The 55,518-nt window shown below is 62.8% G+C and carries 59 protein-coding genes (2 of these 59 running past the window's edge); 24 read left to right on the forward strand and 35 right to left on the reverse strand.

All coding sequences use genetic code 11. The features are described from left to right. From WFP78_RS08145 to WFP78_RS08225, 17 genes are all read right to left on the reverse strand, one after another. Window positions 1-597, reverse strand: partial view of a conjugal transfer protein TraF gene (locus WFP78_RS08145; RefSeq protein ID WP_336960509.1) — the 5' portion only. The gene continues 225 nt to the left of window position 1, outside the view; 597 of the gene's 822 nt are visible here — the first part of the coding sequence; its start codon is at window positions 595-597; the stop codon falls past the left edge of the window. Between the two features lie 160 nt (window positions 598-757). After that, the gene (locus tag WFP78_RS08150; protein ID WP_336960511.1) at window positions 758-2,623 is read right to left on the reverse strand and encodes a conjugal transfer protein TraN; all 1,866 of its coding nucleotides are present in this window, start codon (window positions 2,621-2,623) and stop codon (window positions 758-760) included. Further along, complete coding sequence (gene trbC, locus WFP78_RS08155) at window positions 2,620-3,366, reverse strand: type-F conjugative transfer system pilin assembly protein TrbC (RefSeq protein WP_336960725.1); 747 nt, start codon at window positions 3,364-3,366, stop codon at window positions 2,620-2,622. The genes WFP78_RS08150 and trbC overlap by 4 nt, the downstream gene beginning before the upstream one ends. Before the next feature lie 11 nt (window positions 3,367-3,377). After that, the gene (gene traU, locus WFP78_RS08160; protein WP_015460511.1) at window positions 3,378-4,400 is read right to left on the reverse strand and encodes a conjugal transfer pilus assembly protein TraU; all 1,023 of its coding nucleotides are present in this window, start codon (window positions 4,398-4,400) and stop codon (window positions 3,378-3,380) included. Continuing rightward, entirely contained in the window at window positions 4,397-4,600 is a 204-nt protein-coding gene (locus WFP78_RS08165; RefSeq protein ID WP_336960513.1) for a hypothetical protein, read from the reverse strand. The genes traU and WFP78_RS08165 overlap by 4 nt, the downstream gene beginning before the upstream one ends. Window positions 4,601-4,665: 65 nt before the next feature. Then, window positions 4,666-5,319, reverse strand: a complete 654-nt coding sequence (gene traW / locus WFP78_RS08170) for a type-F conjugative transfer system protein TraW (RefSeq protein WP_336960515.1) — start codon at window positions 5,317-5,319, stop codon at window positions 4,666-4,668. Then, a complete protein-coding gene (locus WFP78_RS08175) occupies window positions 5,316-5,852 on the reverse strand; it encodes a S26 family signal peptidase (RefSeq protein ID WP_336960517.1) in 537 nt (178 codons plus the stop codon). The genes traW and WFP78_RS08175 overlap by 4 nt, the downstream gene beginning before the upstream one ends. Next, window positions 5,833-6,486, reverse strand: coding sequence for a type-F conjugative transfer system protein TrbI (locus WFP78_RS08180; RefSeq protein ID WP_336960519.1), 654 nt, complete (start codon window positions 6,484-6,486; stop codon window positions 5,833-5,835). The genes WFP78_RS08175 and WFP78_RS08180 overlap by 20 nt, the downstream gene beginning before the upstream one ends. After that, window positions 6,479-6,838 carry a hypothetical protein gene (locus tag WFP78_RS08185; RefSeq protein ID WP_015460516.1) on the reverse strand — a complete coding sequence of 120 codons (360 nt, stop codon included), beginning with the start codon at window positions 6,836-6,838 and terminating at the stop codon, window positions 6,479-6,481. The genes WFP78_RS08180 and WFP78_RS08185 overlap by 8 nt, the downstream gene beginning before the upstream one ends. 3 nt (window positions 6,839-6,841) lie before the next feature. Next, the gene (gene traC / locus WFP78_RS08190; RefSeq protein WP_336960521.1) at window positions 6,842-9,433 is read right to left on the reverse strand and encodes a type IV secretion system protein TraC; all 2,592 of its coding nucleotides are present in this window, start codon (window positions 9,431-9,433) and stop codon (window positions 6,842-6,844) included. A 1-nt stretch (window position 9,434) separates the two neighbouring features. Further along, window positions 9,435-10,415: a TraV family lipoprotein gene (locus WFP78_RS08195; RefSeq protein ID WP_336960523.1), complete on the reverse strand. Its 981-nt coding sequence runs from the start codon at window positions 10,413-10,415 to the stop codon at window positions 9,435-9,437. Next, a complete protein-coding gene (locus tag WFP78_RS08200) occupies window positions 10,412-11,284 on the reverse strand; it encodes a DsbC family protein (protein ID WP_336960525.1) in 873 nt (290 codons plus the stop codon). Before WFP78_RS08200 ends, WFP78_RS08195 begins: the two co-directional genes overlap by 4 nt. Further along, window positions 11,271-12,596: a TraB/VirB10 family protein gene (locus WFP78_RS08205; protein WP_336960527.1), complete on the reverse strand. Its 1,326-nt coding sequence runs from the start codon at window positions 12,594-12,596 to the stop codon at window positions 11,271-11,273. Before WFP78_RS08205 ends, WFP78_RS08200 begins: the two co-directional genes overlap by 14 nt. Window positions 12,597-12,600: 4 nt before the next feature. Then, complete coding sequence (locus tag WFP78_RS08210; RefSeq protein WP_336960529.1) at window positions 12,601-13,410, reverse strand: type-F conjugative transfer system secretin TraK; 810 nt, start codon at window positions 13,408-13,410, stop codon at window positions 12,601-12,603. Further along, window positions 13,407-13,973: a type IV conjugative transfer system protein TraE gene (locus tag WFP78_RS08215; protein WP_336960531.1), complete on the reverse strand. Its 567-nt coding sequence runs from the start codon at window positions 13,971-13,973 to the stop codon at window positions 13,407-13,409. The genes WFP78_RS08210 and WFP78_RS08215 overlap by 4 nt, the downstream gene beginning before the upstream one ends. Window position 13,974: 1 nt before the next feature. Then, window positions 13,975-14,265, reverse strand: a complete 291-nt coding sequence (gene traL, locus WFP78_RS08220) for a type IV conjugative transfer system protein TraL (protein ID WP_336960533.1) — start codon at window positions 14,263-14,265, stop codon at window positions 13,975-13,977. A 58-nt stretch (window positions 14,266-14,323) separates the two neighbouring features. After that, window positions 14,324-14,644, reverse strand: a complete 321-nt coding sequence (locus tag WFP78_RS08225; RefSeq protein ID WP_015460524.1) for a TrbC/VirB2 family protein — start codon at window positions 14,642-14,644, stop codon at window positions 14,324-14,326. Window positions 14,645-15,013: 369 nt separating this feature from the next. Between WFP78_RS08225 and WFP78_RS08230 the strand changes: the two genes are divergently transcribed. Further along, the gene (locus tag WFP78_RS08230) at window positions 15,014-15,457 is read left to right on the forward strand and encodes a hypothetical protein (protein ID WP_236626954.1); all 444 of its coding nucleotides are present in this window, start codon (window positions 15,014-15,016) and stop codon (window positions 15,455-15,457) included. A gap of 153 nt (window positions 15,458-15,610) precedes the next feature. After that, window positions 15,611-16,105, forward strand: a complete 495-nt coding sequence (locus WFP78_RS08235) for a hypothetical protein (protein ID WP_015460525.1) — start codon at window positions 15,611-15,613, stop codon at window positions 16,103-16,105. Between the two features lie 46 nt (window positions 16,106-16,151). Here WFP78_RS08235 and WFP78_RS08240 read toward each other — a convergent pair whose 3' ends face one another. Then, window positions 16,152-17,108 (reverse strand): lytic transglycosylase domain-containing protein, encoded by a 957-nt coding sequence (locus WFP78_RS08240; RefSeq protein ID WP_336960537.1) that lies wholly within the window; start codon window positions 17,106-17,108, stop codon window positions 16,152-16,154. Between the two features lie 122 nt (window positions 17,109-17,230). On the opposite strand from WFP78_RS08240, the gene WFP78_RS08245 reads away from it, so the two are divergent. Beyond that, the gene (locus WFP78_RS08245) at window positions 17,231-18,526 is read left to right on the forward strand and encodes a hypothetical protein (protein WP_336960539.1); all 1,296 of its coding nucleotides are present in this window, start codon (window positions 17,231-17,233) and stop codon (window positions 18,524-18,526) included. Here the strand turns inward: WFP78_RS08245 and WFP78_RS08250 are convergent. Then, on the reverse strand, window positions 18,523-18,792 hold the full coding sequence (locus tag WFP78_RS08250; RefSeq protein WP_336960541.1) for a hypothetical protein: 270 nt from the start codon (window positions 18,790-18,792) through the stop codon (window positions 18,523-18,525). The genes WFP78_RS08245 and WFP78_RS08250 overlap by 4 nt on opposite strands. A gap of 384 nt (window positions 18,793-19,176) precedes the next feature. Between WFP78_RS08250 and WFP78_RS08255 the strand changes: the two genes are divergently transcribed. After that, on the forward strand, window positions 19,177-19,449 hold the full coding sequence (locus WFP78_RS08255; protein ID WP_015460534.1) for a hypothetical protein: 273 nt from the start codon (window positions 19,177-19,179) through the stop codon (window positions 19,447-19,449). A gap of 165 nt (window positions 19,450-19,614) precedes the next feature. Here the strand turns inward: WFP78_RS08255 and WFP78_RS08260 are convergent, their stop codons facing one another. After that, entirely contained in the window at window positions 19,615-22,182 is a 2,568-nt protein-coding gene (locus tag WFP78_RS08260; protein WP_336960543.1) for a cation-translocating P-type ATPase, read from the reverse strand. A 194-nt stretch (window positions 22,183-22,376) separates the two neighbouring features. On the opposite strand from WFP78_RS08260, the gene WFP78_RS08265 reads away from it, so the two are divergent. Then, window positions 22,377-22,685, forward strand: a complete 309-nt coding sequence (locus WFP78_RS08265; RefSeq protein ID WP_336960546.1) for a hypothetical protein — start codon at window positions 22,377-22,379, stop codon at window positions 22,683-22,685. A 165-nt stretch (window positions 22,686-22,850) separates the two neighbouring features. Here the strand turns inward: WFP78_RS08265 and WFP78_RS08270 are convergent, their stop codons facing one another. Next, window positions 22,851-23,006 carry a YdcH family protein gene (locus WFP78_RS08270; protein ID WP_336960549.1) on the reverse strand — a complete coding sequence of 52 codons (156 nt, stop codon included), beginning with the start codon at window positions 23,004-23,006 and terminating at the stop codon, window positions 22,851-22,853. 228 nt (window positions 23,007-23,234) lie between these two features. On the opposite strand from WFP78_RS08270, the gene WFP78_RS08275 reads away from it, so the two are divergent. Next, the gene (locus WFP78_RS08275) at window positions 23,235-23,708 is read left to right on the forward strand and encodes an AI-2E family transporter (protein ID WP_336960551.1); all 474 of its coding nucleotides are present in this window, start codon (window positions 23,235-23,237) and stop codon (window positions 23,706-23,708) included. Here the strand turns inward: WFP78_RS08275 and WFP78_RS08280 are convergent. Both WFP78_RS08280 and WFP78_RS08285 read right to left on the reverse strand, forming a co-directional pair. Then, window positions 23,606-24,043: a DUF983 domain-containing protein gene (locus tag WFP78_RS08280; RefSeq protein WP_336960728.1), complete on the reverse strand. Its 438-nt coding sequence runs from the start codon at window positions 24,041-24,043 to the stop codon at window positions 23,606-23,608. The two genes, WFP78_RS08275 and WFP78_RS08280, sit on opposite strands and share 103 nt — an antisense overlap. 46 nt (window positions 24,044-24,089) lie before the next feature. Continuing rightward, entirely contained in the window at window positions 24,090-25,685 is a 1,596-nt protein-coding gene (locus WFP78_RS08285; RefSeq protein ID WP_336960553.1) for a phosphoenolpyruvate carboxykinase, read from the reverse strand. A 583-nt stretch (window positions 25,686-26,268) separates the two neighbouring features. Here WFP78_RS08285 and WFP78_RS08290 point away from each other — a divergent pair. The 9 genes from WFP78_RS08290 (at window position 26,269) to WFP78_RS08330 (ending at window position 33,843) form a co-directional block, all read left to right on the forward strand. Next, the gene (locus WFP78_RS08290; RefSeq protein WP_336960555.1) at window positions 26,269-26,589 is read left to right on the forward strand and encodes a helix-turn-helix domain-containing protein; all 321 of its coding nucleotides are present in this window, start codon (window positions 26,269-26,271) and stop codon (window positions 26,587-26,589) included. Then, window positions 26,586-28,265: a SulP family inorganic anion transporter gene (locus WFP78_RS08295; protein ID WP_336960557.1), complete on the forward strand. Its 1,680-nt coding sequence runs from the start codon at window positions 26,586-26,588 to the stop codon at window positions 28,263-28,265. The genes WFP78_RS08290 and WFP78_RS08295 overlap by 4 nt, the downstream gene beginning before the upstream one ends. Window positions 28,266-28,317: 52 nt before the next feature. Continuing rightward, complete coding sequence (bktB, locus tag WFP78_RS08300) at window positions 28,318-29,514, forward strand: beta-ketothiolase BktB (RefSeq protein WP_336960559.1); 1,197 nt, start codon at window positions 28,318-28,320, stop codon at window positions 29,512-29,514. A 10-nt stretch (window positions 29,515-29,524) separates the two neighbouring features. Then, on the forward strand, window positions 29,525-30,217 hold the full coding sequence (locus WFP78_RS08305; protein ID WP_336960561.1) for a YoaK family protein: 693 nt from the start codon (window positions 29,525-29,527) through the stop codon (window positions 30,215-30,217). A gap of 28 nt (window positions 30,218-30,245) precedes the next feature. Then, entirely contained in the window at window positions 30,246-30,551 is a 306-nt protein-coding gene (locus tag WFP78_RS08310) for an alkylphosphonate utilization protein (RefSeq protein WP_336960563.1), read from the forward strand. A gap of 114 nt (window positions 30,552-30,665) precedes the next feature. After that, entirely contained in the window at window positions 30,666-31,214 is a 549-nt protein-coding gene (locus WFP78_RS08315; RefSeq protein ID WP_336960565.1) for a cytochrome b, read from the forward strand. Between the two features lie 749 nt (window positions 31,215-31,963). Then, complete coding sequence (locus WFP78_RS08320) at window positions 31,964-32,125, forward strand: hypothetical protein (protein ID WP_336960567.1); 162 nt, start codon at window positions 31,964-31,966, stop codon at window positions 32,123-32,125. A 112-nt stretch (window positions 32,126-32,237) separates the two neighbouring features. Next, window positions 32,238-32,591 carry a helix-turn-helix transcriptional regulator gene (locus WFP78_RS08325; protein ID WP_336960569.1) on the forward strand — a complete coding sequence of 118 codons (354 nt, stop codon included), beginning with the start codon at window positions 32,238-32,240 and terminating at the stop codon, window positions 32,589-32,591. Then, complete coding sequence (locus WFP78_RS08330; protein WP_336960571.1) at window positions 32,581-33,843, forward strand: type II toxin-antitoxin system HipA family toxin; 1,263 nt, start codon at window positions 32,581-32,583, stop codon at window positions 33,841-33,843. The genes WFP78_RS08325 and WFP78_RS08330 overlap by 11 nt, the downstream gene beginning before the upstream one ends. 93 nt (window positions 33,844-33,936) lie before the next feature. Here the strand turns inward: WFP78_RS08330 and WFP78_RS08335 are convergent, their stop codons facing one another. After that, window positions 33,937-35,193, reverse strand: coding sequence for a mechanosensitive ion channel family protein (locus WFP78_RS08335; protein ID WP_336960730.1), 1,257 nt, complete (start codon window positions 35,191-35,193; stop codon window positions 33,937-33,939). A gap of 741 nt (window positions 35,194-35,934) precedes the next feature. Here WFP78_RS08335 and WFP78_RS08340 point away from each other — a divergent pair. Together WFP78_RS08340 and WFP78_RS08345 are read left to right on the forward strand one after the other, a co-directional pair. Beyond that, window positions 35,935-37,209 (forward strand): NfeD family protein, encoded by a 1,275-nt coding sequence (locus tag WFP78_RS08340; RefSeq protein WP_336960573.1) that lies wholly within the window; start codon window positions 35,935-35,937, stop codon window positions 37,207-37,209. An 11-nt stretch (window positions 37,210-37,220) separates the two neighbouring features. Continuing rightward, a complete protein-coding gene (locus WFP78_RS08345) occupies window positions 37,221-37,997 on the forward strand; it encodes a slipin family protein (RefSeq protein ID WP_336960574.1) in 777 nt (258 codons plus the stop codon). 282 nt (window positions 37,998-38,279) lie between these two features. On the opposite strand, the gene WFP78_RS08350 is transcribed toward WFP78_RS08345, so the two are convergent. The 4 genes from WFP78_RS08350 to trxC form a co-directional block, all read right to left on the reverse strand. Next, window positions 38,280-39,074 (reverse strand): sulfite exporter TauE/SafE family protein, encoded by a 795-nt coding sequence (locus WFP78_RS08350; protein ID WP_336960576.1) that lies wholly within the window; start codon window positions 39,072-39,074, stop codon window positions 38,280-38,282. Between the two features lie 4 nt (window positions 39,075-39,078). Then, a complete protein-coding gene (locus WFP78_RS08355; protein WP_336960578.1) occupies window positions 39,079-39,999 on the reverse strand; it encodes an MBL fold metallo-hydrolase in 921 nt (306 codons plus the stop codon). Between the two features lie 83 nt (window positions 40,000-40,082). Then, on the reverse strand, window positions 40,083-40,727 hold the full coding sequence (locus tag WFP78_RS08360; RefSeq protein ID WP_336960580.1) for a peroxiredoxin: 645 nt from the start codon (window positions 40,725-40,727) through the stop codon (window positions 40,083-40,085). Between the two features lie 209 nt (window positions 40,728-40,936). Then, window positions 40,937-41,380, reverse strand: a complete 444-nt coding sequence (gene trxC, locus WFP78_RS08365) for a thioredoxin TrxC (RefSeq protein WP_336960582.1) — start codon at window positions 41,378-41,380, stop codon at window positions 40,937-40,939. Window positions 41,381-41,516: 136 nt separating this feature from the next. On the opposite strand from trxC, the gene WFP78_RS08370 reads away from it, so the two are divergent. Next, entirely contained in the window at window positions 41,517-42,155 is a 639-nt protein-coding gene (locus WFP78_RS08370; RefSeq protein WP_336960584.1) for a peroxiredoxin, read from the forward strand. Beyond that, entirely contained in the window at window positions 42,152-42,526 is a 375-nt protein-coding gene (locus WFP78_RS08375; protein WP_336960586.1) for an ArsR/SmtB family transcription factor, read from the forward strand. Before WFP78_RS08370 ends, WFP78_RS08375 begins: the two co-directional genes overlap by 4 nt. 43 nt (window positions 42,527-42,569) lie before the next feature. Here WFP78_RS08375 and WFP78_RS08380 read toward each other — a convergent pair whose 3' ends face one another. Together WFP78_RS08380 and cydD are read right to left on the reverse strand one after the other, a co-directional pair. Further along, window positions 42,570-44,180 carry an amino acid ABC transporter ATP-binding/permease protein gene (locus WFP78_RS08380; protein WP_336960588.1) on the reverse strand — a complete coding sequence of 537 codons (1,611 nt, stop codon included), beginning with the start codon at window positions 44,178-44,180 and terminating at the stop codon, window positions 42,570-42,572. After that, complete coding sequence (gene cydD, locus WFP78_RS08385; RefSeq protein ID WP_336960590.1) at window positions 44,177-45,757, reverse strand: thiol reductant ABC exporter subunit CydD; 1,581 nt, start codon at window positions 45,755-45,757, stop codon at window positions 44,177-44,179. Before cydD ends, WFP78_RS08380 begins: the two co-directional genes overlap by 4 nt. A 91-nt stretch (window positions 45,758-45,848) precedes the next feature. Between cydD and WFP78_RS08390 the strand changes: the two genes are divergently transcribed. From WFP78_RS08390 to WFP78_RS08410, 5 genes are read left to right on the forward strand one after another with little or no spacing between them, the layout of a single operon-like run. After that, complete coding sequence (locus tag WFP78_RS08390) at window positions 45,849-47,435, forward strand: cytochrome ubiquinol oxidase subunit I (protein WP_336960592.1); 1,587 nt, start codon at window positions 45,849-45,851, stop codon at window positions 47,433-47,435. A 12-nt stretch (window positions 47,436-47,447) separates the two neighbouring features. Continuing rightward, window positions 47,448-48,596 (forward strand): cytochrome d ubiquinol oxidase subunit II, encoded by a 1,149-nt coding sequence (gene cydB / locus WFP78_RS08395; RefSeq protein WP_336960594.1) that lies wholly within the window; start codon window positions 47,448-47,450, stop codon window positions 48,594-48,596. Between the two features lie 14 nt (window positions 48,597-48,610). Continuing rightward, window positions 48,611-48,721 carry a cytochrome bd-I oxidase subunit CydX gene (gene cydX, locus WFP78_RS08400; RefSeq protein ID WP_015460560.1) on the forward strand — a complete coding sequence of 37 codons (111 nt, stop codon included), beginning with the start codon at window positions 48,611-48,613 and terminating at the stop codon, window positions 48,719-48,721. Window positions 48,722-48,732: 11 nt separating this feature from the next. After that, a complete protein-coding gene (locus WFP78_RS08405; protein ID WP_336960596.1) occupies window positions 48,733-49,521 on the forward strand; it encodes a TlpA disulfide reductase family protein in 789 nt (262 codons plus the stop codon). Window positions 49,522-49,525: 4 nt separating this feature from the next. Further along, the gene (locus WFP78_RS08410; protein WP_336960598.1) at window positions 49,526-49,969 is read left to right on the forward strand and encodes a ferritin-like domain-containing protein; all 444 of its coding nucleotides are present in this window, start codon (window positions 49,526-49,528) and stop codon (window positions 49,967-49,969) included. Window positions 49,970-50,013: 44 nt separating this feature from the next. On the opposite strand, the gene WFP78_RS08415 is transcribed toward WFP78_RS08410, so the two are convergent. The 5 genes in view from WFP78_RS08415 to WFP78_RS08435 are tightly spaced (at most 4 nt apart) and all read right to left on the reverse strand, a layout consistent with a single transcriptional unit that may run on beyond the window. After that, on the reverse strand, window positions 50,014-50,778 hold the full coding sequence (locus WFP78_RS08415; RefSeq protein WP_336960600.1) for a hypothetical protein: 765 nt from the start codon (window positions 50,776-50,778) through the stop codon (window positions 50,014-50,016). Continuing rightward, window positions 50,775-51,389 (reverse strand): Tll0287-like domain-containing protein, encoded by a 615-nt coding sequence (locus WFP78_RS08420; protein WP_336960602.1) that lies wholly within the window; start codon window positions 51,387-51,389, stop codon window positions 50,775-50,777. Before WFP78_RS08420 ends, WFP78_RS08415 begins: the two co-directional genes overlap by 4 nt. Before the next feature lie 4 nt (window positions 51,390-51,393). Next, entirely contained in the window at window positions 51,394-51,717 is a 324-nt protein-coding gene (locus tag WFP78_RS08425; RefSeq protein WP_336960603.1) for an ArsR/SmtB family transcription factor, read from the reverse strand. Further along, window positions 51,714-54,932 carry an efflux RND transporter permease subunit gene (locus WFP78_RS08430; RefSeq protein WP_336960605.1) on the reverse strand — a complete coding sequence of 1,073 codons (3,219 nt, stop codon included), beginning with the start codon at window positions 54,930-54,932 and terminating at the stop codon, window positions 51,714-51,716. Before WFP78_RS08430 ends, WFP78_RS08425 begins: the two co-directional genes overlap by 4 nt. After that, on the reverse strand, window positions 54,929-55,518 hold the 3' portion of the coding sequence (locus tag WFP78_RS08435; RefSeq protein WP_336960606.1) for an efflux RND transporter periplasmic adaptor subunit. It continues 463 nt past the right edge of the window; 590 of the gene's 1,053 nt are visible here — the last part of the coding sequence; its start codon lies beyond the right edge, outside the window; its stop codon occupies window positions 54,929-54,931. Before WFP78_RS08435 ends, WFP78_RS08430 begins: the two co-directional genes overlap by 4 nt.

The following is a 55,518-nucleotide window of genomic DNA, read 5'->3' on the forward strand; positions in this document are numbered from 1 at the left end:
CATCACGGCCATGCGATGGCTGTCCGCCACCGAGCGCAGGATTGGTGAGAAAAGGTCGCAGGCGCCGCAGCTCTGCGCGTAGAAATAGAAAAGGCCGTAGCGCTGACTGAGGTTCGCCATCACCGCATCGCGGTCCGCACGCCGATTGTCGAGCCAGGCGCGCTTGCCCACCGTCGAGACCGGGCGTTGCAGCGTGTAGTCGAGATCCGGGTTCTGCCACAGGGCGCGCTGCCAGGTGTCGGAAAAGGTCGATGCGCGATCGAGCTGTTCACGCTGGAACCGGACATAAGCGACCACATTCTCGTCGGTCGGCTCCAGGATCGCACGCGCCTTCAGTTCATCGAGCTGGCGCGTGATCGCAGCCATCCGCTCGACCGAACTCTGCGGCGGAACCGCAGCCGCCTTTTCCTGCTCGGCTGGCTTGGGCTTGCTGCAATAGAACCACTGCCCCAGCCGGCGTTCGGCGCAGTAGAAGGCGTCGTGAGCCTCATGCCGCTCAACGCCATCCGAAGAGGGACCGTGCGATTGCGCCAGAGCGGGCGTCGCCATGCTGGCGAGCGAAAGCGCCAGGAGCGGCGCAACCAATATTCTAACCATCAATGGACGTCCTTTCGGGAACAGCCTCCGAAACGCAGGGATGGAGCGCGGAAGGGAATGGGAATGATGGGTCCGGTAGGAGGTCGCTCGCGAAGAGGAATGCGAACGGTGGTCGGGCGGTGACAGCAGCCGGTGCAGACCGGCGGAGTGTGCAGCCGTGTCATGTGCCGTGAAGGTCATAATAATCCTCAATCTTCTGCTGGATCTGGGTCATGGTCTCGACTTCATCGGGAAGCCGCGCGGCATCCACGAACTCGGCATAGACCTCGGTGAAATCCATCACCGAGAGATCGAGGCGCGCGAACTCTTCGATCGTGAATCCGTGACATTGCTCGCGCTTCGGGGCGCCCCAGGGTTTTCCGAGCTGGACCCTTCCCTGCTCCTGGAGGATGCGGCTGAGCTTGCTCTCGAAGCAGCAATAGGCCGTGCGCCGGGTCTTGCAGATGCCAAGAAAGCTCGAGGAGCAATAAGTCCCGACCTTGTGACAAAAGCCCATGCGGTCCTTGATATCGAGCCTCATCTCGCTCTGGGAGCACGCGAAGAGCGTCAGGAACGGGGTTGCCAGCGCCGCGATCGCGGTCGGACCACCGGCCAGTGCCGCCGCCCCGGCGCCGACGGTCAACAGGCCGGACACCTTGCCGGCGCAGCAGTTGATGAGGCCGAACACCGGTTTGTGGCAGGTCTCGCGCGTGCCCTGAAAAACGGTGAAGTTATTCTCGTCGAATTCCTTGCCCGCCCGATCGATCGCATGCAGCGCGACCAGCGCGTCCTTGAACTCCGTCGACGCCTCGCGGACAATCGGTTCGCAGTCGCCATTGATGCAGTAGACATCGTCGCCACAGATATATTGCGGCGCATCACTGACCGCACTGCCGGGCGTCAGACAACGATAAACCCGCTCCTCCACCGCACACGCGCCATTTGGCTCTTCATCGAGACATTCGGTTCGGACATAGGTGCAGGCGCCATTGGCCTCGAGCGTACCGCAGTCGTTGTGTCCAGTGGTTATCCGGTTGCACTCGTAAGTCCGCGCCCAGGCCCAGCATGGCTGGGTGACCGGTACACCATTCACGATCCGGGTAACGGGATCGCTCGATGTGCAGACTTCGCTTTGCTGCTCGCACATCGAATCTGCCGCCAGCGATGCGCATTGGCCTTCATTGCGCGTGACGGTGGTCACGGTGGGCTCGTCGACCTGGGACAGCCAATATCTTCCGGTCGCGAGCACATAACCCGGATGATAGGCGCCTGGTGTAATCCCCTGGGCTTCGGCCGTGCATTTGACCTCGACGGCGGTGTGGCCCAGGCTCTTGCAGGTATCCGCCGCCGTGTATCCATAGGCGCTCATATTGTCGCAATAGTCGATTGGGCGGCTCTCCCAGCAGACGCCCGACGCGATCTCGTCGTCGAACGCAGCACGGGCCGGATAAGGGCCGCCATCAGCCGGCATGAAGCTTAGTCGGCCCGCGTAATAGGTGTAGATCGACCGGGTCTCAGACCGCACGTCGAGACTGATCGAACAGGTTCGATTGTCGGTCGTGACCTTGCTCCCGGCATTGCAGCTCGTCTCGTAGTAGCCATCGCTGCCCGTCGCGGGCGGCAGCGGCGTGCAGGTGCCGGACGAGCCCGAGTAGCTTTCACCGGCCAGGAAGGTCGAGGGATCATTCTCGACGGCCGTCGCGCGCGCCGTCGTCTCGAGGATTTCGGTATTGCTGAAGGTCGGCCGCGTCCGGTCAGCATCGGTGGTGATCCGGTACTGCTCGTTGGAGGATCTCGTCGCGGCGGCTTCTGCCTCCATCCGCTCAGGATTGTTGAAATAGGCCCCTTGCGGCAGCGAGGTCCCGGCATAGCCGGGCACTGCTTCGGCCCGGGCATTGTCTGTCGGAACGAGCGTCGAATCCTGGCGCTTTTCATTGCCGAGCGATCGTCCTTCCTGGCGCGCTTCCTCGACACTCATCTGGGCGGCCGCCGGCGCGGCGACCGTAAGGGCTGCAAACAATGCAATCAGGGCCGCCCGAACGCTCACGGCAGGGCTTTGTGAAGATTTGCCAGACCCACCGCCGCCACGCGAGCGCCCGGCCCATTCCCGTCCGCGAACGACGTCAGCGCATATTCGACAGTCACATTGCCGATCATCCGATCATAGGGCGGAACTTGTGTCCGACAAGAAAAGCCGGCGCAGAGGTCGAAGTCGGAAGAGACCGCGATATATGTCGGCACGGCCTGGACATCGAAGGCGCGAAACAGCCTCGGATCGATACCAATGTTGGCGAAATCGTCCTGTCGCTCGACGAGCTTGCCGAGTCTTTCCGAAAACTCCTTCATCGAATTGTTCGGGAAACCGCGGAACACCACGACGCCCCCGGCCCTGGCCGTGTCCTGAATGAGCTGCCGCAGCGCCTTGGGCGGCATCGACAGGCTCGCGAACGCAATCAGCTGCGGCGCATCCCCACCTCCGGCGGCAGCGTTCGTCACCGCCCCCTGAACGATCTCATCAAAGTCGATCGCGCCCACTGGCCCCTTGGGTAGATCGGTGGACGCCACGCGCTGCATGTTCTCCATGCCCCCATCGCGCACTGCCGCAGCTTCCTCGCGGAAGGCATCGCCCCGATCCTTTATCTGATCCACGAAGGCCTGGGCATCGGCCTGCAGGTCGGTCGATCGTTGCTTGATCGCCTGCACATCAATCCCATCGACGGTCTGGGCGAGAAGCGCGGTCATGCTGGCGGCAGCGACAAGACCAACGGCGCCCAGGGTGAGAAGTCGCATCGTCCCCTCCTTCACAGCACGCAGCAGTTGCGTTTGCGCCAGACGAGATAGCCCATGTCCTCACCTCCGGCGGGATAGGCGCGGCCAGCATCGGGCGGCATGGTCGAGGCCCCGATCGCAGAGCAGGCGAAGCGCCCGCTCACGGTCGGGATCGGATTGGTCATCTGGAACCGGTATTGCTGCTTGCGCATCACCGGCATCAGATATTTCTTGCAGAGACCGGCCGAGCCCATCGTGCCCCAGGCAAGCGCCTGGCGATGCATCTTGTAGGCAAAGCGCGACAGCGCGAGCCGCGAGGACTGCACATGGCCGATCGAGGCAGGGATATTGCCGTTCAAGGGATACATCCCGCCCTGACAGCCGGCGCACCAGAAGAGCTGGTCAAGCGGCAGGTTCACTGTCCCGGCGATACAATCGCCGGCGCAGGCCGCCTTGGCGAGCGGGTTGGCGAAGATGATAGCCTCGGGATTGATCAGCGCGGCGAGCGAGTCATCCTGCCAGAGCGGATCGACTTCCGTCATATAAGCGATGTCGAAGCTCGCCTGCTCGAAGCAAACGAAGTCGGTCAGTATCTCCATCCAATAGAGCAGGGGATAGACGTACCAGTGAACGTGCCACTTGGCCGTGCTCTGCGAACGCCCCCCGACCATGGAGGGCCCTGCCAGATAGCCCTGGCCGATGTCGAAACCGGGCGCGATGCGGACCCCGCCGAGATTGGGAAAGCACCAGGGTTTCATCGTAACATCCGCAAGCCGCGCCGGCTCCCAGAAACCCACCGATATGCCGATACGTGGCAACGGATCTGCACAGGCGCAGATGGGAGAGGCCGGATTGTTCGTGTCTGGGCGGCCGCTCGGCCAGATCTTCAACCCGCCGACGGAGAGCGGAAAGAGGCAGGACCAGCAGACATCGGTGATCGGATTGACGAATTTGCCGTTGCATGTCGGCCCGGCTGCCTGCGCGCTTGGTGCAAAAGCCAGCGCACAGAGCGCCATGAGCAGCGCGCCGAAGATCGATCGGACGGCGCGCGTCATTCCCTTTCTCCCAAATGCTCGAGATAGGCCGTGTCCGCCCGCTGCTTGGCGCGCAGATAGACAACGGTAAGCGTCAGCGTCACGGCCAGCAGGAGCGCGATCATGCACGGCGCCGCCCTGCCCAGTTGATCCTGCAACGGGTCCAGGAGGATGACCGCGACGGCGAGCGAGACGCAGAGCGAGAGCCAGGCCAGACGCATGATCCTGAGCCTGGTCGACTCCGGAGCGGCCATGGGCGTCCGCAGCATATCCAGCCATAATGGCATCAGCCAGGCCTCCCTGGTTTCAGGACGACCTCCGACACTCGCATTGTCTTGCCGTTCTGACTGACGACCGCAGGTGTGTGCTCGATACCGAACGTCGCGCTGAGCCGACCTTCCTGATCAAAGTAGAAGCGCCGCTGCTTGGCTGTCATCTGCTCGATCGGCGAGCCGTTCACGAAGATGATCTTTGCCTTGAGGTCAGTGTAGCGCGACGTTGCCCAGGAGAGCTGCGCGGCATCGTCGCCATCGACGAAGACCAGATCCTGCTTGATCGCAACGAAATCAAGCGGATTGATCCGGTGCCCAGCCGCCGCAATGAGATTGCCCTTCTGATCGCGGATGTCCCGTTCGACCGCGATGCTCGGATCATAGTCCCAGCTCCGCGCGGTCCGCGCCGGCGTAATACCCTCTACGGGCTTCGGTCTTCGGACACGCTGCTCGACCCGCTTGGCGAATATCCCGTTCATCCGCGCCAGCTCGCCGCTCGCTTCGACGCGGCGCAGCCGTCCCTCGATTACCGAGAGGAGATCGGGCTCGATCACGGGGAAGGTCTGGCCGGCATGACCGTAATCCCTGGCTTCGCTGCGGATTGGCCCGGCTAACGACACCACGGTCACGCCTATGATCGCCGCGCTTGCCGTAAGGATTGCTTTCATAGGACCGGCTCCCCCGTTCCGATGATCTGGGAGGCACAGACAAAGCCAATTTCAGCGTAGCGGCTGTCGAACCCGTCGCGATGCGGCGTGGCGGCAAAATAGCAGTCCGCGGGAACAACCCCTGTCGCGCCAGGGGTCAGCGGCTCGCCCGCCTTCGTGACCGGTTTCATCCGGACAACCGGCACGCCATTGATCGTGACATCGAAGCCGTCATGACCGACGACGTCGCCTGCCGCACCATAGACCCTCTTCCCGAACATCCTTGGCTTAGGTCCGAAATGGCGCTGGAGGAGCGCGCTTTGCGGTGGATCGAAAAAGACGAACTCACCCTTTGCCGGCAACCGCCCCCGATCGATGAGGAACGCCCAGTTCGGCAAGGAATTCGTCGTGTTGATCAAAAAGAGATGGTTGTCGCGCCAATCCCCCAACGCCTTCCAGGCCATGCTTCCTGAAACAAGGACCCCGAACAGCAGCCAGAGCCTCCTATTAGGACGCCAGCGCCGAGCCGCCCCGTCATTGAGCACCGCTGCCATCGGGACCTCCAAAGGTTGAGACGGACGCGGACGGCGGCGCATATTGCGGGCCGGTTGCCGGCGGCACGGACGGCATCATCTGTGCCGACGCCATAGGATCGAGATATTCGGTTGGCGCCGCGGGCTGCGCGGGCATAGCCTGCTGTGGTTGTGCCGCGAGCATGGCTTGCTGCTCGAGTTGCTGCAGTTCGATGGCCGACGCCTGTTTGGGTCGAGCGACGCCCGAGGCATAAACGGCGTGCCTGAGCTTGTCGGTGATGTCCGGGACGTTCTTGGTCAGGACAGCCTCGCCGACGAGGACGATCTGACCGTTCGCGCCGCGCCGCTGCAGTTCAGTGTCGAGCGATGCCATGAACTTGCGCATTTCCGCTTCAACCTGCGCCGGCGGCGATGCCGATCGCGCCTGGGCCTGGACGTATTCGCCGACAATGGTGGAGAGGCGCGCGGATACGATGTGGTCCTGCGTCGGCGTAACCAAGAGCTTGGTGACCCACATGCCCCAGACCAGGGCGGCAAGAACCATGAGGCCCATCAACATTTGCAGGCGTGTGAAGCCCCCGAAAATCGCGCGTTTCGCGCGCCGCGTCGGCTGCGGCACGGGAGCGGGCAGGTCAAGCACGGTCTGTTCAGCCATGGTCGGGGTTTCCTTCGGGCAATATCGCGGGCACTATTTTTTCCCGCCGCAGGACGATCAGGCCGGTTGCCACCACGAGGTGCGCGACAATGAAAATGGTCTTGAATGACGCGATCCGGTCTGGAGAAGCAGCGACGTAGCGGCTCGCGAGGTTGTTGAGCTGGTGCATAAAGCCATCGAGCGAGAAGCCGCCCAGAGCGAGAAAGAAGAGCGCGAAAACCCCCCAGGTCAGCAGCAGCGTCGATCCGGTGAAACCCAGCAGATGCAGAATGAAGTAGAGCATCGCCCGAAAGTCCGGCCGGGAAACGGCCTTGCTCGCGGCGACCTGCGTTCGATGGTTCATGGTCCCCATGGCTCACTCCGCGGCCTCGGCGATGTCACCATCGTCGTGAGAAGCCCATTTTTCCGGATTCTCGGGATAGGCGACCCGCTCGATAGCCTCGTCCATGCTGAGGCCCCGGGCGACCAGTCCCTCGATCGCCGCGTAGACTGCCGGGCTCGAGGAAAAGACGGTGGCCGAAAAAGGATCGAGCACGAGGCGCCCGACCGCCAGTGTCTCCGGTCCCTTGATCAGGATATCGGAATATTCGCGGCCGTTGATCTTGAGGGACCGCAGCAAGGCGTCGGTATAATCGTCCATCTCGAAGCGATCGTGCTTTTTGAAATCGGCGATCGTCTCGGGTTTCTGCTGGAGGATGACGAACCAGTCAGAATTCTCGAGCGCCGCGATGGAACCGGCGGACTTGTAATAGTCGTTCAGCGACTGCGTCGCGGTGACCAGCGAGGCGCCGTATTTGCGGCAGGTGCGTGCATAGGCCTCGATGAAGTCGGCCATCGCGCCGCCGCGCAGCATCTGCCACGCTTCGTCGAGGAGCAGCGCTTTGGGGATCGCGCGATCGACCTTGCGCATCATCTGCTGCGACATGAACATGATCGCGGTCAGGACGACGCTCCGCAGTTCCTCGCGGGAGGACAGATCCGAGAGCTCGAATACCGTCAGCTGCGCGGACAGCTCGAACGAAACCTCCCCCTGGAAGAACCGTCCATATGTACCGCCTGACGAAAAGGGTCGCATGGCGATGCCCAGATCCATGGCGAGGCCGTTGCCGGTCGCGTCCAGCGCCGCGATCACGTCGTCGATCGCCCCGTGCCGGCCCTTCTCGGCCCAGACGCTGTTGACGGCGCCGTCGATGAGGCCTCGCTCGGTATCGTTCAGCCGATCGATGTGACGCGACATCTGATTCACGATGGCTTTGAGCATCGCCATGCAATCGAGCAGATAGTCCTCGTCCTGTTCGGCCAATTCCTCGTCGATCATGCTGAACGGATTGAGACAGAAGCCCGACGACATCGTGAACTCGACGAAAGCGCCGCCCTGGAGCTTTGCCGAATGCTCGAAGGAGCGTCCGTCATCGATCACGACGACTCGTGCACCTGCGCCGCACAGCGACGCGCACAACTCCTGGAGGGTCACAGACTTGCCCGACCCGGACTTGCCGAAGACCGCGACATTGTGGTTGCCCGCCGCATTCTCAAACGGCGACCAGAAGAAAGGCTGGCCCCGCCGTCCGATCAGCATGAGATGCGGCACCTGGCCGCCAAGAAACTCGCCCTGGATGGGCGCGAGGTTCGCGGCCGTGGTCGTCAGAAGCGTGCGCATCCGCTTCATCCGCTCGAGATCCCGCGAGAGGCCATTCGCCATTGTCATCGGCATGGCGCAGAGCAGCCCCATCACCTGCAGGTAGCGATCGTCGAGCAGGTCCCAGCCCGCCGCGCGGTAGACCGATTTCAGGACCCGTTCATTGGCGTCACCCCTGCCCTTGGGCGAAAAGGACGTGACCGAGAAGAAAACGCGTACCAACTTGCGCCCCTGACGCAGTTCGTCGTTCACATAGCGCCATTCCTGGCTTTGCTCGCGCAGCTGCGGCAGGAACCGGGCCGACTTGGAATCGGCGAGGCTCGTCGTCCGCATGAATTTGAAGCTTGCCTTGTTCGACGATGCCAGCGGGTCCGGGAATTCGACGCACAGGTTGGTCGCAACCGGACACGGCATGCGCAGCTTGTCGGTGAACATGTCGCCGATCAGCCGCGCCACGTCCCAGGGCGCCCACCGCACCGGGAGATTGCGGACCGAAAAGGAGCGGACGTCAAAGACGTCGGGCAGGATCTCACCGATTTCCGGTGCATTGTTCACCGTGTGTCCGGTCGGCCGAAATCGCTCGGTTCGCAGCAGCATGCGATCGGGCTCGATGTGGAGCTCGACATCGCGGCGCACGGCCTGGTCCGCTATGGGATCGAGCGGGTTATAATTGACCACGTCCTCGCCCGCCGCGGTGGTCGGCGAGGTGATATCATCGACCCAGCCAATCAGATCGGTCGGATCCATCTTGCGGGCAGACACATTGATCGATGCGAGTGCCGAGATCAGGCCATCCATGACGGCCACGATCTCTTCGACCGTCACGCTCGATGCTTCCGGCGTCGAATAGGAAATCGCCACGCGGTGGTTGCGCAGAGAAAAGGGCGCATCGTTTGACAGCGAACGCCAGACGCCATCGGTCAGGAAATCCACCCGATGCTTGGCCATGCGCTCATAGACGCCGCGGGCCGCATAGCGCGGAAGATACCAGCGCGAGAGGCGCTCCGATACGCGCGGGCTCATCCACTGGTGGAACTGAAGGCAGCCGGGCGCGGGGATCGCTTCAGACAGGAACTGGGTAAGAATCTCGCCCGTGCGCTCGTCCGCACCGATCAGCGGGGCCGCCTCGATGACGAAGCCTCGCGATGCGCTGTTGTAGAAAATGCCCGTCTTGGCATCGAAGCTGCGATAGGGCAGCCAGTCGGCCAGCATGGGAACGCCAAGTTCGGGCCGATCGGAATCAGGCCGCCGGCTGTCGCCGAGAATGCCGGACATCAGGCTCTCGAGAATACCGGCTTTGCCCGCCATCTCACTTGTCCTCCTGAACGGTAGCCGGGAAATTGGCGGCACGGACCGTCGGGGCTGACACCACGGGCGCGGCCGGCACGGCGCCACTCTGGGCAGCCGCGTCGCGCGCGCCTTGCGCGACGGAGCCTGCGATCCCTTGATAGGCAGGGTCTCCCTTCACCCGCCCGACCGCCTGGGCGCCCGCCGCCGCGATACCCGTCTGAGGCTTTTCAGAACCCGGCACGGTCGCGCCACTCCCATTCGCCGGCGCACCCGCGGGGGTCGGATGCGCCGGCGAGACGGCCGCAGACGGTGGATGCGCTGCACCATCCACCGTCACGGCGGCAGGTGCGCTAGCTGCCTTGGGAGCGAGGCGGGTCGCGACATCTGCCTTTATCGCTTCGACAGGATCGGGTTTTCGTGCACGGGCAGCAGCAACCACCGCCGGGTCCGGGACATCCGGATCGATGGCAGCGGCTGTGCCTCCAGGCGGGTCCACGCGATCAACCGCATCGGCGAGCGTCTCGGGGCTGCCGAGCCCATAATTCAGGCGCGTGCCGGGCGCCACCGCTTGCCCAAGCGCCTGTTGCCACTCACCGCTCGCAACGACGGCGCGGATAGCGCTGGACTCATGCAGCCGGCCCCGTTCATCAATATAGGGCTGGAACACGATCCTGAGCACCTTTTCGCGCGTCCGGGCGGGGTCAGCTGCGGCGATCCTGGCCGCTTGCGGCGCGGCGGCACGATTGACCCGACCCGTCGAACCACGCGGGATGTTTCCTGCGGGAAGTGCATCGCCATCGCCCGCTTCGGCGGAAATCAGGGCAAGCGCGCGATCATCGATGGTCGAACTCGGGGCGCAGATGCCATCGGGCGCGGCACAGGAAAAATCACCCCGGATGTTCCCGCCGAATGTCGCGCAGCCACCGAGCGCCACAGCACTGGACAGCATGAGGGTGCAAGCCAACGACAGGCGCCGGCGTCGAAACGCGGTCTTGGTCATGACTGCGCCTCCTTGAGCCACTTCTCAAGGAAAGCGCGCGGCCGATACCCTTCGAGCACCGCCCCGTCGCCGCGCACGATCACCGGCGTGCCACTGAGCCCGTGCTGCTGCGCGAAGGCTTCGTTCGCATCGAGACCCGACGTGTTGCAGGCAGGCCCCGCCTTGATCGGCTCGCCGGCATAGGCGGCATGAAGCGCGGCTTCGCGGTTCCTCGCGCAATAGACCCGGTCGGCGACATCCCGGCTGCCCAGCACCGAGATCGGCCGTTCAACGACCCGCACGTTCATGTCCTTGAGAACGCCCGTCAGGGCACGGCAATAGCCGCACCGGAAGTCGGAAAAGACCGTGACGGTCTGACCCGACGGATTGCCCCAGACGATCGCGCCTTCCCGCGGCAAGCCAGAAAGCGAAAGCTTGCGCGCTTGCGCGGAGGCGACAGGACGCTCAACCCGCGCCGGCGCGGCCGCCAGTTGCTGCGCGCCTTCCTCCTCACCGCCACGCGCCAGCGCATTCGCGCGCGCGGCGGACCCGACCAACATGTCGGGATTCATCTCGAGCAGCCGCGCCGCCGTGATATCCTGCCTGGTCTGCATGTCATAGACCCGGCCGATCACGAGGTAGCGGGCACCGGAATCGACATAGAATAGGTTCTCGCCCGCGGTGATTTCACACAGTCCGCCGACTTTCCCGCAATCAATCGCGGTTACTGGTGTCTTGGGGAGTCGCGTCTGCAACAGGACCCTGACACGATCCTCGGCATCGCTCGCATCGGCAGCCAGCGCGATCCCGGCCAGGCTTAAACCCGCGACGGTCCCGACCAGGAGGCGCGACCGCCAGGTCAGCGAGCGAAGACGGTCAGTTACGGACATACACACCCTCCAAGAAGACAATTTCGACGTCGATGCCGGTCGGCATTTCGATCACGGGCTGATATTGTTCGGCGCGCTCGATCAGATATTTCGAGACCATGTCGCCCGTCTGGGCCATGCCCTCGCCAAAACCGCCTTCGAGGATCTCGCCGGTCGAAAGCTTCTCGCGCTGGCCGTTGGTGGTGATGTTGGTTCCCTGGAACACGCTGTTCGCGTTCGCTGAGAAGCCGCGGCCAAAGCCGCCGGCAAGGCCCGCGATGAACGCCTGGGTGACGAGCGAGCCTTCACGGGAGACGACCCGGCCCCGCACTCCGGTCTTCCCGCCGAAGGCAAGGAAGCCCTTCACTTCGGATACCGCATAACGGCCGCCCGGCTGCGGACACGTCATCTTTTGCAGTTTCACATAGACCTTCTCGCTCGAGAGGTCGCCGCGCGCCGCGCCATTGACGAGGCACCCCTCGATCCTGGTCGTGAGCAACCTTCCGTTCTGGTAAACCGAACGGGCCGGGCCAGTGACGCGCAGGACGACAGGAAGCGGGTCCGTCTGGCTGTTGACGCCGGCACTGGCATCGACGCCGACGATGACCTTGGCCCGCGCGAAGCTGTTGGGCGGCAGATAGTTGACGCTGTCGGTATACGTGGTGTTGCCTTTGGCGACCCGCGTGGCATTACCCGTCTCACCGCTCGAGAAGCTGACCAGCTTCACTTCGCTCGACCCGCCCACGAGTCCGCGCCCCGGCCCACCCGCCGCACCGTCCGGCCGCTGATATGCTTGCGGGCCGTTCGGGCCGTAGAGCGCCGCCGGCCCAGGCGCCGGAGGAGCCGCGGTCCGGCGCTCGTTGATCTGCCGCCGCAACTGCTCATTCTCCGCCTGATACGCAGAGAGGACGCGTTGCCCATCAGCCTGCATCGCCTGGTTCTGGCCCTTCAGCGCCTCGACCTGCGCGGTCAGCATTTCGAGCCGGCGATTTTGCCCGTCGATCGATTTGAGCTGGTTCTCTGTCGACTGGAAGCGGTTTTCGGAAAGCGCCATCCACTCCTGTTGGGAGAGGTTACGGTTCACCAGATCCTTGGTCGAGACGGTGACCTCGCTGACGCCATCCTCGCCGGACTTCTCGCTATCCCCGTCACCGCTGAAAATCCAGAAGGAGGACAGGATGAGGCCAGCGCCGGCCACGCCGGCCAGCAGCAATCGCTGCTTCCTGCGAACCTCCTCGTTCCCGGCGAGGTCGCCGGAAAGCGGGGAGACGCCGTCGTCCGTGCCGCCATCAAGGGGCGGGCGCTTGCGATTCAGGAAGTCGGAAAGAGCCATGTCCTCACCTTTGTGTCTGGGTGTTCTGGGAGACGAGGTAGGCTGTCGTGACCTTGCCCGGAGCGAGCCGGCCCTCGGCGATCGACACGGCCAGCGCGCTGGCGGGAGCGACCATGGCTTCGGTCAGCTCGATTTCGGACGCGCCTTTGTTCTCGATGCGTAAAACCTTGCCGGTGAGATCCGAGCCGCGGTATTCGGCGATCATCTGCACCTTGAGCGTGCCGACATAGACCGGTCGCAGGGCGCGCTGGCGCATCTCATAGCCGTCAGCGACCGCATTCGAGTACATCGCCTGCACAAGCTCGACGGCAGCATCACGCGGCCCGAGCCTTTCCGCCGGACCATTTTCCGCGGTCCGTTCGTTCGCGATCGCCGGATTGGAGACAAAGACCTGCGCAGCCTGGTCGCCCCCGATCCGGCACACGAACTTGTAGACGTAACCGCGCTTGCTCGTGGCGAAGAACGAAAGGGCGCTCCGGACAAACCCATCAGGAACGGACAGGTAGATATCGCCGCGAACGGGCTCATTGACGACCGAGAAGTCATCCATCGGGTTACCGGTCGAGATCTTCGAGACCGACGCGAATTCATCTTCGACAAGGCTGATGCGTGTAAGATCCTTGGCCGATGCCTGGCAGTCGACCTGGGCACTATCCGACGCCATGATCGTCTGGTCCGCCCTCGCTGGATCTGCGACGAGAAGTACGGCGATGGCCACCAGCCCTGCCCCCATGCACCGGCTCAAATGGCAGTGGACGCGCGAGAGGAAGGCGGTGCCGGCGGCGGCACTGCCGATGACATAGACCGACATCATTTTTCCTTCCCCTGCTCGGCCACCACCATGCCGAAGCCGATCAGCTTCAGGGACAGCCCGGAATATTCCCAGTCGTACCGGAAGGTCCGACGTTCGTTCGAAATGACCTTGTTGCCGACGATGGTGTGCAGACTGCCCTTCACCTCCGAGCGGAGATTCTTCGTGTCGAGCTCCATCTTCTCGATGGTGTAGAACTGGGAGATCGAAGATCCCCGCTGTTCGTTAACGATCTTCAGCAAGTCGGCCTTGATCTTGCCCTGGGCGGACGGCGCCGTGATGGCGAGCACCGAATTCATCCAGTATTCGAGGTTCTGCGGGCTGCGATTGAGGGTGAGCACCACGGTATCCCGAGTGATCATCTCCAGATATTCGCGCGAGACGCCCGCCGAACTCACCGTGACGGGAGACCGCAGGATGGGCTGCAGCACAACTTCCCGGTCCCGCGATACGGTGACGATGAACAGCAATAGGGTCAGCGCGCCGAGCCCGACGGCGACGATCGCCAGGATGTTCCGCTGGCGCAGAACCTGTTGGCTGCGCGAATGACTATACGAAAGTTCCATATCACCCCGCCATCAGTCGAAGGTATGAGGGTGGTGTGGCTCTCAGGCCGGTGAAGCCGGCCGGGAGATACCAATAGGCCAGATGGAGAAGCCACGACGTAGCCCGGCCTGCCTTGGCTTTTCTGAGACCCCACCAGCCTGCACCCGAAAGCACCATGCCAATGAGGATATGCTGAGACAGGATCCCCCAGACGAAGGGGATGACCATCGCCAGGAACTCATCCAGGGTCCACAGCCCGATCAGCTCGGGATCATCCAGATGAGTCGGGATAACGTACTTGTCCGCCGCCATTGCACCACCCTCTCCTTGGATCGGCCGAAGCTGCTACCTCGTCCGACCGCAGGAACGCTCAGATCGTCGCTGTCACGGTCGACGTCACGATCGGAATGCCGGTTCCGGCACCGACACCGACACCAACTGGAATTGCGATCTGCCCCATGGAAAAGCGGCCCGAAGCCAGCGCGACGATGCCGCCGGCAAGGCTGAGCACGGTGATGATCTTGCCACCCGACCCTTCAAGAAAATCGGTGAACTTGGTAAGTGCTGTATCGAAGGTGGTGTCGGCGCCGGCAAATGCTGGCCCCGCGAACCAGAGACCAGCGAACAGGAGGAGGGCGATGGCGACGATCGCCCGCTCCGTGCGCCCGCTCTTTTTCAGAACTGACTGCATGTTGGGTTTCCTTCACATGGAGACGCGACGGATCCGCGCCCAAGTGAAAGGGTGGTCAGATGCCTCTGTGGTCGCAACGGGCGGCCCGAGGAGGCCCCCTCGATTCGGCCATCATTTTGCGATTCTCGGCTTTTTAAGCATGGCCACGGGGCACGATGCCCCGACATCCGGGGCGGGCTGCCCGTCAAAACGGGGCAAGATGCCCGTGATTGCGGGGCGGCTTGCCCCGCATTTGCGGGCAAGCGGCAATCGCGGTAGATTCGGCAACAGGACTATCGGAAATTAACCATTCTCGGTTCATAATCGCTGCCGTAAGCCAGACGCGTAGATCAGGCTTCTTATGGATCGCAACTTCAGGACGTGGGCACTATGGGCGCCGCAGACTCACGAGACATCACCATCGATATCTCCGAATCCCTGTTCCGGCTGACAACCGAAGGCATCCGCCTGCATTCAAACGAAACCCTGCATCATCAGACGCTTTCGAAGCTAATCGATCATAGAAGTTCTCGCACCGAAAAGATCGGGAGCCACGACACCCGCACTCTCAAGGAACATCTTACTTCCATTCCATCGGATGGGACCATTCGAATTCGTCTCGATATTTCCCGAACGAGCGCAAGAAGTCTTGATGAGGTGAAGGATTTACTGAGTCACCAGCTCGACGCCAAGCTGACTGTGGCGGATGCCTTATCACTCCTTTTGTTCGATTATGTGGTCGAACAGAAGGCCGCGCGGATCATGGACAAGCTCGATCTCAACGGCCCAGACCCATTCGGACACAATGGATTCGCCAACGGTCATTCCAGTTAATCGGCTTGGTCCACAGTGTGTTAGCCAACCGATTACCCGCCCACATGGTTCAAACCAAGCTTGCATTGCCGATTCGCCTATGATTGTCTCCCTTGATCCAGGCGGCAACGCGAGATCGAAATGTCATCTCTTGCCAAAGTGGGGGCGTAAGTTGTGGAGGCCGTCGAGCTCGACGAGCCGCAGCGGGATTACGTACCCCTGATCCTTCAAACCATGGCTGTGCAGGACACCGCACAGCGCAGGCTGGCGCATATGACCGGGATCAGCAAATCCCGTCTTGGCCTCCTCCTTCATAGCGATCCCGACAAGCGGTCGGTGATGACTCTGCCTGAGCTTGAAAAAATTCTCCACGCACTCGGCACCAACATCCTGCAAGCCTATATCTGCATCGAGACCTTCAAAGGTCTCGAATTGCCCGACAGGGAGCGATATGCGACCGTCATTTCGATGCTCTGCGAGATGTTCGCCGGCCTGCCCCGCAAGATCATCGAGGCGCTCGACGAGATCAATGGCATCGACGGATCGGAGGTAAAGCGCGACTGGGGCGCGCCCCTCCAGAAAGCCGTGGTCAAACGAGTCGCCGAAGAAGTCGTGAAAATCCGCGAGCGGCGGGCGCGGATCACAGATGGCGATGACTTTCAAATCTAGGCGCGGCTATCGCGTCAAAAAGGCACAGCGCTTTGTACCACCTGGTTCAAAAGGTCGATACGATCGCAGATCGTCCTACAGGACGTGCCGCCGTGACCGGACCAACCGTTGCCTGGGGCACGATTGTCGCCCGGCGCTGAAAGCCGCTCAGCCGCGACCAGTTCAACAGCACATTGTCGACATAATCCTGCGTCTCCCGAATCCGGGGAACGGCACCGTTCCGCACGCGGCCAGGTCCAGCGTTGTAGGCCGCCAGGGCAAGGTGATAGTGACCAAAGCGGTCGATTTGCTGCCGCAGATATTTGGCGCCGCCTCGAAGATTGCTCTCCACATGGTAGCGGTCGACCCCCAGTTGCGCTGCTGTTCCCGGCATCAGCTGGGTCAACCCGAAAGCATTTTTGGGCGAATAAATGTTGGGCTGATACCGGCTTTCCCGGATGATCACTGCATCGAACAGGCCGACCGGGATGCCATGTTCGCATGCGATATTGCTCATCAGTCCGTAATAGGTCGACCGGCGGAACTCCGCGTCGGACCGCAGGAAACCGGTCGGGCGATAGGGCGCTGCAGAACATTCCGGCACGTAACGCGATGCAGCGGATGCGAATATGGCGCCGCCCCGCATCCAGAGCGGGACAGAAATCGATCCTGCCGCGGGGACAGCGGCCGTAAAGCGCGGAACCGACGGCTGCTCCGCGCCGACATAGGCAAACGGATCGCCACCATCAGTGCGCATCGGCGCCTCTGGGTCAGCGCTGAAACTGTCAGCCATCTGAAACTCCACCCAACGCCGGCTCAGATCGTGGACACGAAACGCCGGGGGGAGTGCCCGCGAACCCGGATGATCAGCGGCCTGGGGTGCTTCATTATCGGCCGTCGAAGGCTGCTTGGGCGAACTCATTGGTCCCATCGAAATCACCTGGACGCTACGCGCCGCCCGCAGCGGCTCTGCAGCCACGCCACCGGTGCCCCACCCTATCGCCACAACCGCGATACCGATCACAGATGCTCGCATGAAATCCTCCCCAATTCGCAACTGGGCCAAGTGGAGAGCATCAAATCCAACTCTGTCAATCCACGCCACCGCCGCGAGCCTCGGGTGATGAGGACATGGGCCGACAGCACATGTGGCTGATCCCTCGCAGCACAAACGGCCTTGGTTCAGGCAGAATTCCGCTGCCACAACCCGTACGCGACGCCCTTGTCCGATGGTATGCCGGACAAGGCTCACAGTATGACGAAGCGGCCGGCATCATGCTCGTTCAACAAGCGCGCATCGGCGAGAAATGGATCGCCTGCGATTGTCTGCAGCCCGGCGAACCACCGGCGATCCTGACCCCTGCCTTCCTGTCCGAAGCGGAAACCTATTATCTACGTCGGCTCACCAGCGCCGGCCGGCCCGAGCACCATCCCGACTGTCCTTTCTTCCGCGAGCAGGCCACCAATCGGCTCAGCGAGGTCCGCACCCACGAAAGCGCCGCCGATCCACCATTGGGTTACTTTGAAGTGCTGCGCCCGGCACCGGAGAAGCTCGCCCAAAAACCCGACGAGGTCGGCAGTGACGACCGGACGCGCCAGGGTTCGATTCCCCGTCTCGCCCGCCTGCTCTGGCGCCTGTTCCACATTTCCGGTCTTAACCGGGTTCCTCCGCTTGGCGAGGATCATGCCGACCATTCGATCGGCGATGAGTTCCGGACCCTGTCCGCCGCCGCGGCAAAAGTCGAAATCGCGCCAGGGATCGAACTCGGCCGCGCCTTCTGGACCCATGCGCAGGCTCTCCACAGCAAGCGCGTTTATGCCAACCTGCGCGCGATCGCCCGCCGTTGGCCGCGCGGCCATGCGCCACAGGCTTTCCTGGCCCTTTTCGCTCAGCAATTCCGCGGTTCGACGATCCAGGTGTCGGGCTCGGATCCAGTCGTGATCGCCAACCGCGTGCAATCCCCTTCCGTGCGCGGGAACACCATCAAGGGCCCCTATCTGGCCCTCATCGTGGCCGGGCAATATCCCGAGGCGCATGGGTATGCACCGCTTCGCGCATACGCCCAGCCAATCCTGTCGGGCCGGCGGTTCGTGCCCGTCGACTCCGAATTCGAGCGCGCAGTGCTTCGCGACTTGATAAAGCTGCGCTCGACATTTGACCGCCATGGCATCGATCTGGCGATCGAGAAACCCGTGTTCGATACCTTGACCCCGATCGGTCCCTGCCGGCCGGATTTCCTGCTTGAGGCCCGATCAAGATCCACGGGTGAAATCCGCCAGATCGTGGTCGAAGCCATGGACTCGAACGATGAAATCTACCGGCTCTCGAAGGCCGCGACGCATCCGCGAATGGAACAGCTCGCTCCGCTCGTCTGTGTCTCGCCGCTCGATCTTGAGAGAGACCGGATTGCACTGACCGTCCTGCGCCGGTTCGGCCTCTAGCTCCAACTCATCGACGCGGCGAACAGGGTGACGATCGCGAGGGTCACGGGCATTGAGGTCAAATAGAGCTTCTGCCAACGCCACCAGGTCTGCGGCACAAACATCAGCGCCGAGCGCACCGAGTTGATCGCGGCCCAGCTCCGTTCACGATAAAGCTCGCATATGATCATCCCGCTGGAGAGCACCAAGGCCATCGCACAACAGACCCCAGCCGCAAGATACAAGGCCATCCAATTGGCCGCTTCGACTGTCGTCAGCTGTCCCATCTCGGCTCCACCGCACAGGATCCATCGTACAAGAGAAGCCTAGTGCAACGGGCAAATCCAGGCAATCGGCTCGGACCGATCGCAATCCTCCGGTATCCCGCACCATACTCAACCACCATGGCGGCGATGATCGAGCCGATCAGACACCGTGCCATTGAAATAGAGGGATAAGTTTCGATTCACATAATGTTGTGATTATAGAATTAGAATTCCTAAAAACACATTAACTATATTCTGAATAGTATTTTCAGCTTTCTATCACGGTAGGTCGAACTTTTCCCAATTCAAGATTGGGAACATTACTTATTGAGGATGGGATCGAGCCAAACTTAGCAGGCAAGGCATCCCTATGCGCCGGATCGGCGCAGCCGACTGGACGCGCACATGCAGGCAACGGTTCTCATCATCCTCTATCATGGGCAAGAGACCCTTGCCCTGTATGATACCGATTCCGCAGCCTGGAATGCCCTGCTGGAGTTTGTCGATCAGCATTGGCAGGACCGCTTCGGCCAAATTCCTCGCCCAGACAACGACGACGAGCGCGTGCAGGCCTTCTTCGACGGAGAAGATATTTACCTGCTTGCCTCAACCGACATCATCGATCCCGAACCGGTTCGGCGGAAGTTGTCCCACCGCGCTTCATCATCGGTGCGATAACGACCATGGACGATGCTCAAGCGCCTTGCCCTCGGCGACAGACCCGGGCATGGAAGCACCCAGAGCCTCTTCCGTGAGCGCAGGAAGCGTTGCTATGCTCACCGTGATCTTCGTTCTCATATCTGCTCCAGACACCGTTCATACCAGCTAGTTCCAGCTTCAAAGTCAGTGTCGGCTACCTGCTGGCCTGATCAAAGGCGCCAGACGCGCGCCGACCGCTTTGACCAGTTCGAAGGCCCCGAGCAGCGCAACACCTGTCAATATGATCAAGCCGGCCTCGACCCAGCCCAGTGGCGCAAAACCCAGACGCTGCTGAAGCGGCTCGACCCCGAAGATCAGAATCGTCCCGGCAAGGATGAACCCGAGGACATAGCGGAACGCCACATTGTGCCTGACTACCGCCTTGCTGATACGCGCGCTGAATGATCGATGGGCCAGAATCAGGGCGATCACCGAAGCAACAAGAGCAAAGAAAATGAATGTCCGCAGTTCTTCAACCGGCAATGACGTGCGGCCCGAAGCGATGAGGATCGCACCGAGCACCGCAAGCGCCAGCCCGCCCTGAAACACCGAACTTACCACCAGGGGCAGGTTGAACAAACGCTCCTGCGGCGCACGCGGCGGCCGCTGCATCAAATTCTCTTCTTCCTCCTCTGCCTCGAACACAAGAGCGCAGACCGGGTCGATGATCATCTCGAGAAGCGCGATCTGGATGGGCCCCAGCAAAATCGGCATGCCCAGGAGCAGCGGCAACAGTGCCAGCCCGGCGATCGGCACATGAACCGCGAAAATGAAGCCTGTCGCCTTGCGGATATTGTCATAGATTCGCCGCCCCAGCCGGATCGCCGAGACGATCGCGCCAAAATCATCCTCCACCAGCACGATCGATGACGCCTCCCGCGCAACGTCAGTGCCTCGCTTGCCCATGGCGACGCCAATATGTGCGGCCCGCAGTGCAGGCGCATCGTTGACGCCGTCACCTGTCATGGCGACGATGTCACCGCCAGCCTTGAGCGCCGAGACGATCCGCAATTTCTGATCGGGCATCGTCCGCGCGCAGATCGAGACGGTCTTGATCCGCTCCAACAATTCCTCATCACTCAAGGTGCTGATAATCGGTCCTGTGAGCGTTTCACCGGCATCGAGACCCGCTTCCCCGCCAATCGCCTGTGCTGTCGCCGCATAGTCGCCCGTGATCATGATCACGCGGATTCCGGCCGTCTGGCATTGGGTGATCGCCTCTTTGACACCGGGACGAAGCGGATCCCTCAATCCGACAAGTCCAAGCAGTTCAAAGCTATGCTCGAGATGGTCTTTGGCCGCCGCCTCGCGCGGAACGCGTCCGGTCGCTACACCTAGGACGCGCATGCCGCGCTCTGCCATTGCCGTGGCGGCCGCATCGAGCCGGGCCTCACCCTCCTTATCGAGCCGGCACAGGCGGCCAATCGCCTCGGGCGCACCCTTGGCCGCCGCCACTAACATCATCTCCTTCCCGGGGCTCTCCCAGATATTCGACATCGCCAGCAAGTCAGGCCGCAGGACGTTGGTATGGGCCAGTGCCCACCCGCGTACATCCTGGCAGGCCGCCGCTGTGGCGGCTTCGTGGAAGGCCGCCTCCATCGGATCGACGGGGACCGGAGCGCTCGCCATCGCACCTGATCGCAAAAGCTCGTCGAAGCAGTCGCTGGCCATCCCGGCCCCGAGGTCGGCCGTTTCGCCGGAAGCCAACCAGAGACCGGCTACAACCATCCTGTTCTGGGTCAGCGTCCCGGTCTTGTCCGTGCAAAGGACCGTAGCCGCACCCATGGACTCGATTGCCGACGCCTTCCGGGTGAGCACGCCGACCTGCGCGATACGCCAGGCGCCCATGGCCATGAAAATCGCAAGGACGACCGGGAACTCTTCGGGCAACATCGACATGCCGATCGCGATCCCGGCGAGCAATGCATCGAGCCATCCGCCGCGCATCAACCCATAGAGAAGAAACACCAAGGCAGCGACCGCGAAGCCGCCAATCGCGCAGATGCGCACGATCCTGCCCATCTCTTGCTGCAACCGGGGCGCTTCGGTCTCGACGCCGGACAACGACCTGCCAATCTCGCCGATACGGCTGCGCGGGCCCGTGGCCATCACGCGCGCAAGACCGCCGCCGCGCGTGACGATCGCACCGCCAAAAACATATGGCAGATCATCCCCTCCGGGCTCGCACGCGGCCGCGTCCTCCTGGAGCGCGCTGCGCTTGCGCACCGGGACGGATTCCCCTGTCAGGAGCGATTCATCGCATTCGAGACCCTGCGTACGCAGCACCAGGGCGTCCGCCGCAATCCTGTCCCCTTCATCGAGAACGAGGATATCGTCGACAACGACCTCGCGGCCAGGCACCCGCACGGTCCCGCCATCGCGCACGACAAGCGCACGTGGCGCCGAAAGATCCTGCAGCGCTTCCAGCACATTCTCGGTCCGGGCTTCCTGCACGACGGTCAGCAGTATCGAGAAACACGCGAACAGAAGCAGGATCAACGCCTCTCCCTTGTCACCGAGCAGGAGGTAGGTGATCCCTGCGGCAAGCAGCAGCGCCAACATCGGCTCGCGAAGCACCTCGAGCGCAATCCGCCATGGCGAGCGCTTCTTCTGCCGCGGAAGTTCGTTCGGCCCGTCCCGATCCAGCCGCTCACGAACCTGTGTTGCGGACAAACCGTCCAGGCCGCTCTCATTCAGGGTTTCGGTGGCCATATGCTATCCAGTTTCGATGCCTGCAGTGTGTGGAGTACGGGCATGCAGTTTGGGCTCGGTACATTGCACATCGACGAAACCCGTGGGGCGCAGCGCCCTTCGGCCGTCGATCGCATCTAAGTGCGTGCTCCGTCCGGGTAATTAAGCAATATCCCCAGTGGAACGCTTGTCAGACACACAGCCAAGGGCCCTCAATGGAGCAGACAGAGTCCTCTTCCCATTGTGACGCCATCGCACGGATCCATATCCGCGAATCCCAACGCAGCTTCCACGACGCGCCGCAGAATTTTATCGTGCGTGAAGTGATCACCAGCCCGGCCATCCGACCCCTGAAGTTCAAAGGTCAGAGCATGGTCGTCGCAGATTTCGAGGCCATGCAGGCAGCACCGGTCCGGCTGCCGCCGCCCGAAGAACTCGCCAAGTTCGAAGCCGCCGGGAAATCGGCGCGTCATATACGATCATGCCACTGCATTGGCGGACACCCAGCCACCCAAGACCTATGAGCGTTTGTTCAGCCCGCACATGGGATTTGGTCTTCGATCCCGCCTGACCTCTCGGGCCATGCCGTCTCCCGAGGGCAGCCACGATGCTTCAGACGCGGGTTGGGGTTGTAGTGAGAACCGGCCAGAATAAGCACGCCGGCTCATGGCTCAGGTGTGGGGCAAGCTTCAATGCTTGGCCAATTCTTCCTTCAGGCGCAGTTTTTGCTTCTTAAGCTGCTGGATCACCGTATCGTCCGGCATGGGGCGGCTCATCTCTTCCCGAATCTGGCGGTCGAGAACGGCATGCTTTTGCTGCAGCGCACTCGCATGCGGTGTATCCATAGTCCCCTCCTCCTCTTGTTGACACAAACGGGATCGTGCTTGGGTTTCTCATGCTCGCAGGACCTCACCGGCTGCGACATCGGGAAGATTACGTATCGGTACATTCCCGCTGATATGGGCTGTGATCGCACGCCGCGCGCATTGCGTGATTGGTGCGAAGTTCTGATCAGCGGCTGACGTCGATCGTGTATTGTTCGGCATAGTTTAACCGTCTGGGGGGCATCTATCATGCGGCTTCATACCCTTGTTTTCGGATTGGTCGTTGTGGCCGTGTCGGCGGCGTTTCTGTGGGTGGTAAGTCCCTATGCGGGCGCCATTCTGTGGAGCGTCGTCTTCACGATCATGTTCATCGGCATGAAGGATCGCCTTGCCGCCCGCCTCGGCGGACGAAACGGCATGGCTTCGCTGTTGACGCTGCTTGTCATCGTCGCGCTGGTGATCGTGCCGTCGATCCTGCTGGCTTCGCTCGTCCTCAACGAAGCCGTCCAGGCGTATCAGAATGTCTCCGCCCGCGGCGTCGACCTCAACGGTTTCGTCGGGAAACTATTCGCGGCGGCGCCGGATTGGGCGCAATCACTGTTGCGCTCGGTCCTGGGAAGTCAGTCCGAAGCGCTTGAGAAGATGTCCCGGGTTCGCTCCTTGCGGAACCCATGCATGCCGAACCACCATTGCAAGGCAATGATGGCCCCCTTGGCGGGCTGAAGCAGCCCGATCATCAGGAACAGGGCCAACGGAAGCAGGATCGCCATCAAGGTCGGGACGGACATTTGTGCATCACGCACCAGGGTGATGATGAGCGGCGCCATCAGATGGCCTGTCACGAAGATCGAAACGTAAGCCGGAAAATCGTCTGCTTGCTGGTGCCTCCAGTCCTGGCCGCAATGCGGACAATGCGGGATCGGTTTCAGGAACCGCATGAACAGGCGCGCTTCGCCGCACCGGGGGCATCGTCCGCGCAGGCCGCGCAGGATCGATGCCCAACCAGTTGCAGGCAAGGCAGGGTTCCCGGTTACCGATCCCGGTTCATGAGCGGGCATGGGCTTTGGTATCTCGTGTAACTTGTCAAAAGGAAACCGGATGAGATCAGGCATCGAATAATCCAGGAGGGGCGGCTGCACGGATGCTTTCGTCGACATGGGCGACGAACTGCGTGAAGTTGCGCTTGAAACGGTCGACCAGGGAACGGGCAGTGCTGTCATAGGCGGCACCGTCCGCCCAGGTTGAACGTGGATCGAGAATGCTCGAGTCCACACCCTCGACAGCGACGGGAACTGCAAAGCCGAAGTTGGGGTCGGTGCGGAATTGCGCGTCCTTCAGCGTCCCGGAAAGCGCTGCATTGAGCAGTGCGCGCGTAACCTTGATCGGCATCCGCGTACCCGTTCCATATTGTCCCCCGGTCCAGCCGGTGTTGACCAGCCAGCAATCCACGCCTCCTGCTGCGATCCGCCTGCGCAGCAGATTGCCGTAGATGCTCGGATGGCGCGGCATGAACGGTGCACCAAAACAGGTCGAGAAGGTCGCTTCAGGCTCGGTGACGCCCAGTTCGGTTCCCGCGACCTTGGCCGTATAGCCCGAAAGGAAGTGATACATCGCCTGCTCGGGCGTGAGTTTCGCAATTGGAGGGAGCACACCGAAGGCATCGGCCGTCAGCATGATCACGTTCTTCGGCACCGGTCCCATGTTATCGCGGGACGCATTGGGGATGAAGTGGATCGGGTACGCGCCCCGGCTGTTCTCGGCCAGGCTCGCATCGTCGAGATCGAGCGCGCGGGTCTCGGGATGCATCACCACGTTTTCGAGGATGGTGCCAAAGCGCCGCGTCGTCGCATGGATTTCCGGCTCGGCTTCCGCCGACAGACGGATCATCTTGGCGTAACAGCCGCCCTCGAAGTTGAATATGGCCGTATCCGACCAGCCATGCTCATCGTCGCCGATCAGGGTGCGGGACGCATCCGCCGAAAGCGTGGTCTTGCCCGTGCCCGACAGGCCGAAAAAGATCGCGGTATCCCCTTCAGGACCGATGTTGGCCGAACAATGCATCGGCATCACCCCTAGCTGGGGCAGGACAAAGTTGAGGATGGTGAAGACCGCCTTCTTCATCTCGCCAGCGTAACCGGTGCCGCCGATCAGGATCAGACGCTGCATGAAATCAATGGCGATCACGGTCTCGGAACGGCAGCCATGCCGTTCGGGATCGGCCTTGAAACTCGGCAAGTCGATGATCGTGTAGTCGGCGCTAAAGTGCCTGAGCTCGTCAGCGGTCGGACGCACCAGCATGGTGCGCACGAAGCTCGAATGCCAGGCAAGCTCGGTGATGATGCGAACGCCGACCCGGTGCTCGGCTTGCGACCCGCCGAACAGGTCCTGCACAAATACATCGTCCAGCGTGGCAAGGTGCTCGAGGAAATCCGCGTGCAGGCTCTCGAATGCCGCGCCGTTCATCGGCTTGTTCGAAGGGCCCCACCAGACGTCGTCCTTGGTCAGAACGTCGCGGACGATGAACTTGTCCTGGGCTGAGCGGCCGGTGTGCTTGCCGGTTTCGACGACCAGTGCGCCATGTTCCGACATCCGGCCTTCGCCCCGCCTCAGGGCGAGTTCAACCAGATGCGGCGTATCAAGGCTCTCATGCAGCCGGCCGCCAGGTTTCAGAGTGATGTTCGGGAGAGTCTTCGAGGTCATAGGGACAACGGTCTTTCTCAGGTCAAAAGTGCGAGCAACACGGTTGCGTCAATGGTCGCTCGCGCGCCCTTGAGGGGCGTAGCGAAGCGAGAGCTTGGGACGCCGGACGCGGGCAAGGTGCGGGGCGACGCCGGTCGCGGACTGGCTGTCAGGCACGGGATCCGCCTTGGCGGGATCCTCCTGCACATCGAAGCGCGCCCGGCGTGTCCGGTTCGCGCCTTCAGTCACAACGGGCCCCCCGTTCCCGGCCCGATGCTGCATTCGGGGCGTTGGCGCCGCCATGATCCAGGACACGCGCGATTTCGGTCAGCAGCCCGGAAGCTGCGATCGGCTTGGTCTTTTGCCTGGCACAGCCCTCCATCAGTGTGACGAAAGGCCATTACGACCCGAAAACCTCCGGGATTGCGGGAAAGCCGTCGAAAACGTGCCTTGATCGCACTGACGCTTGAACGGTCCCCGCTCACGTCGCCAGCGGGGCCTTCCTTCGCAGGAACTGATCCAATGATTGGCATAAGGCATATATACAACCTCATTCTAAATTGATAAGACTCATATTTGATGTATTATACATCATGGAGCCTTCATGATCACATCGCAGCAAATGCGGGCCGCGCGCGCCCTTCTTGGGATTGACCAGCGCCAGCTCGCAGCACTTGCCGGGCTGTCCTTGCCGACCATCCAGCGCATGGAATCATCTGATGGCCAGGTGCGCGGCGTTGTCGACACACTGGTCAAGGTGATCACCGCGCTGGAGAGTGCCGGCATCGAGCTGCTTGGCGAGAATGCCCCCAGTACGGGCGTAGGCCGCGGGGTGCGGCTGCGCGAAACGACATCGGGAAAGCCGAGCGGCCGGGGGCAGTCGATTCTCTATGACAAGGCGGCGAGCGGGGAACCGGTCCGGTGAACGCAAAAGCCGCCTTCACGCCCAAGCTCATCACGGCATTGCGCGAAGGCTATGATGCCCGCACCTTCCGGGCTGACGCGATCGCAGGGCTGACGGTCGCGATTGTCGCGCTGCCGCTGGCCATGGCGCTGGGTATCGCCAGCGGGGCTTCGCCCGACAAGGGGCTTGTCACGGCGGTGGTGGCAGGGTTCCTGATTTCAGCCCTTGGCGGATCGCGGGTTCAGATCGGCGGGCCGACCGGGGCCTTTGTTGTCGTCATTTTCAATGTCATTGCCCGGCACGGTTATGATGGCCTGCTGATAGCGACGCTCCTGGCCGGCCTGATCCTTATTGCGGCCGGGGTGTTTCGCCTCGGGCAGATGATCAAGTTCATCCCTCACCCGGTCGTAACCGGGTTTACGGCGGGGATTGCCGTTATCATCGCCTCGAGCCAGGTGAAGGATTTCCTCGGGCTTTCGATGGCTGAGGTTCCTGCCGAGTTCCTCCCGAAATGGCAGGCCTATCTGGCAGCCATGTCGAGCACCAGCTGGCCCACACTGGGCATTGGCATCTTCGCACTCACAATCATCATCGTGCTGCGCAAACTCGCACCCAAGCTGCCCGGATTCCTGATCGCCGTCGTCGTGAGTTCGGTCGCGGTGGCTGTGCTCAAGCTCCCGGTCGACACGATCGGTTCTCGTTTTCCCGATATTCCCGCCGGCCTGCCCATGCCCTCCTTCCCGGAGATTTCCCTCGCCAAGGTCAATGCCGTGTTGCCGTCGGCATTCACCATTGCATTTCTGGCTGGCATCGAAGCCCTGCTCTCAGCCGTCGTCGCCGATGGCATGATCGGGACACGACATCGTTCAAACCAGGAACTGATTGGCCAGGGCGTGGCCAATATCGGATCAGCTCTGTTCGGCGGCCTGCCCGCAACCGGCGCGATCGCCCGCACCGCCACCAACATCCGCTCCGGGGCCAGAACCCCGGTCGCCGGGATCATGCACGCGATCTTCCTGCTCCTGTTCATCCTGTTCGCCACCAGGCTCATGGCGTTCGTGCCCATGGCCGCGCTTGCCGCGATCCTGTTCATGGTCGCCTGGGGGATGAGTGAATATGAACGGTTCATCGCCTTGCTGCGTATGCCCAACAGTGACCGGGCCGTCCTGCTTCTGACCTTCGGCCTGACAGTGCTCGTCGATCTCACGGTCGCGATCGGCGTCGGCGTGACCCTGGCCTCGCTCCTGTTCATGGCCCGCATGAGCGAGGCCGTCGAAGTCGACAGCAGCGGCAGACAGGATACCGATCTCGATTCCGAAGACATTCACCAGCGCGACGCCTTGCCGCAAGGCGTCGAGGTATTCCGCATCACCGGACCGTTCTTCTTCGGCGTCGCGGGCGAACTGCTTGATACGCTGCGCCGCGTCGGACAGTCCCCCAAAGTCATCATTCTGCGCATGCGGCTCGTTCCATTGCTCGATGCCAGCGGTGTTCAGGCGCTCGAGGAGTTCGTTGAGCAGGCGCATGTCGCTGGCGCAACAGTCGTGCTGTCCGGGGTGCAGGCGCAACCGCGCTCGATGCTCGAGCGGGTTCATCTCGGGAGCGGTTCGGGCAAGGTCTTCTACGCAACAGACTTCGCCAGTGCACAGGCGCTGGCGGTTGGCTTGCTCGAGGCCCCCGAAGCTCAACTGCACTGATCGGCACGCTCTTGTCCGGTTCGGACGAGCCCATTGTTGAATGGAGGAATGCTTGAACGACGTCGTGATCTTGTCGGGTGTCCGCACCGCGATCGGCGAATTTGGGGGAAGCCTCAAGGATGTCGCGCCATGGGAGCTCGGGCGCGTCGTCATTGCCGAAGCCATCAAGCGGGCCGGAATCGAACCTGGCGATGTGGAGCATGTGGTCCTTGGCCAGGTTATCCAGAGCGAGCCGCGCGATGCCTATGTCTCCCGGATTGCCGCGATTGCAGCGGGGATTCCTGATCGGACCCCGGCGCTCACCCTGAACCGTCTGTGCGGATCGAGCGTTCAGGCCATTGTTTCTGCCGCCCAAATGATCGCCTTGGGCGAGTGCGGCATCGCCGTTGCCGGCGGTGTCGAGAGCATGAACCAATCGCCACACGTCCTCAAGGGCCTGCGCTGGGGTCGCAGGATGGGCGATGAAATGATGATCGATGCGATGAACGCGACACTAAGCGATCCCTTCGGCGCAGGCCATATGGGGGTTACTGCCGAAAATGTTGCCGAGCGTCATGGCATCACCCGGGCCGAGCAGGACGCACTGGCGGCCGAAAGCCATCGCCGGGCGGCAAGAGCCCAGCAGGAAGGCCGCTTTCGCGAGCAGATCGTCCCCGTGGAAGTCAAGGGCCGGGGCGGCACCCATATGTTCGAAGTCGACGAGCATGTGCGCACCGCCGTTTCCAGTGAAGCGCTCGGCGTGCTCCAACCCATCTTCCGCAAGGACGGCGGGACCGTGACAGCGGACAACGCCAGCGGGATCAACGACGCTGGCGCGGCCCTGGTGCTGGCCTCCGCCACCGCTGCCGAGACCTGTGGACTGACACCCCGCGCCCGGGTGGTCAGTTGGGGACATGCCGGTGTCGCCCCCGAGGTCATGGAACTGGGGCCGGTCGAAGCCGTGCCCATCGCCCTCAAGCGGGCCGGCTTGTCACTTGACGATATCGACGTGATCGAAGCGAACGAGGCTTTCGCCGCACAGGCTTGCGCGGTGACCAAATTGCTCGATTTGCCACCCGAAAAGGTCAATCCCAATGGCAGTGGCATTGGACTTGGGCACCCGGTCGGTGCAACCGGCGCCATCATCACCATCAAGGCGCTTTATGAACTCGAGCGCATTGGCGGGCGCTATGGCCTTGTGACCATGTGCATTGGCGGCGGACAGGGGATCGCGCTCGTGATCGAGCGATGGCCGGCCGGTGAGGCATGAGAGGCAAGCCATGAGCGAACCCGGCCGGATACGCAGACGTCGCAGTTCGCTGGATATCGGCAGGGCGGAACGCGCACTGGTCCAACTGGCCGCCATGCTGGCGCTGCTTGCAGGCTTTATCAATGCCGTTGGTTTTCTGGCTTTCGGTAATGTCTTCCTGGCATCGCCTGAGGCCAACACCACGGTGCTGGGCGTGAACCTTCCTGGTAGCGTGGCTATCGCGCAATTTGCCGCAGGCATGGTGGCCAGTTTCGTTGGAGGTGTCGTGCTTGCGACCCTGGTCGCACACGGCACGAGCCGTTACCGGCGCACGGTGACGCTCGTCTGCACCACGGTTGCCCTGACTGGCGCCTATCTTGTGTTCCGGTTGAATGTCGCGATCGTCCCGGCCATCCTCCTCGCCATGGCGATGGGTGCCGCCCATTGCCTGTTCGAGAAGGACGATCCCGACTTGCGGGAGGCCATGTCGCCCTCAACGCAGATCGTCCGGTTCGGGGAGGCATTGGCCGACGGACGACATGGCGTGAACCATCGCCAGCTTGGCCTGCATGCATCGTTTTGGCTGGCCTTCCTGATTGGCGGGCTTGCAGGCGCCGGCGCGTGGATGGCGTTCGACATTCGTTCCATTGCGTTGGCCGCCATCGTGGCTGGATTGCTGACAATGCGCACCTGGTTGATTGAACGCGATCTGTTCCGTGCCTGACGCACATTCCTGAGCAATGGAGAACCCGATGAGTGATGATGAATATGTCTACGATGAAGAATCCGGTGAATGGATGCCCGCATCCGAACTAGCGGAACGGCGCGCCACAGCGGACCGGGTCGAAGTCCGCGATGCCCTGGGCAACCTGCTTGCTGACGGCGACCAGGTCACGTTGATCAAGGACCTGGTCGTCAAGGGCGCGGGCCAGACTCTGAGGCGCGGGACGCTGATAAAGTCGATCCGTCTTACCGATGACCCGCAGGAAATCGACTGCCGATATGAAGGCATCAAAGGTTTGGTGCTTCGCGCGGAGTTTGTACGCAAGCGCAGCTGATTGGCGGATCCGGCATTTTCGGTTCCACCCGTTTTTCGGCGCAAAGGTGCTTGAGGAAGATCAAGGCATTTTGCTCGTCTCGGCGGCAGCATGAAAGATGATGTGAGGTTCGCAATGAGTACAACCAATATCCGTCAGCGTTTCTCTTCCCTGTCGATCACTCTGCACTGGCTCATGGTGCTGCTGATCTCGGCCGTTTATGCGGCCATTCTCCTGCGGGAGAACTATCCCAAGGGAACCGACATGCGTGAAGGGCTGAAATCCTGGCATTTCATGCTCGGGCTCGCTGTTCTGGCATTGGTCATCATCCGCTTGGTAGCGCGCCTTAGCCAGCGCAAGCCGCCAGTCACGCCGGAACCGTCAGCATGGCAGGCGCTTCTGGCCAACGCGACGCATCTTGCGCTCTATGCGTTCATGTTGGCGATGCCCTTGGCGGGCTGGGTTATTCTGAGCGCGTCGGGCAAGCCGATTCCATTCTTTGGCCTCGAACTGCCGGCTCTTGTCGGCCAGAGCAAGGCCTTGGCGGGACAGGTGAAGGATTGGCACGAGACCGTCGGGACCATCGGATATTTCCTGATCGGCTTCCATGCTCTTGCCGCTCTCTTCCATCATTACATCGTCAAGGACGATACCTTGCGCCGCATGCTGCCGGGCCGGCATTGATGTCGGCCTGTCGATCAGGCCGGATCCCGGTAATCCTCATTCTTCGTCAGCATTGCCCAGATGGTGCGCGCCAGCCATGAGTTTTCTGGGATCAACTTCTAGCCCAGCCAGTTCAGGCGCGACATCACCCCGATATGCATACACCAATCCACCTAGAGGAAACCCTGCGCGGATATACGCTGTTACTTACCGCCGCCCGGAGATTGGGGAACGGTGATGTCTATGCCGGGAATGGGATCACCGGCGCGCTTGGCTCCAGCACTCTTGATTTCCTTGCCCGTTTGCGGATTACGCCCGCCACCATGCGCCGCACTGCCCGGTTGATCGCTATGCTTGACAATGTCCGCCAGCGCCTTGCCTGCCTTGAACTTTGATTACGTTGCGGGATTATCCGTAGCATTCAAATCGGACCTCCCATCACCGTCATAGTCACCGGCCCCCTGATGCCCTTGCATGGCATCTGACCTTTTGCTGCCGCGCATGGACGTATTGTCTACCGCATCGGCGTGTGCCCCATGTCCATGCGCGCTTTGTGAGCATAAGATAGATAGCTCCCAATCAATACCAAGCCTGCAAAGGCAATCGCGAAAGGACGTGTGAAACTATTCGGGGATATAGGGAGTATGTTTTTCATAGCGTTCTCCCATATCGACTTTTCTGGCGGATCGCCGATCATTCTTTTAGAGAGGGCTGCTTAACCTCGTGTGTATGATGCGGATCGCCTACAAGCAACAGCGGGAAGGGGCATCGTGACCGAAGAGGTGAAGAAAGGTCGTGTCGGAAACCGGTTCGATGATTTCCTCAGCCGAACGCGGTGCTGGCGCACGCCAGCGGCGATGCTCGCGTCCATGGCTTCCAGCGGATATTCGCTGGAATTCCTGCCGGAAGCACAGTGCCGGATATCACCATAGGCTTTGGAAATGACTTATATAAACACCAAATAAACCTATAAGGCTTATATATAAGCCATATTCTTGACATTTGATCCCATTTTCGGCATCCTTGGATATAAAGGATGCAGCCATGCCGCGCGCAAAACACTCGACCATCGACCGGACCTATTCCCGCTATGGACGAGAAGCCATCGTCACGCTTGGACAGCTCATCCGGATAGGCCGGATCGAGCGGAAGCTGAGCATGGTCGAACTGGCCGAGCGTGTCGGCATTTCCCGCGACATGCTGCGCCGGATCGAAAACGGTGATCCGCGCTGCGAGATCGGCGCGGTGTTCGAGGCCGCGACGATTGTCGGCGTATCCTTGTTCGAAGAAGATAGGGGGCGTCTGGCCTCGCGCATGGCGGAGCAGGCCGAAAAACTCAGCCTGCTTCCCAAGAAGGTCCGCAAACCCAGGACCACGGCGGTGCGCGATGACTTCTGAACGCCGCCATGACGAGGCCTATGTCTGGATATGGTTGCCTGGCGCAGTAGAGCCAGTGGTCGCGGGTCTGTTGAGCCGCCAGCCGGACGGTCGTCTCGCCTTCAATTATGGCCAGAGCTATCTAGCCCGCAAGGACGCGGTTCCGATTTATGATCCCGAGCTTCCGCTCAAGGCCGGTATCCAGCCGCCGCATGACCGGATGCTGCTGCCAAGCTGCATCCGCGACGGCTCGCCCGATGCCTGGGGGCGGCGGGTCATCATCAACCGCATGCTCGGCACGAAGGGCAACGACGCAAACGCCGATCTCGACGAGCTGACCTATCTGCTGGAATCCGGTTCCGACCGGATCGGCGCGCTCGATTTCCAGTTCTCGCCGACCGACTATGTTCCGCGCGCACGGCAGAACGCGTCGCTCGAAGAACTGATGCAATCGGCGGAGCGGGTGGAAAAGGGCGTTCCACTTTCGCCCGATCTCGATCAGGCGCTCCAGCACGGCACGTCGCTGGGCGGCGCGCGCCCGAAGGCGCTGATCGACGCCAAGACCCGAAAATTCATCGCCAAATTTTCAGCGAGCAACGACCTTTACAATGTCGTGAAAGCGGAATTCATCGCCATGCGGATGGCCAGGCTGGTGGGCCTCGACGTGGCCCATGTCGAACTGACCGCGGGGCTCGGCAAGGACGTGCTGCTGATCGAACGCTTCGACCGGCAACAAGGCCCAAGGGGCTGGATGCGCCGCGCCATCGTCTCGACGCTGACCATGCTCGAACTCGACGAAACCGAAGCGCGCTATGCGAGCTATGAGGACTTGGCGGAGATCGTGCGCCATCGCTTCACCGGTCCCAAGGCGACGCTCGAAGAGTTGTTTGGCCGGATCGTGTTCAACATCCTCTCAGGCAATACCGACGATCATGCACGCAATCATGCCGCGTTCTGGGACGGCAAGTCGCTGACGCTGACGCCTGCTTATGACATCTGCCCGCAAGGCCGCAGCGGCGGCGAGGCATCGCAGGCCATGCTGATCGTTGGCGGCAAGCGGCTGAGCCAGCTCACCGTCTGCCTCGAAGCCGCGCCGAACTTCCTGCTGAGTCAGGATCGTGCGCGGAAGATCATGGACGACCAGATTGCCGCGATCCACGCGAACTGGGACGCTGTTTGCGACGAAGCCGGACTATCTCAGGTTGACCGCGCCCTCCTGTGGGGGCGGCAATTCCTCAACCCGTTTGCCTTGCAGGGCTTCGCCGAAAGTTGAGGCTCTTAATCACTTCCGTATCAGCGAATTGAAAGCGGTCGGTGGCAGTGGCAGCATTGACACTCAACCCATTGATTCAAAATCCGGAATAGTTCACTCTCCGAGCAGGACGTTGGTTTTTCTCGATAATGGATGCAACTTCCACATATCGAGGCCACTGGGTTCCTGGAACAGCCGCAAATCGAACTCGGGCAGGATCGCCAGCAAATGGTCGAAGATATCGGCCTGAATGCTTTCATATTCGGCCCAGGCGGTGGTGCTGGTGAAGCAGTAGACTTCCAGCGGCAGGCCTTGCGGTGTCGGCTGGAGCTGGCGCACCAGTTGCGTCATGTCTTGCGCAATCCGGGCATGAGCGCGCAGATAGGCAATCACATAAGCGCGGAACGTCCCGATATTGGTGACGCGCCGCGTGTTGACCGGATCGCGCCCGGCTTCGGCCAGCCGGGCATTCCATTGATCCAACTCCACCTGCTTGCGGTCGAGATAATCATCGATCAGCGCGAAGCGGCGCATCGTGGCCTGCTCCTCGGGCGTGAGGAAGCGGATACTGTTCTGGTCGATGAACAGCGACCGCTTGATCCGCCGGCCGCCCGATTCCGACATGCCGCGCCAATTCTTGTAGCTCTGCTCGATCAGCTTGTAGGTGGGGATAGTCGTTATCGTCTTGTCCCAATTCTGCACCTTCACCGTATGGAGTGCGATGTCGATCACATCGCCGTCGGCATTGAGCTGGGGCATCTCGATCCAGTCGCCTACGCGGAGCATGTCATTGGAAGTGAGCTGGACCGAAGCGACGAGCGAGAGGATGGTGTCCTTGAACACCAGCATCAGCACCGCCGCCATCGCGCCAAGACCGGAAAGCAGCAGCAGCGGCGACTGTTCCATGAGGACAGCGACGATCAGGATCGTGCAGGCCGCATAGAGAATGATCTTGAGGACCTGGACATAGCCCTTGATCGGACGGCTCGTCGCATCCGGACGGCGCTGGTAGAGTTCGTTGGCAAGATTGAGCGCCGCGCTGAGCGCCATGACGATCGTGAGAATGATGAAGGCGCTCACGACGTTGCGCGTGACCGTCGTCGCCGCCTCGGGAAGATTCGGCACCGCCGCGATGCCGCGCGACACGATGACGGCCGGGACGATATTGGCAAGACGCGCGGCGATCGCCACGAGCGTCGGGCTTTTATCGGGAAGAAGCCGCCGCGCGAGCTTCAGAATCCCCTTCTTCACGGCCAGATTGGCCACTGCGGCCAGGCCGACAAGCAGGCCAAGGCCGATCAGCGTTTCGAGCCAGGGCGGCAGGTCGGCGAGGAATGAGGAAAGAGCGAGTATCGGGCCGGCTTCGGTCATAAGCAGAATGATCATCACGCCCGCCGGAACGGTGCGAACTTTTCTCCAATGGCTGGGATGCGGGTCATTTATATGCTTGCCGGTCCCCCAGATGTCAAATCCCGGCATCGGGTTGAAAAATGGCATGTACGGGCTAATTCCTCGCAATCCACGGACAAATCGGCAGAATTCTTTGCTACGCAACGTTAATTGATGATGAGATGTCTATTGACCGAAGAAATTTATAATATTACTTAAAGTAAGTCAGTATTAAACTATATTTATACTATGAGCAACCCGCGCTCCTATTATTCTGTTCTTGGTGCGCTCAATTATATGATTCCCGATGCCGCCGAGCCGGTGATCCGCCAACTGCTCGATGCCCGCGATCGCCATCATGGCGACGCGAATACCGTTCTCATGGAACGACGCTACGGAAACTCACGTAGCGACACTGCGGGATCGAGCCCCCAATGTCACATGCCGTCTCGCTGTACTTCCCGGGGCGAGGCTGGATGAGAGGGCTGTCATGACGCGGAAAAGGCAAGGAAGGCGTGCGGCCTGTGGGGTTGCTGTTCGCGACACTTGCGTCCAGCATGGACGCTGGCGGGTAAACCACCGGGAAAGGAGAGGCACATAACGCGCATCCGCTCCATTTTCTGTCCGTCGTTCGTCCCGGTTCTGTTCGGTCTCTTGGCGGGCCTGCTACTTTTAGCGGGTCCGGGCCTGGCGCAACCTGCACGTACGGCCCCGGTACTGTCGTTGCAGGGCGCGATCGGCCCCGCGACTTCTGATTATATCGTTCGGGGGCTGGAACAGGCGGCCGCTGAGCGTGCGCCGCTGGTCGTCATCGAAATGGACACCCCAGGCGGTCTCGACAGCGCGATGCGCGACATCATCCGGGAGATATTGCGTTCGCCAGTGCCGGTAGTGACCTATGTCAGCCCGAGCGGCGGACGGGCCGCCAGCGCCGGGACCTACATCCTCTATGCCAGCCATGTCGCGGCGATGGCGCCGGGCACCAATCTCGGCGCGGCGACGCCCGTGCAGATCGGCGGTGGCGGCAATCCCCTGTCGTCGCCCCGCGACGGAGAAGAGAAGGATAAAGCGACCACACCCAAGGCGGAGGATGCGAGTCAGGCGAAGGCCCGCAACGACGCCATCGCCTATATCCGCTCGCTCGCCGAACTGAGAGGGCGCAACGCGGACTGGGCGGAAGCAGCCGTGCAAACCGCCGCCAGCTTGTCCGCGAATGCCGCGCGCGAGCAGAATGTCATCGATCTCGTCGCCCGCGACCGTGCCGATCTTCTCGCCCAGATCGACGGGCGCACGGTGGTCGCGGGGGAAAGCGAGATCAAGCTCGCGACCCGCGAACTCACGCTGGTCGATGCACCGCCGAACTGGCGCACGCGTTTTCTCGGTGCGATCACCGATCCCAACGTCGCCCTGATCCTGATGATGATCGGCGTCTATGGTCTGATGTTCGAGTTCATGAACCCCGGTGCGCTCTACCCCGGGACAATCGGCGCGATCTGCCTTCTCACCGGCCTTTATGCCTTTTCGGCCCTGCCGGTGAACTATGCCGGCGCTGCCCTCATCCTGCTCGGCATCGCCCTGATGGCGGCGGAAGCCTTCTCGCCATCCTTCGGGATATTGGGCATTGGCGGCCTGGTCGCGTTCATGCTTGGCGGCGCGATCCTGATCGACACCGACGTGCCACAGTTCCAGATCAGCTGGCCAGCCGTCGCAAGTGTGGCTTTCGCGAGCCTGGCACTGACGGTCGTCATCGCCCGCTTGGCGCTGGTCTCGCGGCGCAGGAAAATCGTCAGCGGCCGGGAAGAGCTGATCGGGGCCAGCGGAAGGGTGCTCGACTGGAACAACGGAACCGGTCATGTCTTCGTCCATAGCGAACGCTGGCAGGCCGCGGGCACCGCCGATCTTGCAGCAGGCATGCCCGTGCGTGTCACAGGGCTCGAGGGCCTGACGCTCGACGTCATACAGGCCGATACGGGTTTCGACAGTTCCATGGAAAACTAAGGAGAAGCAGGATGGATATGCTCGGCAGTCTGGCCTTCTACATACCAGCGTTCGTCCTCGCCCTCCTGTTCCTGACAGCGGCAATCAAGATCCTGCGCGAATATGAGCGCGGCGTCGTGTTCACGCTCGGCCGCTTCACGGCCGTCAAGGGCCCCGGCCTCATCCTGCTTGTTCCCTATGTCCAGCAGATGGTCCGGATGGATCTCAGAACGGTGGTGCTCGACGTGCCGACGCAGGACGTGATCTCACGCGACAATGTTTCGGTCCGGGTGAGCGCGGTGATCTATTTCCGCGTGATCGACCCCGAGCGGGCGACGATCCAGGTCGAGAACTTCATGCAGGCGACCAGCGAACTGGCCCAGACCACGCTGCGGTCGGTCCTCGGCAAGCATGAACTGGACGATATGCTGGCCGAGCGGGATAAGCTCAACGCCGACATCCAGAAGATCCTCGACGCGCAGACCGATGCCTGGGGGATCAAGGTCGCCAATGTCGAGATCAAGCATGTCGACATCGATGAATCGATGGTTCGGGCCATCGCGCGCCAGGCCGAAGCTGAACGCGAGCGGCGCGCCAAGATCATCAACGCCGAGGGCGAACAGCAGGCCGCGCAGAAGCTGCTCGAAGCCGCCGAAATCCTGGGCCTGAAACCGGAAGCGATGCAGCTTCGCTATCTCTCGACTCTCAACGTGATCGCCAACGAGCGCAGCTCGACGATTGTCTTCCCCTTCCCCATGGACCTCAAGGATTTCCTGAAATCGGTCCCGCGCGGCGGGCAGGAGGATTGAAATTCACGGTCGGTGCCGCGCTTCCCAGGGCGAGGTCACGATTAGCCGAAGGCCGTGCCAATTGAACGGCGAACCTTCGCGATTCTGTTGAAACAGGCTCCGCAAATTCAACCTGTGACCGGCCGACTCTGGATGAAGCCGATGCTGCGGCAGGCACGCCGCATCGCCGGCACTGTCCCGATGCGCGGCTGACGCTGGATAGCGCACCGCTCATCCATATCGCGGGAGCCGGGCGCGCATCCTTGCCAGCATCGTGCGACATAATCCTCCGATTATGATTGCTCAAATTCCGTGCAAGATGGCGGATGCGCTCTGCCACAGCATATAGGCGGCGACCACGAAGATCAGCAGGGCGAAGATCGTGTTGAGCGCACCCTTGTGGGCAGAGAGCCGTTGCGAGAGCGCGGCACCGACAAAGCCGCCGATCACGCCGCCGCCGATGAACGTCGCGGCAAGCAGCCAATCGACCAGGCCGGAAAAGGCGTAGTTGAGCGCGGCCGTGAGGCCGAAGGCGGTGACGGCAACCAGCGACGAGCCGACCGCATTGCGCATCGGCATCCCTGTCGAGGCCATAAGCCCGGGCACGATCAGGAAACCGCCGCCGATGCCAAAGAAACCCGAGAACAGACCCGTCGCGCCGCCATAGCCGATCACCTTGGGCGCGTTCTCGCGCTCGCACTGGACATCGGGATTGCCGGGATCGCCGCGGCTTTTCAGCATCAGCGCGCCGACGAGGATCATCAGCAGCGCGAACAGGAAGAGCAGCTTCTGCCCGTCGAACGCCTTGCCGAGCGTCGACCCGGCATAGGCGCCCACGACGCCTGCGGCCGCGAACATACCCGCGCAGCGCCATTTGATCGTGCGCTGGCGGGCATGGGGGACGAGGTTCGCGCCGGCATTGACGGCGACCGCGAGTGCGCTGGTCCCTATAGCGACATGAGGCGAGGCAACACCGACCAGATAGACCATGAGGGGGACGGCGAGGATTGACCCGCCGCCGCCCACGAGACCCAGGGTGAAGCCGACGAGCGAACCCGATCCGGCCCCCAGCAGATATTGGATGGGTTCGAGCGTCATAGCCTTACAGCGTGTTAACCGGAAGCTTCAGATAGCTGGTGCCGTTGCTCTCCGGCTCCGGCATATGGCCGCCGCGCATGTTGACCTGAATCGACGGCAGGATCAGCCGGGGCATGTCGAGAGTCGCGTCACGCGCCTCGCGCATGGCGACAAACTGGTCCTCGCTCACCCCGTCGCGCACATGGACGTTATGTTCGCGCTCCTCGCCCACCGACGTCTCCCAGGCATAAGTGTCGCGCCCAGGGGCCTTGTAATCGTGGCAGAGATGCACGCCCGTCTGATCGGGCAGCGAGAGCAGGCGCCGGATGGACCGATAGAGGGTGCGCGCATCACCACCGGGGAAATCGGCGCGCGCGGTGCCATAGTCAGGCATGAACAGCGTGTCGCCGATGAAGGCCGCGTCGCCGATCACATAGGCCATGTCGGCGGGTGTGTGGCCCGGAACATGCAGCGCGATCGCCTCGATCGACCCGACCTGGAAACGGTCACCGTCATCGAACAGGCGGTCGAACTGTGAGCCGTCGCGGGCGAAGCGCGTGCCCTCGTTGAAGATCTTGCCGAACACTTCCTGCACCGTGAGGATATGGCGACCGATCGCCAGCGTCCCACCCAGCTTTTCCTGCAGATAGGGCGCGGCCGAGAGATGGTCGGCATGGGCGTGCGTTTCGAGCAGCCATTCGACCTCCAGGCCTTCGCTCTGGATATAGTCGATCACCTTGTCGGCCGACGCGAAGGAAGTGCGCCCCGATGCCGGGTCGAAGTCGAGCACGCTGTCGATGATCGCGGCCCTGGCGGTCGCCGGATCGGAGATGACGTGGGTCACGGTGAACGTGTCCTCGTCGAAGAAACTGCGAATGACCGCGGGCCGCGCATCGCTCGCGGCCTCGACGATGCGGGTGGCTTCACGGATTTGCGGGTCGGTCATGGTCTTGTCCTTTCATTCGATAACCGGGTGTGCCGGCTCCGCGCTCAGGGGGAGAGGTGCTGCGCGGAGCCGGCCCGACCGGCTCAGAGTGCCTTCTTGCTGAAGTACCAGTCGGTGTAATCGTAGCCCTCGTCCTTGCGGGCCTTGGCGGCTTCAGCCGTGGCAGGCGGTGGCACGATCACCGGCTCACCGGGCTGCCAGTTTTCAGGCGTCGCGATCTTGTTGGCATCGGACGTCTGAAGCGCGGTGAGCAGGCGGACGAATTCATCGACCGAACGGCCGTTCGACATCGGGTAGTAGACCATCGCGCGGATGATACCCTCAGGATCGATGATGAAAGTGGCCCGAACCGCCGAGGTGTCCGAGGCGCCGGGATGGATCATGCCGAAGGCCTTTGCGACGTTCATCGACAGGTCGTCGATGATCGGAAACGGGATCTCGACCCCGAACTTCTCCTCGATACTGCGCATCCAGGCGATGTGCGAATGCACGGAGTCGATGGAGAGGCCCAGCAGTTCGCAGTTGAGCGCCTTGAAACGGTCCGCCGCCTTGGCGAAGCCCATGAACTCGGTCGTGCAGACCGGGGTGAAGTCCGCGGGGTGGGAAAAGAGGACGAGCCACTTGCCCTTGTAATCGTCGAGCGAGCGTTCGCCGTGGGTGGTTTTGGCCTTGAAGGCGGGCGCCGGTTCGTTGATCCGGGGCATGGAGGGGGCGGCCTGATCTGTCATTTTATCGTCTCCTGTACCTGAGTAGCCGACAGACATTGAATACATAATTCATTTAATCGTGAAAACACGATAAACTTAATTCCTCTGATCGGATTTTTCAATCTTTTCCAAATTTGGCGGCTAAGGCCGGATTCGCGGCGCGCCAGAGCGGGCGCGCAAACGCCCCAAAGCATCATTTAGGCTAAGTGTAAGGGTGATCGAGACCCGAATCAGGCGCTGGCAAGAGTCTGCCTGACCCATGCGACGAGTCGCCCGCGGTCCATAGCGCCGGCCTGCCGCGTAACCTCTCGGCCGCCCTTGAAGAGTATCAGCGTCGGGATCGACTGGATGCCGTAACGCCCGGCAATGCCCTGCTCGGCCTCTGTGTCGACCTTCAGCAACCGGACATGCGGCTCCAGCTCGGCGGCGGCGGCCTTGAACGCCGGCGCCATGGCGCGGCACGGCCCGCACCAACTCGCCCAGAAATCGACGAGTACAGGCAGGCTTCCGCGCCCGATGTGACGGTCGAATGCCGCCTGATCGACATCGACAGGCTGGCCCTGGAACAACGGCATCGAGCATCGTCCACAATTGGGCGCGGCACCGATCTTCGCACCGGGAACCCGGTTGATGCTCGCGCAAACCGGGCAAACCACCAGTTGGGAATCAGACATGCGGATGGCCCTCCTGTGAAACCGCAAGCACTGCTTAATCGTTTACCCGCATGATGTAACCGTGTAAAAAAGTCGGTTCAAGACTCGCCTCCCTTCAGGAGTAGGAAATTTGAATCCCAGCGCAAATGAGAATGGCGTGTGTTCGCCGGTCCAGATCGGCGATGCCGCACCCAATTTCCAGGCCCGCACGACCATGGGCGAAATGAGCCTGTCAGATTATCGTGGCCGATGGGTGTTGCTGTTCTCGCATCCCGCGGACTTCACCCCAGTCTGCACCAGTGAATTCGTCGCGCTCTCACGCGCCGGAGAGCGGTTCAAGGCGCTGAATTGCGCTCTGGTCGCGATCTCGGTCGACAGCCTCTATTCGCACCTCGGATGGATACGGGCGATCCATGAGCATTTCGGTGTCACGGTCGGTTTTCCGATCGTCGAAGATCCCTCGATGGTCATCGGCCACGCTTACGGGATGATCGCGGACGATGCGCCTGACTCCGCCACGCTGCGCGCGACCTTCTTCATCGACCCCGACGGCATCATCCGCGCCAAGCTCTGCTACCCGGCCACTATCGGCCGATCAGTGGAGGAGCTGCTGCGCGTCGTCGCCGCGCTGCAAAGGGTCGACAGCGACAATGTGGTCACGCCCGAAGGCTGGCGCCCCGGCGATGACGTGCTGCTTCCACCCTATCAGGATCAGGACTCCGCGCTCGATGCGGCAGGCGACGCCTGCTGGTTCCACCGGACGCAGCCCGACAAGCACAAAGAGGCAGGCAAGTGACCACCCCCACCGACACCGAACTCGATGCGATCACCGATGTCCTCAAGGCGCTCGCGCATGACGTGCGGCTGAAGCTCATGCGGACACTGCTCGAGAATGGCGAGAAATCGGTCGGTGAACTCGAAGCCATGACCGGCATCGGCCAACCGGGGCTGTCGCAGCAGCTTGGCATCCTGCGCAAGGCCGAGCTGGTGCAGACGCGGCGCGAAGCCAAGCTCGTCTTCTACAGCCTGGCGCCGGAGCCCCTGAAAAGCACCGCGACGCTACTCTGCGCTCTGTCGGGCATTTCGTCTCAAGCAACGCCACCTGAAACCAGGAACACGCATGCGCGCGCACGGGGATCGGCCGCGACCTTCGCCAGGATCTTGTGATCGCGCCTTTGACGACGCTTCGATGATAAGCACGCCCGCGTCGTCACACGCGAAGTTCGATGATGCGACCTTCGCCTCCAAGCGCCAGCAATGCCCGCCTGTGGCTGACGACGACAAGGCCGGTTCCCGTCTCACGCAGCCAGGTGTCGAGCCGGCGTGCAAGCCGCGTTTCCGTCACCATATCAAGCCCTTCGCTCGGCTCGTCGAGCAACAGCCAGGGCTTGCCTGCGAGAACGGCGCGGGCGATCGACAGCCGCTTGCATTGCCCGCCCGACAAACGCGCGCCGCCATCGCCGACCCAGTGATCCAGCCCATGCGGCATCGCGCGCACGTCGATCGCGAGGCAGGCCACTTCCAACGCCGCCCAAAGCTGATCGTCGCTGAGGCCGGGGCGCGCCACACGCAGATTGTCGCGGACGGTTCCCGACAGGAGCTGGGCATCCTGCGGCGATAGCGCGAACGCCGCCCGCACCGCTTCGGGCGGCAGCGCGCAAAGGGGCTGGCCGTCGAGGCGAATGCCGCAATCGGAATCAGCAGGACGAATCCCGGCGAGCGTTTCGAGAAGGCTGGTCTTGCCGCTGCCGGATTGCCCCGCAATCCCCAGGCGCTCGCCAGCCTCGAGCCGGACATGCACGCCATCGCGATCCAGAGCGATGGTCCGCCCGACCGGCCCGGACGCGATTTCTGCCGGGGCAGGCATCGAATATCGGCCCGCCATGTCGTCCAAACGCGCGAAGGCGGCCGTGACGAGCGCGCCTCGCGATACACCGCGCACATAGCCGGACATGGCCTCGATCGCACCCGCGGCCGCCAGCACGGCCAGCACCGTCATGGGCAAGGGAGCGTTGGAGATCGCGAGGACAGCACCCATCGCGAGACCCCCGCCAAGGGTTAGCCCCGCGTCGATGATCGCTTCCCCGCGTGCGAAACGGCGACGCGCGCTGTCCAGTTCGGCCGTCTCGATCGCCAGGCTTCGCTCGATCGCGGGGGCCAGATCATAGGCCAGGATTTCAGGCGAAGCCGACGTATAGTCGATCATGCTCGTCTTCAGTCGCGCCAGCGCCACCGCGTTGTCGGTCGCGGCGATCGCGAGCATTCGGGGAGCCGCCAGGTGCGCCCACGCGGCGAGGCCAGCGAGGAGCACCAGCAAGGCAAGGCTGGCCCAAGGGCTTGCGAGCCCTACAAGGGCAAGGCCGATCACCGCACCGGCAAGGGCGGCGGGGAGCGCCGGCTTGCGAACCAGGCTGTCTTCGAGCGCACCGATGTCCTGAACGAGCCGGGTCACGGTATCGCCCGCCGATACGGCCCGCACGTCGCGAACCGACAGGATGCGGTCGAACAGGCGCGCGCGGACTATCGCGAGCGCCATCAAGGCCGCGCGATGACCATAGAGCCGCTCCCCATAGCGCGCCGTCGTCCTTACGATCGCGAGCAGCCGGATCATCGCGCTCGGCAGGAGATAGTTGAAGCCCTGCGCGGCCAGCACACCGCCAAGGCCGGCGAGCGCCGCACCGGTGATGAACCATCCCGACAGGCCCAGCAGAAGGACCGCAGCGATCGTCGCGGCAGCAGCGAGCGCCCCCGCGATACGGAAAGCGCGGCGTTCGGGGCCGATGGCTTCGCGCAGCAGCCGGTCCATGTCCGCGCGGCTCATGCCAGCATCATTTCGTTGTCGGCAATCGCAGCCAGCTCGGTACTGTGCGTCACCATGAAGACTGTGCGCCCCTTCGCGGCCGACGCCAATATCCGGGCGATGTCAGCCGCTGACCTTGCATCGAGATCCGCCGTCGGCTCATCGAGCAGCCAGAGCGGCGCGTCCTTCAGCAGCACGCGCGCAATGCCAACGCGGCGGCGTTCGCCGCCCGACAGGCCCGAACCGCGATGGTCGAGCGGTAGCCCCAAGCCTTCCCCGCGCGCCGCGATCATCGGTCCAAGGCCGGCAGAACTTGCGGCTGCTTCAACCTCGGCGTCACCAGCCTCCGGGCGTGCAAGGCGGATATTGTCGGCGAGCGTTCCGGGGATGAACGCGACCGATTGCCCCGCCCAGCCTATATGGCCGGGAAGCTCGACGTCGGCCGCGTCTCGCTCGTCGATCAGAATCCGTCCCCTGCCGATCGGCGCCAGTCCCAGCAGCGCATGAAGCAGGCTCGATTTTCCGCTTCCGGTGGCCCCGCGCAGCGCGAAACTGGTGCCTGCGGCTACGTCCAGCGTGAACGGACCAATCGCCGTCTCGCCATAGTCGATGACCACGTCGTTGAAGCGTAGCGCGGGCGGACCTTCGAGCGGGTGCCGCGATCGCGATGGAGCAGCGGGCGCGATGGCTTCCAGGCGTTCGACGGCCGCCTCTCCAACCTGCTTGTCGTGATAGGCCGCAGCAAGCCGGCGCATGGGGAGATAGAATTCGGGCGCGAGAATAAGAACGAAAAGGGCTTGGCCCAGGGTCAGCTTCTCAGGGGCCGGGAAAGGCAGGATACCGAGCAGATTGAAGCCGCAATAGAGCGCGACCAGCGCCACCGACAGCGCCGCGAAGAATTCGATGATCGCGCTCGATACGAACGCGACCTTCAACACGTCGATTGTTCGCACCGCAACCTCGCGGGTAGCGTCGGCAAGGTGCCCTCCAATGCGATCCTGCGCGCCGAAGCCGACGATGACCGGCAAGGCCCGCACCCGGTCGACGAACAGGCCCGACAGGCGGCTGAGCGCGTCAAGCTGGCGCGCGGCGGCACGGGCGGCCGCCGTGCCCGCGAGCGCCATGCCCAAGGCAAAAGGCACGAGCGTCGCCAGCATGATCGCACCGACGACCCAGCTTGCGAAGGTGGCGGCAACCGCGATGACGAGGGGAGAGAGGACCGCTGCGCGGCGGAGTGGCTGGAAGCGGGCATGGAAACCGCCCAGATCCTCGATGCGGTCGACGGCATCGGCGACCGTTTCGCCCAGCATCCGGCGATCGCCCGGCGCCGCGACGAGGATGCAGGGATAGACGCGCTTTCGCCAGTTCGCCTTGGCGGCCACGGCCGCGGCTTCGCCGGCGTCGGTCGCACCGATCTGTATCGCGGCCCGAAGCAAGGCAGCGGCAATCAATCCGCCCACGGCGAGCAGCAGATTTCCAGGAGCGCCCCGCGCGGCTGCCACGACACCAGCAGCGAGCGCGGCAGCCATGAGAATGGCCGCGCCGCTATCCGCGGTCCAGAAAAGCGCCGCGCCCGGTCGATCAATTTGGTTGCTCATATACTCGCTTACGCGTAATGGCTAACCATAATCTTTTCAACCGACTCATGGCGACCATGCAAAGCCGGGCCGGAATGCAAGGAGTCTTGCCATGGACATGGCCGTGATCGAACTCTCCCGGCTGCAATTCGCGCTGACAGCACTCTACCACTTTCTCTTCGTTCCGTTGACCCTTGGCCTCTCCTTCATACTGGTCATCATGGAGAGCATCTATGTGATGACGGGCCGGGAGATATGGCGGACCGTCACGCGCTTCTGGGGCAAGCTGTTCGGCATCAACTTTGTGCTCGGCGTCGCCACCGGGATCACCATGGAATTCCAGTTCGGCACCAACTGGTCCTACTATTCGCACTATGTCGGCGACATCTTCGGGGCGCCGCTCGCCATCGAAGGGTTGATGGCCTTCTTCCTCGAAGCGACCTTCGTGGGTCTCATGTTTTTCGGATGGGACAAATTGTCCAGGGTCGGGCATCTGCTGACCACCTTCATGGTCGCGCTCGGCTCCAACCTCTCGGCGCTGTGGATTCTGGTCGCCAATGGCTGGATGCAGAACCCGGTCGGATCGCGCTTCAATCCCGCGACGATGCGCATGGAAGTCTCCGACTTCATGGCGGTTCTGTTCAACCCGATCGCGCAGGCGAAATTCGTGCATACGGTGAGCGCGGGCTACGTCTGCGCCTCGGTCTTCGTGCTCGGCGTCTCGGCCTGGTATCTGCTCAAGGGCAAGTGGACGGCGGTGGCGAAACGTAGCTTCACCGTGGCGGCCGCTTTCGGCCTTGCCTCCTCGCTGTCGGTCGTCGTGCTGGGCGACGAAAGTGGTTACGCGCTTACCGATAACCAGAAGATGAAACTCGCCTCGCTCGAAGCCATGTGGCACACTGAGTCGGCACCTGCAGGCATCGCCGTCATTGGCTTTCCGAGCGTCGCGGACCGCGAGACCTATTTCGAGGTCAAGATCCCCTATGTGCTCGGCCTCATCTCGACCCGCAGCCTGACGGGCGAAGTTTCCGGTATCTTCGAACTGGTGGCCAAGGCGCAGGACCGTATCGAACATGGCATCAAGGCCTATGACGCGGTGGAACGGCTGAAGCTCAACCAGAACGACCTGGCCGCGCGCGAGCAATTCGAGCGGAGCAAGGCCGATCTCGGTTACGCCCTGCTTCTTAAGCGTTTCGTCGCCGATCCGCGGGCTGCGACACCCGAGCAGATCGAGAAGGCCGCATGGTCGACCGTGCCCAACGTGCCGGTCATGTTCTGGGTTTTCCGCGTGATGGCGGGCCTCGGCTTCTTCTTTATCGCCTTCTTCGGCGCGGCGTTCTGGATGGCATCGGTGCGGCGCTTCGGTTGCGACAACCGCTTTTGCCGCACCTTCCTGCGCGCTGCGGTCTGGATCATTCCCTTGCCGTGGATCGCGATCGAATTTGGCTGGATTCTCGCTGAGGTCGGCCGCCAGCCCTGGGCGATCGAAGGGGTCTTGCCGACATTCCTTGCCGCATCGAGCCTGACCGTCGGGCAACTCTGGACAACGATCATCGGTTTCACATTACTCTACGGCGCTCTTGCGGTCATCGAAGTGCGACTCATGCTGGCGGCGATCCGCAAGGGGCCTGACGAGCATCGCGCGACCGCGCCGACGCCGGCGAGCCCCAACGGCTACGCGCCCATTCCCGCCGAATAAGGAGAACAGGTCATGGCACCTCCCATCGACTATGAAACGCTCCGGCTGATCTGGTGGCTCCTGATGGGTGTCCTCCTGATCGGCTTCACCCTGACCGACGGCTTCGACCTCGGCACCGCCGCGCTGCTGCCCTTCGTCGCGAAGACCGATGCCGAACGCCGCCTCGTCATCAACTCGATCGGCGCGACGTGGGAGGGGAACCAGGTCTGGTTCATCCTCGGCGGCGGCGCGATCTTCGCGGCCTGGCCGTTCGTCTATGCGGTCAGCTTCTCGGGCTTCTACCTCGCGATGTTCCTCGTTCTCGCCGCACTCATCCTGCGGCCCGTGGGCTTCAAATATCGCTCGAAGAAGCCCGACGCGGCATGGCGGAGCCGCTGGGATTGGGCGCTGTTCATCGGCGGCTTCGTGCCGGCGCTGGTATTCGGTGTCGCGGTCGGCAACGTGCTGACCGGCATCCCCTTCCGGCTCGATAGCGACCTGCGCTCCTTCTATGAGGGGAGCCTGCTCGGCCTGTTCCATCCTTTCTCGCTGGTCGCAGGGCTGCTCTCGGTCGCGATGATCGTCCTGCACGGCGCGAGTTGGCTCGCGATCAAGATCGAACGCGGCGCGGTTCACGATCGGGCCCGCACCTTCGGCCAGATCGCGGCGGGTGCGTCGATCCTGCTGTTCGCGCTCGGCGGCGTGATGATTGCGACCATGGGCTATGGCTTCCGCCTGACGCACGGCGCTGATCCGCTCGGCCCCTCCAACCCGCTGCTGTCCGGCACCGTCGCGGCGCCGGGAGCCTGGCTCGACAATTACGGGCGATATCCCTGGATGCTGATCGCACCGATCCTCGGTTTCGCGGGTCCGCTGCTGGCATGGATCGGTATCCGCAAGGGCCGGGAGGCGCTGGCGTTCGGTGGCTCGTCGATCGGGGCGGTGGGCATCATCTCGACCGTGGGCCTCTCGATGTTCCCGTTCATCCTGCCCAGCTCGATCGATCCGGCCTCCAGCCTGACCGTGTGGAACGCCTCGTCCAGCCATGTGACGCTGTTCATCATGCTGGCGGTGACGGCGGTGCTCCTGCCGCTCGTGCTGCTCTACACCGCCTGGGTCTACAAGGTGCTGTTCGGCCGCATCACGCTGCGGGACGTCGACACCAACCCCGACTATTACTGAAAGGGACGACTGCGATGTGGTATTTCAGCTGGGTTCTGGGTGTCGGCCTCGCCGTCAGTTTCGGCATCCTCAACGGCATGTGGCATGAGTTCCACTCTGATCCCGATGATGACCCGGCTGCCTGAAGGGCGATCTGGTGATTAGCGTCGGTCCCCTGGCGCTTGCGTTGGAGCGGCTGTTCGCGGTCCTTGGGATCGTCGTCTTCATAGCGGCGGCGAACTGGATCGGCCGTCGCCATGGTCCGGACAGCGATAAGGCCGCATGGCGCGCGCTGCTCGTCGGCCTCGTCGCGGCGCGCCTGGGCTTCGTAGCACAGAACTGGCCCGCTTTCGCGGTCGAACCCCTGAGCATCCTCTACGTCTGGCAAGGCGGTTTCTCGCCACTGATCGGCCTTGTGTCCGCCGCGATCGTGCTGGTCATATCATTACGACGATCGCGGGCGCTGCCGCCTCTGGGACTTGCGTTCATGGGCTGCGCCGGGGCTGCCCTCGCTGCCACCGCATTGTTCCTTGCCTCGGCGCAGCGACCTCTGCCGCAAGGCGTCGTTCTCCAGTCGCTCGATGGCGGAACAAGCTCCCTCGACGATCGCATGGGCAAGCCGTTTGTCATCAATCTCTGGGCGACGTGGTGTCCGCCGTGCCAGCGTGAAATGCCGATGATGGTTACAGAAGCGGCGCGCTCGCCCGTGCCGATCCTGCTTGTCAACCAGGGCGAGGACGCGGCGAAGGTGCGCGCATGGCTGGACGGCAAGCACCTTGGATCGACAGACATCCATCTGGACCCAAACAAGAACGCGGCGGCGGCGATCGGATCTGCGGGTCTCCCCGCGACGCTGTTCGTTGATAGCAAGGGCGTCATCCGCGTGCTGCATGTCGGCGAGATCTCACGTGCCGCCCTGCTCGCGGGATTACGGGGTCTGGAATAGAATTTTGATCAAGGAGAAGACCATGGCCACGGCAGAGCTGACGAAGATCCTGCTCGATGCGCTCGACGATGAGCGCAAGGCTGAGGCGACCTATGCGGCGGTGATCGACAGGTTCGGCCCGGTCCGGCCCTTCTCCAACATCATCGAGGCCGAACAGCGTCACGCTGCGGCGCTCGAACGCCAGCTCGCACGATTGGGAATTGATGTGCCGCCCAACCCGTGGGCCGGGAAAGTGACGGCGCCGGCCACGCTCGCACAGGCCTGCGAAAGCGCGGTCCGGGGCGAGATTGAGAACATCGCCCTTTATGACCGGCTGATTCCGATGATCGAAGATCCGGCGGCGCGCCAGGTGATGGAAAATCTGCAAGCCGCCTCGCGCGAACGTCACTTACCCGCCTTCAGGCGATGCCTCGAACGCGAGCGCGGCGGTGGTCGTGGGCGCGGGTGAATAGCTCCTCGCTGACTGCCCGTCACTGACGCCAGACCGCGCGATCAGGGAATGAGGATGCTGGAGGCGTCGACGCCGGTCGCACCCGTCTTTGTATCGACGGCCGTCACGGTGATGACATGCGCCCCGGCCTTGTCGACCGGCAAAGTGCCGGTGAAATAGCCGGTGCGACCGCCATAGGACAGGCTGACCTCGCCGGCGGGCTGACCATCGCGCTTCGCGCTGGCCCTGACATCGTAGCGCGCCGCATCCCAGATACCGCCCGGCTCGATCGGGCAACCGCACATCAAGGCGACATTGGCCGCGAGCCGAATGGCTGCCCCTGCAGTGCCGCGCTGGTGCGCAGCCGGCTCGACAAGATCAACCACGAGGCCAGGCAGCTCGAGCAACCAGCCATCGCCCTGCGTCGCGCCGCGCCCCGGCAAGACCCATCGCTGCGAGGTGACGCGCACCGCCGCCTGCGGCTGCGCGAGCGGGCCATAGGCTTCGACCTCGACCAGCCTCGGTTCGTCGATGTCGATCGTCGTCCTGAAAGCGGCGGCTGTTTCATCGGCAAGCGGTGCCCCGCGCGGGCCGCCTTTCATGATCCGGGCGGTGTCGCCGGTCGATCCCGCCGTGCGGCCGTGCGCCAGCACCTCTCCGCTGCGCACATCCCGCACGATGATCTCGGCTCCGCCCATCGACGTGCCAACGAACTTGCCACCCTCGCTGATGACGCGAATCACAAGATCGGTGGGTTCGGCCGCGGCCGCCACAGGAAGACCGGCAAGGATAAGCGCCGACAGGCGGACAAGAGCGCCTGATCTCATTGGGCCGTTTCTCCTTTCCGGATCGCGCGGGACAAGGCCGCCTCATCCCAGCGAATCGAAAAGGCCCCGCGAAGCTGGCCCGGCGCAAAGCCCGTCGCCTGATCCCCGGGATAATTCGCGCGGATCGCCGCCGTGACTTCGGGCGCGATATTCTCACCATGACAGGCAAGGCACATCGGCATGGTGGGGATGGCGCGCATATAGCGATATTGATCGCCTTCATACGCCGTCCAGCGCCGAGACTTGCCGTCCTCGCCCAAAGGCGCACTCGCCCAGCCTTCCATGACGCGCTGCTCGATTGCGTCGGCCTTTGCTGCCGGATTGCGGGCGCGCAGCGCCGTGCGCCTGACACTCGCACCGCTTTCCTCCGAGAGCTGCGCCGCGAGCGCCGGGGCGATGCTCGAACAGACGCCGATCGCCCCCTGCGGCCCTTCGGCGGCCATCGCGGCGGTAAGGGCGCTCAGCAACTCCTTCTGGAAGCGATCAGCCAGGATCTCGGAACGGGCCTGCGCTTCCCTGGCCATCATGGCCTGATCCGGGGCGACCTTGTCCGACGCGCAGGCTCCGAGCAGCAGCGCGGCCAGAAGCGGAAGGGAAACGCGAGCGATCATAGGTTCAGGAGCCTCCACCGGCAGGCCCGAAACGATCGCACAGCATGTCGATCAACTGGCGAACGCCATCGTCGGCCAGGCTGTAGTAGATGGTCGTGGCCTCGCGCCGGGTCTTGACCAGCCCACCTTCGCGCAGCTTGCCGAGATGCTGCGATACGCTGGACTGCGACTGACCGCACAGTTCCACCATGGCGTTCACGGAGAACTCGCCCTGGGTCAGCCGGCAAAGGATCAGCAGGCGCTGTTCATTGGCGAGCAGCTTCAACACGCTCGCTGCATGGGCGGCATGCCTGGCGAGTTCGGCAAAGGGGGCAGCAAGAGGCGTCATCTGGTCACGGGCTTCCCATCATCTCGGAGCACAATGTAAATGGCCGGAATAACCAGCACGGTCAGCAGCGTCGAGGACGCAAGGCCGAACAGCAACGAAATCGCCAGGCCCTGGAAGATCGGATCGGTCAGGATCACCGCCGCGCCGATCATCGCCGCGGCCGCCGTGAGGACGATCGGCTTGAACCGGATCGTGCCGGCTTCCAGCAGCACGTCGCGCAGGGATTTGTCAGGCGAAGCCGCATGCCTGATGAAATCGACCAGCAGGATCGAATTGCGCACGATGATCCCGGCCAGCGCGATGAACCCGATCATCGACGTCGCCGTGAACGGCGCGCGGAACAGCATGTGCCCGATGACGATACCGACGAGGGTCAGCGGCACCGGCGTCAGGATGACCAGCGGCAGGCGGAAGCTCCTGAACTGCGCGACGACGAGGATATAGATCCCCAGCAGGGCCACCATGAAGGCCCCGCCCATGTCGCGGAACGTGACCCAGGTGATCTCCCATTCACCGTCCCACAGCACGGACGACACGCTTTCGTCCTCGGGCTGACCGTTGAGGAGGATTTCCGGTTTCGTCAGCCCCTTGGCGGCCCAGTCATAGGCATCGACCGCGCGATTGACTTCGATCATGCCGTAGATCGGCGCCTCATAGGCTCCGGCAAGTTCGGCCGTCACCATGTCGGCATAGCGGCCGTCGCGACGGAAGATCGCGGGGCTGCCCGTCTCGGTGCGTGCTTCCACCACGGCGCCGAGGTCGATGAGCTGGCCACCCGGCGTCTGTCCGATGGGCGTGCTCGACAGGGCCTGCGTCCAGCTCCGGTCCTTCTGCTCAAGTGCGATCGTGATCGGGAGTGGCGTTCGGCCATCGCCGCGAGGCGCATAGCCAACCGTCTGGCTGCCCATCAGCATCCCGATGCTGTCAGCGACCTGCCGCTGTGACAGACCATAATAATCAAGCCGGTCGCGTTGCAGGTCGAGGCGGAGCTTGGGCCGAGCCGCGCCGAAGCTGTTGTCGACGTCGACGATGAAGGGGACGGATCGGAAGATCTTCTCAAGCTCCACAGCCGTCTTCTGCCGGGTTGCGGCGTCCGGGCCATAGACTTCGGCCAGCAGTGTCGCGAGCACCGGCGGTCCCGGCGGCGTCTCGACCACCTTGAGCGACGCACCGCCCGGCAGCGTGAGCGCCTTCAGCCGCTCACGCAGATCGAGCGCGATTTCGTGGCTGGAACGGTCGCGGTCGCCCTTGGGCAGCAGCGTCACCATCACGTCGCCCTGTTCGGGCTGCGAGCGCAGAAAATAATGGCGGACGAGGCCATTGAAGTTGAACGGCGCCGATGTGCCGACATAGGCCTCCATCGACGTCGCTTCGGGCAGACCGCGCACGATACCGGCTACATCCTCCAGCACGCGGCCCGTATTTTCGAGGGCAGTCCCTTCGGGCATGTCGACCACGACTTGGACCTCCGACTTGTTGTCGAAGGGCAGCAGCTTCACGGTGACGGCCTTGAAGTAGAACATCGAGCAGGCGACCAGCGTTGCCACGCCGACCCCGATCAGGAAGTTTCGGGCCGACTTGCGCGTGTCGATCACGCGATGCGCGACGCGCGCATAGAGCTGGCCGAGCTTGCCGCCGCTTTCGTCATGGCCATGCCCCGCCGCCAGCGTCTTGCGCGCGAAGCGGATCATCAGCCAAGGCGCGATCACGACCGCGACGAAGAAGGAAAAGATCATCGCCGCCGATGCGTTGACCGGGATCGGCGCCATATACGGCCCCATCAGGCCGGAGACGAACAGCATGGGGAGCAGCGCGGCGACCACGGTGAGCGTGGCGACGACGGTCGGATTGCCGACCTCGGCCACAGCCTCGATCGCGGCCTGCGTGCGCGTCCGTTCATCATCCATCGCCCAATGGCGGGCGATGTTCTCGATCATGACGATCGCGTCGTCCACGAGGATGCCGATGGAGAAGATCAGCGCGAACAGGCTGACGCGGTTGATCGTGTAGCCCATGAGGTTCGACGCGAACATGGTCAGCAGGATCGTCGTCGGGATGACCACGGCGGTCACGCCGGCCTCGCGCCAACCGATCGCGAAGCCGATCAGCACGACGATCGAGACGGTCGCCAGCGCGAGGTGGAACAGCAACTCGTTCGCCTTTTCGTTCGCCGTCTCGCCATAGTTGCGCGTGACCGCGACCGTGACGTCATCGGGGATCAGCTTGCCTTTCAGGCTTTCCACGCGCTCAAGAATGGCATCGGAGACGACCACGGCATTGGCCCCGGCACGCTTGGCGAACGCGATGCTGACAGCAGGCGCGCTATCCCACTTGCCGTTCTCCGCCCCATTGTCCGACTTTGCCCAGCGCCATGCGCGGGCCTGTTCCTCGCGCGGCCCCTGTGTGACGGCCGCGACGTCGCGAAGATAGACGGGCGCCCCGGCGGCCGACCGGACCGTCAATAGTCCCACTTCCTGTGCCGAAGACAAGGTGCGGCCCGCGGTCACCCCGACGGCCTTCCCATCCTCGCGGATATTGCCCAGCGGGAAGCTGCGGTTGGCCTGGCTCACCGCCTCGATCACGCTGCCCAGCGGAACGCCATATTGGCGCAGCTTCGCGGGGTCCGGCGCGATGCGGATTTCCTCGGGGCGTCCGCCAACGAGGAAGGTGATGCCGACATCATCGACCTTCGCGATCTCGGTGCGCAGCTTTGAGGCGAGCTCGTAGAGGCTGGCATCGTTCCACTGGCCCGCCGCTCCTGGCTTGGGTGTGAGGGTCAGCACGACCGTGGGGACATCGTTGATGCCGCGCACCGTCACCTTGGGATCGGGAATGCCAACCGGCTTCCTGTCCCAATTGGCGCGCAGCTTTTCCTCGATACGGATAGCGGCGTCCTCGGGATTCGACCCGACGAGGAAGCGCGCCGTCACCATCACCCCGTCGTCCTGTGCCTGGGTGTAGACGTGCTCCACGCCGTCGACGCTCTTGACGATGGTTTCGAGAGGGATGCCGACCAGCTCGGTCGCGTCAGCGGCGGAAAGGCCGGGCGCCATGACCTGAATATCCACCATCGGCACGCTGATCTGTGGCTCCTCCTCACGGGGAATCGCGAAGAGGGCCAGCAGGCCGACGGCGATCGCCGCGAGCAGGAACAGCGGCGTCAGGGGCGAGGCAATGGTGGCCTTGGTGAGGCGACCGGAAATGCCGAGGTTCATTGGCCGGTAGCCTTGGTGGGCGTGCGGGGCGCGAACAGCGTGTCGCCGGCGGACACGCCGCTCAGGATCTCGACCTTGGCGGGATCGGCTGTCAGTGCGATCTGCACCGGCACCATGCTGAGGCGCTTGCCCCCACCTCTTGTTTCAATGCTTACGATCTGAACCTGGTCCATGCCGTAGCGCGTGGTGACGAACGAGCGTGGCACGACCAGCGCCATGCGCGTGCCGATCTCGACCGATGCGCTCACGCGGCGACCGACGAATTGGGTGGTGAGGCCAGGCAGCGTCGCGTCAACGCGAACCTGGCCTCCGGTGACCGCGGGATAGATTTGCGTCACCTGCCCGACGCGCGACCCGTTGGAAATGTCATCGCTTGTGATTGTCACGCGCGCGCCGGGGTGGACCTGCCCTGCGACCGATTCCGGCAGCATCAGGCGCAGGACCGGGGGACCAGCCGTGACGGTCGCGATCGACATGCCCGGCGCAACCGGCGCGCCCGCCGGGATATCGGCCCGCAGCACGCGCCCGCTTGCCGGTGCGATCACCGCGCCTTGCCCGGCAACGCTTGCGCTCGCGCCCTGTTGGG

The organism is Sphingobium aquiterrae, from assembly GCF_037154135.1.
GTDB classification, from domain to species: Bacteria; Pseudomonadota; Alphaproteobacteria; order Sphingomonadales; family Sphingomonadaceae; genus Sphingobium; species Sphingobium aquiterrae.

What these genes read in the sequence shown, in the direction of transcription:
- WFP78_RS08230 (WP_236626954.1), top strand. Translation starts at nt 15,014, where the DNA reads ATGGGCGCCGCAGACTCACGAGACATCACCATCGATATCTCCGAATCC.
- traU (WP_015460511.1), bottom strand. Translation starts at nt 4,400, where the DNA reads ATGACGCGCGCCGTCCGATCGATCTTCGGCGCGCTGCTCATGGCGCTC.
- WFP78_RS08315 (WP_336960565.1), top strand. Translation starts at nt 30,666, where the DNA reads ATGAGTACAACCAATATCCGTCAGCGTTTCTCTTCCCTGTCGATCACT.
- WFP78_RS08250 (WP_336960541.1), bottom strand. Translation starts at nt 18,792, where the DNA reads ATGGGACAGCTGACGACAGTCGAAGCGGCCAATTGGATGGCCTTGTAT.
- WFP78_RS08260 (WP_336960543.1), bottom strand. Translation starts at nt 22,182, where the DNA reads ATGGCCACCGAAACCCTGAATGAGAGCGGCCTGGACGGTTTGTCCGCA.
- WFP78_RS08420 (WP_336960602.1), bottom strand. Translation starts at nt 51,389, where the DNA reads ATGATCGCTCGCGTTTCCCTTCCGCTTCTGGCCGCGCTGCTGCTCGGA.
- WFP78_RS08180 (WP_336960519.1), bottom strand. Translation starts at nt 6,486, where the DNA reads ATGGCTGAACAGACCGTGCTTGACCTGCCCGCTCCCGTGCCGCAGCCG.
- trxC (WP_336960582.1), bottom strand. Translation starts at nt 41,380, where the DNA reads ATGTCTGATTCCCAACTGGTGGTTTGCCCGGTTTGCGCGAGCATCAAC.
- WFP78_RS08415 (WP_336960600.1), bottom strand. Translation starts at nt 50,778, where the DNA reads ATGAGATCAGGCGCTCTTGTCCGCCTGTCGGCGCTTATCCTTGCCGGT.
- WFP78_RS08305 (WP_336960561.1), top strand. Translation starts at nt 29,525, where the DNA reads ATGAGCGAACCCGGCCGGATACGCAGACGTCGCAGTTCGCTGGATATC.
- WFP78_RS08265 (WP_336960546.1), top strand. Translation starts at nt 22,377, where the DNA reads ATGGAGCAGACAGAGTCCTCTTCCCATTGTGACGCCATCGCACGGATC.
- trbC (WP_336960725.1), bottom strand. Translation starts at nt 3,366, where the DNA reads ATGCGACTTCTCACCCTGGGCGCCGTTGGTCTTGTCGCTGCCGCCAGC.
- traC (WP_336960521.1), bottom strand. Translation starts at nt 9,433, where the DNA reads ATGGCGGGCAAAGCCGGTATTCTCGAGAGCCTGATGTCCGGCATTCTC.
- WFP78_RS08175 (WP_336960517.1), bottom strand. Translation starts at nt 5,852, where the DNA reads ATGGCAGCGGTGCTCAATGACGGGGCGGCTCGGCGCTGGCGTCCTAAT.
- WFP78_RS08185 (WP_015460516.1), bottom strand. Translation starts at nt 6,838, where the DNA reads ATGGGGACCATGAACCATCGAACGCAGGTCGCCGCGAGCAAGGCCGTT.
- WFP78_RS08195 (WP_336960523.1), bottom strand. Translation starts at nt 10,415, where the DNA reads ATGACCAAGACCGCGTTTCGACGCCGGCGCCTGTCGTTGGCTTGCACC.
- WFP78_RS08335 (WP_336960730.1), bottom strand. Translation starts at nt 35,193, where the DNA reads ATGACCGAAGCCGGCCCGATACTCGCTCTTTCCTCATTCCTCGCCGAC.
- WFP78_RS08355 (WP_336960578.1), bottom strand. Translation starts at nt 39,999, where the DNA reads ATGACCGACCCGCAAATCCGTGAAGCCACCCGCATCGTCGAGGCCGCG.
- WFP78_RS08255 (WP_015460534.1), top strand. Translation starts at nt 19,177, where the DNA reads ATGCAGGCAACGGTTCTCATCATCCTCTATCATGGGCAAGAGACCCTT.
- WFP78_RS08350 (WP_336960576.1), bottom strand. Translation starts at nt 39,074, where the DNA reads ATGACGCTCGAACCCATCCAATATCTGCTGGGGGCCGGATCGGGTTCG.
- cydX (WP_015460560.1), top strand. Translation starts at nt 48,611, where the DNA reads ATGTGGTATTTCAGCTGGGTTCTGGGTGTCGGCCTCGCCGTCAGTTTC.
- WFP78_RS08290 (WP_336960555.1), top strand. Translation starts at nt 26,269, where the DNA reads ATGATCACATCGCAGCAAATGCGGGCCGCGCGCGCCCTTCTTGGGATT.
- WFP78_RS08280 (WP_336960728.1), bottom strand. Translation starts at nt 24,043, where the DNA reads ATGCCCGCTCATGAACCGGGATCGGTAACCGGGAACCCTGCCTTGCCT.
- WFP78_RS08360 (WP_336960580.1), bottom strand. Translation starts at nt 40,727, where the DNA reads ATGACAGATCAGGCCGCCCCCTCCATGCCCCGGATCAACGAACCGGCG.
- WFP78_RS08380 (WP_336960588.1), bottom strand. Translation starts at nt 44,180, where the DNA reads ATGAGCCGCGCGGACATGGACCGGCTGCTGCGCGAAGCCATCGGCCCC.
- cydD (WP_336960590.1), bottom strand. Translation starts at nt 45,757, where the DNA reads ATGAGCAACCAAATTGATCGACCGGGCGCGGCGCTTTTCTGGACCGCG.
- WFP78_RS08165 (WP_336960513.1), bottom strand. Translation starts at nt 4,600, where the DNA reads ATGCGTCTGGCCTGGCTCTCGCTCTGCGTCTCGCTCGCCGTCGCGGTC.
- WFP78_RS08285 (WP_336960553.1), bottom strand. Translation starts at nt 25,685, where the DNA reads ATGACCTCGAAGACTCTCCCGAACATCACTCTGAAACCTGGCGGCCGG.
- WFP78_RS08205 (WP_336960527.1), bottom strand. Translation starts at nt 12,596, where the DNA reads ATGGCTCTTTCCGACTTCCTGAATCGCAAGCGCCCGCCCCTTGATGGC.
- cydB (WP_336960594.1), top strand. Translation starts at nt 47,448, where the DNA reads ATGGCACCTCCCATCGACTATGAAACGCTCCGGCTGATCTGGTGGCTC.
- WFP78_RS08390 (WP_336960592.1), top strand. Translation starts at nt 45,849, where the DNA reads ATGGACATGGCCGTGATCGAACTCTCCCGGCTGCAATTCGCGCTGACA.
- WFP78_RS08330 (WP_336960571.1), top strand. Translation starts at nt 32,581, where the DNA reads ATGACTTCTGAACGCCGCCATGACGAGGCCTATGTCTGGATATGGTTG.
- WFP78_RS08345 (WP_336960574.1), top strand. Translation starts at nt 37,221, where the DNA reads ATGGATATGCTCGGCAGTCTGGCCTTCTACATACCAGCGTTCGTCCTC.
- traW (WP_336960515.1), bottom strand. Translation starts at nt 5,319, where the DNA reads ATGAAAGCAATCCTTACGGCAAGCGCGGCGATCATAGGCGTGACCGTG.
- WFP78_RS08425 (WP_336960603.1), bottom strand. Translation starts at nt 51,717, where the DNA reads ATGACGCCTCTTGCTGCCCCCTTTGCCGAACTCGCCAGGCATGCCGCC.
- WFP78_RS08245 (WP_336960539.1), top strand. Translation starts at nt 17,231, where the DNA reads ATGTGGCTGATCCCTCGCAGCACAAACGGCCTTGGTTCAGGCAGAATT.
- WFP78_RS08200 (WP_336960525.1), bottom strand. Translation starts at nt 11,284, where the DNA reads ATGTCCGTAACTGACCGTCTTCGCTCGCTGACCTGGCGGTCGCGCCTC.
- WFP78_RS08430 (WP_336960605.1), bottom strand. Translation starts at nt 54,932, where the DNA reads ATGAACCTCGGCATTTCCGGTCGCCTCACCAAGGCCACCATTGCCTCG.
- WFP78_RS08270 (WP_336960549.1), bottom strand. Translation starts at nt 23,006, where the DNA reads ATGGATACACCGCATGCGAGTGCGCTGCAGCAAAAGCATGCCGTTCTC.
- WFP78_RS08325 (WP_336960569.1), top strand. Translation starts at nt 32,238, where the DNA reads ATGCCGCGCGCAAAACACTCGACCATCGACCGGACCTATTCCCGCTAT.
- WFP78_RS08215 (WP_336960531.1), bottom strand. Translation starts at nt 13,973, where the DNA reads ATGGAACTTTCGTATAGTCATTCGCGCAGCCAACAGGTTCTGCGCCAG.
- traL (WP_336960533.1), bottom strand. Translation starts at nt 14,265, where the DNA reads ATGGCGGCGGACAAGTACGTTATCCCGACTCATCTGGATGATCCCGAG.
- WFP78_RS08310 (WP_336960563.1), top strand. Translation starts at nt 30,246, where the DNA reads ATGAGTGATGATGAATATGTCTACGATGAAGAATCCGGTGAATGGATG.
- WFP78_RS08210 (WP_336960529.1), bottom strand. Translation starts at nt 13,410, where the DNA reads ATGATGTCGGTCTATGTCATCGGCAGTGCCGCCGCCGGCACCGCCTTC.
- WFP78_RS08275 (WP_336960551.1), top strand. Translation starts at nt 23,235, where the DNA reads ATGCGGCTTCATACCCTTGTTTTCGGATTGGTCGTTGTGGCCGTGTCG.
- WFP78_RS08225 (WP_015460524.1), bottom strand. Translation starts at nt 14,644, where the DNA reads ATGCAGTCAGTTCTGAAAAAGAGCGGGCGCACGGAGCGGGCGATCGTC.